Here is a 57,235-nt window from a genome sequence, read left to right as displayed (position 1 = left end):
CACCTACCTGACTTCTCAAGGTGTCAGCGGTGCCAACCTGTCGGCCCGTGGCGCCGGCCCGGATAACCCGATTGCCAGCAACGGTGACGTCAATGGCCGCGCGCAGAACCGCCGCGTCGAGGTCAACCTGAAAGCGATTCCAGGTCAGCAGTATGGTGGTCAGCAGCAACAGCCGGGGACGGTTCAGCAGTATCCGTAAGTGAATGCTTGAGTGAAGAAATGCCCGGTCTTGTGACCGGGCATTTTTTTGGGTTGCCCGTGCTGGCCCTTTCGCGAGCAAGCCCGCTCCCACAGGGATGGGTGTTGTTCACAGAATCTGCGTTCACCACATGACCCTGTGGGAGCGGGCTTGCTCGCGAAGGGGCCGGACCAACACCCTCAAATCATCAGATACAAAAAAAGCCCCCGGACAACCGAATTGTCCGGGGGCTATTTGCTTGCAGCGAAGACTGATTACTTCTTCAGGCCATAATGCTCATCGAGCATGCCCGGCGAGTTCGGGGCTTTCGGTGCGTAGTCGCGTGGCGGCTCCTGATCGCGCGGCGGCGTCAGGCGTTCGCGCGGTGCCTGCGCGGCATCGGCGTGCAAAGCGGCGATCAGGCGTTGACGGGTCTGCTCGTCCAGGGCCAGGCGGTTGGCGCCCTCGGCGAGATGATCCTGCACTTCCTGATAGCTCTGGGTCAGCTTCTTGACCAGCATCGCGGTGCTGTTGAAGTGGGTGACCACCTCGTTTTGATAGCTGTCGAAACGCTCCTGGATATCATCCAGTTGACGCTGCGTGCGGCTCGGCGCGGCATTCGGTGCGACGCGAGCGATCAGGAATCCAATGGCGACACCCACAACCAGGGCAAGAGTCGGTAACAACCAAACTAAGAGCGAGTGTTCCACGAGTCCTTCCTCTATAAACGGCTTTGCTTTACGTTAACGGCTCGAACCTGCGCTGTATACCGCGATTCACTCGCAATAGATTGGCACAGACAATTTGCTAGACGAGTCGACCCGATTCGAGGTCACGGAGTTCCTTCCTTGCTGATGCGTGAAACCCCTGTAGTGATTGCCGGCCCAGTCGGCCAAATCGAAGCGCTGTACCTCGATAACGAGCAGCCAGTCGGCATCGCGCTGATCTGCCATCCAAACCCGGTGCAGGGCGGCACCATGCTCAACAAGGTCGTCTCGACCCTGCAGCGCACCGCGCGCGACGCCGGGCTGATCACCTTGCGCTTCAACTATCGCGGCGTCGGTGCCAGCGAAGGCTCCCACGACATGGGCAGCGGTGAAGTCGACGACGCTCAGGCTGCCGCAGCATGGCTACTGGAAAAGCATCCGGAGCTGCCGCTGACCCTGTTCGGTTTCTCCTTCGGCGGATTTGTTGCAGCAAGTCTCGGCGGTCGTCTCGAAGCCCAAGGCGTGCAGTCAAAGCAGCTGTTCATGGTCGCGCCGGCAGTGATGCGTCTGGGCGATCAGGATCAACTGCCACAGCACGGCGAGCTGACCGTGATCCAGCCGGAAACCGACGAAGTGATCGATCCGCAGTTGGTCTACGACTGGTCGGAAAAACTCCAGCGCCCCCATGAGCTGCTGAAAGTGGCAGAATGCGGACACTTTTTTCATGGCAAGCTGACCGATCTCAAGGATCTGATCCTGCCGCGTCTCTCGAATTGATTGCAGTCTGACAAGCGATTACCCATGACGAACCGTACCCGTATCCTCACCGGCATCACCACCACCGGCACGCCGCACCTGGGCAACTACGCCGGCGCCATCCGCCCGGCGATCCTCGCCAGCCGCGACAGCAATGCCGATTCGTTCTACTTCCTGGCCGACTACCACGCCCTGATCAAATGCGATGACCCGCTGCGCATCCAGCGCTCGCGTCTGGAAATCGCCGCGACCTGGCTGGCCGGTGGCCTGGATGTCGACCGTGTGACCTTCTATCGCCAGTCCGACATCCCGGAAATCCCCGAGCTGACCTGGCTGCTGACCTGCGTCGCCGCCAAAGGCTTGCTCAACCGGGCGCACGCCTACAAGGCCTCGGTGGACAAGAACGTCGAAACCGGCGAGGACCCGGATTCTGGGATCACCATGGGCCTCTACAGCTACCCGGTGCTGATGGCGGCGGACATTCTGATGTTCAACGCGCACAAGGTGCCGGTCGGTCGCGACCAGATCCAGCACGTGGAAATGGCCCGTGACATCGGCCAGCGCTTCAACCACCTGTTCGGCCAAGGCAAAGAGTTCTTCACCATGCCTGAAGCGCTGATTGAGGAGAGCGTGGCGACCTTGCCCGGCCTCGACGGGCGCAAGATGTCGAAGAGCTACGACAACACCATCCCGCTGTTCTCCAGCGCCAAAGAGATGAAGGACGCGATCTCGCGGATCGTCACCGACTCCAAAGCGCCGGGCGAAGCCAAAGATCCGGACAACTCGCACCTGTTCACTCTGTTTCAGGCGTTCGCCACACCGGCGCAGGCGGACGAATTCCGCAGCGAACTGCTCGGCGGTCTGGGTTGGGGCGAGGCGAAGAATCGTCTGTTCCAGTTGCTCGACAATGAACTGGGCGAGTCCCGCGAGCGCTATCACCAGTTGATCGAGCGCCCGGCGGATCTGGAAGACATCCTGCAACACGGCGCGAAAAAGGCTCGTGCGGTGGCGACGCCGTTCCTCAACGAACTGCGTGAAGCGGTCGGCCTGCGTTCGTTCGTCAATCAGGTGCAAGTCGCGGCGACCACCAAGAAGAAAGCCGTGAAAGCTGCACGTTTCGTCAGCTTCCGTGAAGACGACGGCAGCTTCCGTTTCCGTCTGCTGGCGGCAGATGGCGAGCAACTGCTGCTGTCGCGCAACTTCGCCGACGGCAAAACCGCCGGCCAGGTGACCAAGCAACTGCAAGCCGGTCAGGCGCTGGACGTCCGCAACGAAGACCTGAGCTTCAGCGTGTGGCTGGAAGGTGAGTGCGTTGGTGACAGCCCGGCGTTCGCTGATGCTGCCGCGCGGGACGCGGCCATCGAGGCTCTGCGCGTTGCGCTGACCCCGGTTCAGGACTAATCCGCGGCGCGGCCCGACCAAGGGCTGATTGCCATTCCTACGGGCCGTCGCTACAGTGACGGCCCGTTTTTGTTGCCTTGCTAACGAATTATGACGCCCCTAGAACGATATCAAGCTGATCTGAAACGCCCGGACTTCTTCCATGACGCCGCGCAGGAAACTGCCGTGCGTCATCTGCAGCGCCTGTACGACGATCTGATCGCGGCCGAGCAGAACAAGCCGGGTTTGCTGGGCAAGCTGTTTGGCAAGAAGGATCAGACGCCGGTCAAGGGCCTGTACTTCTGGGGCGGCGTGGGTCGCGGCAAGACTTACCTGGTCGACACCTTCTTCGAAGCGCTGCCGTTCAAGGAAAAGACCCGCACCCACTTCCACCGCTTCATGAAGCGTGTGCACGAAGAGATGAAAACCCTCGGCGGCGAGAAAAACCCGCTGACCATCATCGCCAAGCGCTTCGCGACCGAGTCGCGAGTGATCTGCTTCGATGAATTTTTCGTCTCGGACATCACCGACGCGATGATCCTTGGCACGCTGATGGAAGAGCTGTTCAAGAACGGCGTGACCCTGGTCGCGACTTCGAACATCGTTCCGGACGGCTTGTACAAGGACGGTCTGCAACGCGCACGCTTCCTGCCGGCTATTGCGCTGATCAAGCAGAACACCGAGATCGTCAACGTCGACAGCGGTGTCGACTACCGTCTGCGCCACCTCGAACAAGCGGAGCTGTTCCACTATCCGCTGGACGAAGCCGCCCATGAAAGCCTGCGCAAGAGCTTCAAGGCCCTGACGCCGGAATGCACGGCAGCGGTGGAAAACGATGTGCTGATCATCGAGAACCGCGAAATCCGTGCCCTGCGCACCTGCGACGACGTGGCCTGGTTCGACTTCCGCGAACTGTGCGACGGTCCGCGCAGCCAGAACGATTACATCGAACTGGGCAAGATTTTCCACGCCGTGCTGCTCAGCGGCGTCGAGCAGATGAGCGTCACCACCGACGACATCGCCCGGCGTTTCATCAACATGGTCGACGAGTTCTACGACCGTAACGTCAAGCTGATCATTTCTGCCGAAGTCGAGTTGAAAGACCTGTACACCGGCGGACGCCTGACGTTCGAATTCCAGCGTACGCTCAGCCGTCTGCTGGAGATGCAATCGCACGAATTCCTGTCCCGGGCACACAAGCCTTAAACAGATTCGGCATACAAAAAAGGGCCTGCAATTGCAGGCCCTTTTTTATGCGACGCAGTACCCCTGTGGGAGCGGGCTTGCTCGCGAATGCGGTGTGTCAGCTAAATAGATGCCAACTGAAAGTACGCTTTCGCGAGCAAGCCCGCTCCCACAGTGGTTTTGTGCGTGGGCAGCGAGTTACGCGGCCTGCTGAAACTGCTGCCGATACTGGTTCGGCGACAGCTCGGTGTGCTGGCGGAACAGCCGCGCAAAGAAGCTCGCATCGTCGTAGCCGACCTCATAACTGATGGTCTTGATGCTCTTGCGGCTGCCGGACAGCAAGCCCTTGGCGGTCTCTATACGCAACCGTTGCAGGTAGTGCAGCGGCTTGTCGCCAGTCGCAGTCTGAAAGCGGCGCATGAAATTACGGATGCTCATGCCGTGCTCGCGGGCCACGTCTTCAAAGCGGAACTTGTCGGCGAAATGCTCTTCAAGCCAGTGCTGGATCTGCAGGATGATCACGTCCTGGTGGAGCTTCTGCCCGCCGAAACCGATACGTCCCGGCGAATAGCTGCGCTGCACTTCATACAGAATGTCGCGGGCCACGGCTTGCGCCACGTTGGCGCCGCAGAAGCGTTCGATCAGGTAGATATAGAGATCGCAGGCCGAAGTGGTGCCGCCGGCGCAATACAGGTTGTCAGCGTCGGTCAGGTGCTTGTCCTGATTGAGGTACACCTTGGGGAAGCGCTCGGCGAAGGCATTGAAGAAACGCCAGTAGGTGGTCGCTTCCTTGCCATTGAGCAGTCCGGCCTCGGCCAGCCAGAATACCCCGGTGGCTTCGCCGCAGAGCACGGCGCCGCGGGCATGCTGCTCGCGCAGCCATGGCAGGATCTGTGGATAACGGCCGCACAGGGTTTCGAAGTCGTCCCAGAACGCTGGGAGGATGATGACGTCGGCGTTTTCCAGGCCGCCGTCCACCGGCATCATCACGTCACTGAAGCTGTTCACCGGTTTGCCGTCGGGGCTGACCAGGCGGGTTTCAAACGCCGGTGTCAGGCCGTGGCCCAGTTGTTTGCCGTAACGCAGGCTGGCCAGATGGAAGAAATCCTTGGCCTGCATGAGAGTGGATGCGAAAACCCGGTCGATTGCCAGGATGCTGACGCGCCGCAAGGGCGTGGAGACTTGCTTGGACATAATTCAACTTTTGTTTTGTTTTTATAAGGGAAAGTGGTCACCAGACGGCTGGATCGTCTTATTTTTTGTCGGATGTGTCCAGTGTCCTGTGTCGGAGGTGAGGCTTAGTCTCTGAAGGTCATATCCCTCCAACAAGAATGAAAGGTGCCGCATGATCCCCAGAACCTTGTTCAGCTCCGAGCACGAATTGTTCCGCGACAGCGTACGAACCTTCCTCGAAAAAGAGGCTGTGCCGTTCCATGCGCAATGGGAGAAACAAGGCCACATCGACCGCAAGCTGTGGAACAAGGCCGGGGAGGCGGGGATGCTCTGCTCACACCTGCCGGAAGAATACGGCGGCCTGGGCGCGGACTTTCTGTACAGCGCGGTGGTGATCGAAGAGGTCGGTCGCTTGGGTCTGACCGGTATCGGCTTTTCGCTGCATTCGGACATCGTCGCACCGTACATCCTGCATTACGGCAGCGAAGCGCTTAAGCACAAATACCTGCCGAAACTGGTCTCTGGCGAGATGGTCAGTGCGATTGCCATGACCGAACCGGGTGCCGGTTCCGACCTGCAAGGGGTCAAGACCACGGCGGTGCTGGATGGCGACGAGTACGTGATCAACGGCTCCAAGACTTTCATCACCAACGGCTTCCTCGCTGATTTGGTGATCGTCGTCGCCAAGACTGATCCGAAGGCCGGCGCCAAGGGCACCAGCCTGTTTGTGGTGGAAGCGAATACGCCGGGCTTCGAGAAGGGCAAACGCCTGGAGAAGGTCGGAATGAAGGCTCAGGACACGTCGGAATTGTTCTTCCAAGACGTGCGTGTTCCCAAGGAAAACCTGTTGGGTCAGGCCGGGGCAGGGTTCGCTTATTTGATGCAGGAATTGCCACAGGAGCGACTGACGGTAGCGATCGGTGGTCTGGCCTCAGCCGAAGCGGCACTGCAATGGACGCTGGATTACACCCGTGATCGCAAAGCGTTCGGCAAGGCGATCGCCGACTTCCAGAACACCCGCTTCAAACTGGCGGAAATGGCTACCGAGATTCAGATCGGCCGAGTATTTGTCGACAAGTGCCTGGAGCTGCATCTGCAGGGCAAGCTCGACGTTCCGACAGCGGCGATGGCCAAATACTGGGGCACCGACCTGCAATGCAAGGTGCTCGACGAGTGCGTGCAGTTGCATGGCGGCTACGGCTTCATGTGGGAATACCCGGTGGCCCGGGCGTGGGCGGATGCGCGCGTGCAGCGCATCTATGCCGGCACCAATGAAATCATGAAGGAGATCATTGCGCGGTCGCTTTGAAATTTGGGGGGGGCTGCCTGCCCCCCCCGCGGGCGGCCCCCCCCCCCCGGGAACCCCCTTCCGGGGGGGGGCGACCCTCCTCGCGAAGCTTTTAGCGGTCGATCAAGGCGCCGGGTTCGGGTGATCCTTGTGAATCGCCTCGATTCCCGCCAGCACTTCATCGGAAAGTTTCAGATCAAAACTGGCAATGTTGCTGTCCAGTTGCGCAAGCGTCGTCGCGCCAATGATGTTGCTGGTGACGAACGGTTGCTGGGTGACGAACGCCAGCGCCATTTGCGCCGGATCCAGACCGTGTTCACGGGCCAATGCCACATAGCGGCTGCAGGCAGCTTCCGATTGCGCGTTGAAATAGCGGCTGAAGCGGCTGTAGAGGCTCAGGCGACCTTTCGGTGGGCGAGCGCCACCTTCGTACTTGCCTGACAGGAAGCCGAACGCCAGCGGCGAGTAGGCGAGCAGGCCGCACTGTTCACGGATGGCGATTTCCGCCAGGCCGATTTCGAAGCTGCGGTTGAGCAGGTTGTACGGGTTCTGGATCGACACCGCACGCGGCCAGCCACGGGCTTCGGCCAGGGCAAGGAAGCGCATGGTGCCCCACGGCGTCTCGTTGGACAGACCGATGTGGCGGATCTTGCCGGCCTTGACCTGCTCGTCGAGGGCTTCGAGGGTGTCTTCGAGCGGCGTCAGGTTGGCCTCGATCTTGTGCTTGTAGCCCAGTTGTCCGAAAAAGTTGGTGCTGCGCTCCGGCCAGTGCAATTGATAAAGGTCGATGTAATCGGTCTGCAGGCGCTCGAGGCTGGCATCCACCGCGGCGGTGATGTGCTGGCGATTGTGGCGCAGGTTCTTGTCGCGGATGTAGTCGATGGTGTTGCCGGGGCCGGCGATCTTGCTGGCTAGGATCCAGTCGGCGCGGTCGCCGCGACGCTTGAAGTAATTGCCGATGTAGCGCTCGGTGGTGGCGTAGGTGTCGGCTTTCGGCGGCACCGGGTACATCTCGGCGGTGTCGATGAAATTGATCCCGGCTTCCTTGGCCCGTTCGATCTGGGCGAAGGCTTCAGCTTCAGTGTTTTGCTCGCCCCAGGTCATGGTGCCGAGGCAGATTGCACTCACGTTCAGGTCGGTACGGCCTAGCTGGCGATAGTCCATCGGGTGCTCCTTGGGCAAAACAATCATAAAAGCAGGTTGAAAATTTTTTCGCAATCTGCATAATTGCCGACCTCTTTCTGCAGTGGAAGTGATGCGCCGCCGCCGAAGAATCTTGCCGTTGAACGGACGCGCCGACCCGAGCCCCCGAAAGCGTCTGTATCCGGCTGCCTTTGACTTGTCAAAGTACGCACTATTCAGTAAGATCCGCCGTCTTATTTACAGGCGGCCCCTGAGGCTATAAAGAATGAAAACTTTTACTGCTAAACCGGAAACAGTAAAGCGCGACTGGTTTGTCGTCGACGCTGCTGGTCAGACCCTGGGTCGTCTGGCCACCGAAATCGCGAGCCGTCTGCGTGGCAAGCACAAGCCTGAGTACACTCCTCACGTTGACACCGGCGACTACATCGTCGTAATCAACGCCGAGCAGATCCGTGTAACCGGCGCTAAAACCACTGACAAAATGTACTACTCCCACTCCGGTTTCCCGGGCGGCATCAAGTCGATCAACTTTGAAAAGCTGATCGCCAAGGCCCCTGAGCGCGTGATCGAGACCGCGGTTAAAGGCATGCTGCCTAAGAACCCGCTGGGTCGTGACATGTACCGTAAGCTGAAAGTCTATGCGGGCGCTGCACACCCTCATACTGCTCAGCAGCCCCAAGAACTGAAGATTTAACGGAATAGTTCATTATGTCGGCGACTCAAAATTACGGCACTGGCCGTCGCAAGACCGCAACCGCACGCGTTTTCCTGCGTCCGGGTACTGGTAACATCTCCATCAACAACCGCTCCCTGGACTCGTTCTTCGGTCGCGAAACTGCCCGCATGGTAGTTCGTCAGCCGCTGGAACTGACCGAGACTGTCGAGAAGTTCGACATCTACGTCACTGTCATCGGTGGTGGTGTAAGTGGTCAGGCTGGCGCAATCCGCCACGGCATCACTCGCGCTCTGATGGACTACGACGAAACCCTCCGTAGCGCTCTGCGCAAAGCTGGCTTCGTTACTCGCGACGCCCGTGAAGTTGAACGTAAGAAAGTTGGTCTGCGTAAAGCGCGTAAGCGTCCGCAGTACTCGAAGCGTTAATTCGTTTCCACGTTCAAAAAAGAACGCCCGATTCCTCACGGAACCGGGCGTTTTTTTATGCCTGCGATTTATCAAAAGAATTGCGCTGTGACAACTTGCCACATTCGTAGACCCCCTATACTGCAAGGCTTGAGGGTATGAGCTCCGGGTAATTCCCTTGTCAGAATTGGGGCTTTTCATTACCATCTCGGCAAAATTTTTATAAGTAACATTGATTTATTTAGTAGATGCCTGATTTAACAGGCCACAAAGCTGATGGGAGAGGACTGAATGAGCAATGACGGCGTGAATGCAGGCCGGCGTCGCTTCTTGGTAGCAGCCACATCCGTGGTGGGTGCTGCAGGAGCGGTGGGGGCTGCGGTCCCGTTCGTGGGGTCATGGTTTCCCAGTGCCAAGGCGAAAGCCGCCGGTGCACCGGTGAAAGTGAATGTCAGCAAGATCGAGCCAGGACAGCAGATGATTGCCGAGTGGCGCGGCCAGCCGGTGTTCATTGTCCGCCGTACTGCGGAAATCCTGGGGAATCTCAAGAAGATCGAGGGCCAGCTCTCCGATCCGACTTCCAAAAACTCCACGCAACCTACCTATGTCGATCCTGAAGTGCGTTCGATCAAGCCGGAAATTCTCCTGCTGATCGGGATCTGCACGCACTTGGGTTGCTCACCAACCTTCCGTCCCGAAGTGGCGCCTGCAGATCTGGGTAAAGACTGGGTCGGTGGCTATTTCTGCCCTTGCCACGGTTCCCACTACGATCTGGCTGGCCGCGTCTACAAGTCGCAACCCGCGCCTTTGAACCTGCCAGTTCCCCCGCATTCCTATGAGACCGATGACCTGATTGTCATTGGCGTCGATACGGAGAAAGCGTGATGAGCAAGTTCATGGATTGGGTTGATGCGCGCTTCCCTGCGACAAAAATGTGGGAAGACCATCTCAGCAAGTATTACGCACCAAAAAACTTCAACTTCTTCTATTTCTTCGGCTCGCTGGCGCTGCTGGTGCTGGTCAATCAGATTGTCACCGGTGTCTGGCTGACGATGAGCTACACGCCGTCGGCAGAAGAGGCGTTCGCTTCCGTCGAATACATCATGCGCGATGTCGAGTACGGCTCGATCCTGCGTCTGCTGCACTCCACCGGCGCTTCGGCGTTCTTCATCGTGGTCTACCTGCACATGTTCCGTGGCCTGCTCTACGGTTCGTACCAGAAACCACGTGAACTGGTCTGGGTATTCGGCATGCTGATCTACCTGGCGCTGATGGCTGAGGCCTTCATGGGTTATCTGCTGCCTTGGGGTCAGATGTCCTACTGGGGTGCCCAGGTGATCATCTCGCTGTTCGGTGCGATTCCGGTGATCGGTAACGACCTGACCCAGTGGATTCGTGGTGACTACCTGATTTCCGGAATCACCCTGAACCGCTTCTTCGCCCTGCACGTCGTCGCGCTGCCGATCGTGATCCTCGGTCTGGTGGTGCTGCACATCCTGGCACTGCACGAAGTCGGCTCGAACAACCCGGATGGCGTCGACATCAAGAAGCACAAAGACGAAAACGGTGTCCCGCTGGATGGCATTGCCTTCCATCCGTACTACACCGTGAAAGACATCGTCGGCGTAGTGGTGTTCCTGTTCATCTTCTGCTTTATCGTGTTCTTCTTCCCGGAAATGGGCGGCTACTTCCTCGAAAAACCAAACTTCGAGCAAGCCAACCCGTTCAAGACGCCTGAGCACATTGCCCCGGTCTGGTACTTCACGCCGTTCTACGCGATCTTGCGTGCGATCCCGGACAAACTCATGGGCGTGATCGCCATGGGCGCCTCGATTGCCATGCTGTTTGTGCTGCCGTGGCTGGATCGCAGCCCGGTCAAATCGATGCGTTACAAGGGCTGGATGAGCAAAGCATGGCTGGTGGTGTTCTGCATTTCCTTCGTGATCCTCGGCATTCTGGGTGTACTCGCCCCGACGCCGGAGCGCACGCTGGTGTCGCAGATCTGCACCTTCCTGTACTTCGCCTACTTCATTCTGATGCCGTTCTACACCAGGCTCGAGAAGACCAAACCGGTACCGGAAAGGGTGACTGGCTGATGAAAAAGTTATTTTTTGCTCTGATTTTTGCTGCTCTGCCCGTGCTGTCTTTCGCCGCCGAACACGGTGGTCCGGAGCTGGAAAAAGTCGACATCGATGTATCCGATAAGGCTGCCCTGCAAGATGGCGCGCGAACCTTCGCCAACTATTGCATGGGCTGCCACAGTGCCAAGTTTCAGCGTTACGAGCGGGTGGCCGATGACCTCGGCATTCCCCACGAAATGATGCTCGAGAAGCTGGTGTTCACTGGCGCCAAGATCGGCGACCACATGAACATCGGCATGCAGCCGGCGGACGCCAAGACCTGGTTCGGTGCTGCGCCGCCGGACCTGACTTTGGTGGCGCGTGTGCGTGGCACTGACTGGCTCTACGGTTACCTGCGCTCGTTCTACGAAGATCCGGCACGTCCTTGGGGCGTGAACAACAAGGTCTTCCCGAACGTCGGCATGCCTAACGTACTGGTCGGCCTGCAAGGCCGTCAGGTGGTGGGCTGCAAGCAAGTGCAGATCGTCGAGGACGGCAAGAAGCAATACGATCCGCTGACCGGTACGCCGCTGACCCATGAAGCGTGCGATCAGTTGACCATCGTGCCGAAATCCGGTGCTCTGAACGAAGAGCAGTTCGATGAGAAGGTCAAGAATCTGGTAACCTTCCTGGCTTACTCGGCTAACCCGGTTAAGCTGCAACATCAGCGCATCGGTACTTACGTCTTGCTGTACCTGGCGTTCTTCTTTGTGTTCGCCTACCTGCTCAAGCGTGAATACTGGAAAGACGTGCACTGATACGCTTCAAGCATTGCTGTTAATCGCGCGCGCCCAAGGGTTCCTCCGATAACGCAAGGTCTGGTTCGCCAGACATTGCGGGAGGCGCCCTCTGGGCGCGCGCGTTTTTCCGGTTCCGATAATTTCAACAAGCGAGGAGGATCGCCATGGGCGTGACCAATCGGTTGGCCTGTTACTCCGACCCCGCCGACCACTATTCCCACCGAGTGCGCATCGTGCTTGCAGAGAAGGGTGTCAGCGCCGAAATCATTTACGTGGAAGCTGGTCGCCAGCCGCCTAAACTGATTGAGGTGAACCCTTACGGCAGTCTCCCGACACTGGTCGATCGCGACCTGGCGTTGTGGGAGTCGACCGTGGTGATGGAATATCTGGATGAGCGTTACCCGCATCCGCCACTGATGCCGGTTTATCCGGTGGCGCGTGCCAACAGTCGTCTGCTGATTCACCGTATTCAGCGCGACTGGTGTGGTCTGGTGGATCTGATTCTTGATCCCAAGTCCAAGGAGGCCGCGCGTGTCGTGGCGCGTAAGGAATTGCGTGAAAGCCTGACGGGCGTGTCGCCGCTGTTTGCCGACAAGCCGTTTTTCCTCAGTGAGGAACAAAGTCTGGTGGATTGCTGCCTATTGCCAATACTCTGGCGTTTGCCGATTCTGGGTATTGAACTGCCGCGGCCGGCCAAGCCGCTGCTTGATTATATGGAGCGCCAGTTTGCGCGTGAGGCTTTCCAGGCAAGTCTGTCTGGCGTCGAACGCGATATGCGCTAAGGCTTAAGGAGCCGCTATGAACTCCAGTCGACCTTATCTGGTCCGCGCGCTCTACGAGTGGATTGTGGATAACGATTGCACCCCGCACATGCTGGTCAATTCCGAATACCCGGCAGTGCAGGTGCCGCAGGGCTTCGCCAGTGACGGGCAGATTGTTCTGAACATTTCGCCCAGCGCCGTGCGCCACTTGCACATGGACAACGACGTGGTGACCTTCGAGGGTCGCTTCGGTGGCGTGCCGCACAGTCTGTATGTGCCAATCAGCGCGATTCTGGGCATCTACGCCCGGGAGAACGGGCAGGGCATGGTGTTCGATCTCGAGTCGCCGATGGATGACGAAGACGATATCGAGCCCGATGACGACTTGCCGCCACCGGGCAGCGAGCCGCCGCGACCAAGCGGCCGGCCAAGCTTGAAAGTGGTGAAGTAATAAAAAAGGCGATCCGGATGGATCGCCTTTTTTGTGTCTGCTCGTCGCGTATCAGTCGATGTATTCGAACAGCTTGACGATTTTCTGCACGCCGGAAACGCTTTGCACCAGATTGGTCGCCTGTTGGGCTTCCTGCTTGGTCAGCAGGCCCAGCAGATAGACGATGCCGTTCTCGGTCACGACCTTGATGCGCGAGCCGGGAATGCTGGCATCGGTCAGCATCTGGGTCTTGATCTTGGTGGTCAGCCAGGCGTCGTTCTGGCGGGCGAGGAAGCTCGACGGCGCAATCACTTGCAGCTCGTTGTGCACCTTCTTCACGCGCTGGACGTTGGCGGCGGCCTGTTCGGCCTTGGCCTTGAGGTCTTCGCGCGGCGTCTGGCCGGCGAGCAGCACCACGCCGTTAAAGCTGGTGACGACAATATGCGAGTCCTTGTCCAGGCCGGGGTCGGCCTTGGCCACGTTGACGCCGACTTTGGTCTCGATCAGCGAGTCGTCGATTTTGCTGCCGAAGGTTCGGGTGCCGCGGTCGTCTTCAATCGGCGCTTCACGGCTGGCATTCACCACCGAGGTGCAGCCGCTGATGCCGAGGCACAGGGTCAAGGCCAGAAGGCCAAGGCGATTAGGGGTCATTCTTCACTCCCGAACAGTTGGCTGTCGATCAGATCGCAGAGGCAATGGATCGCCAGCAGATGGACTTCCTGAATACGTGCAGTGACATGGGCCGGTACGCGAATCTCGACATCTTCAGGCAGCAGCAGCGAAGCCATGCCGCCGCCATCGCGGCCAGTCAATGCTACGACAATCATTTCGCGATCATGTGCGGCCTGGATCGCCTGAATAATGTTTGCCGAGTTACCGCTGGTCGAAATCGCCAGCAATACGTCGCCTGGTTGACCCAGTGCGCGGATCTGCTTGGAGAACACTTCGTTGTAGCTGTAGTCGTTGGCGATCGAGGTGATCGTCGAGCTGTCGGTGGTCAGGGCGATGGCCGGCAGGCTCGGGCGTTCGCGCTCGAAGCGGTTGAGCAGCTCCGAGGAGAAGTGCTGGGCGTCGCCGGCAGAGCCGCCGTTGCCGCACGAAAGCATTTTGCCTTCGTTGAGCAGGGCGTTGACCATGATCTGGCTGGCTTGCTCGATGTGCGGTGCAAGTACGTCCATCGCCTGTTGCTTGGTGTCGATACTGGCCTGGAAAAGCTGGCGAATTCGGGATTGCATGTCCATCTGTGTGACCTTAAGTAGCGCGGCTGTTCGGCACGTGAATGTGCAGCCCGCAAAGCAAAGAGCAAAAATTGTCGGTGAAAGTGTCCGGGGTGGTGTGCAGAGAATCAACCATCGAACGCATTCTGCAACCAGTTCAATTGATCCGGGTGCCTGTCGATGGCCACCACGTCGAAGCGGCAAGGGGAATCAGCCCAGCGTGACTCACGCTGAAGAAAATACTGCGCGGCGAAAATCAGTTTCTGCCGTTTGCGCTCATCGATGCTAGCGAGCGCGCCACCCCATTGAGTGTTTTTTCTGTAGCGGACTTCGACGAATACTACTGTATCGCCATCAAGCATGACCAGATCAAGCTCGCCCCGTTTGCATGACCAGTTCTGCGCCAGCAGGCGCAGGCCCTGGTGTTGCAGATGCTCGAGCGCCTGGCGCTCGGCATCCTTGCCGCTCTGCAGGTGCGAGCCGTCGGGCATCAGCGCGGGGTGTCCGGCAGGCGTTGAACCTGACCGTTGACGAACTGCGCCCATGGCAACTGACGCACCACGCGTTGGGTCTGGGTCATGCCCAGGCTGCCCGACTGACCTTCGATGCGGCTGTCCGGCAGCGCCTTCAACTGACCCAGGCGCGGTGCCAAGCGGTAGGCATCGACGCCCATGGCGTACAGGCGGCCAAGGCTACCGGCCGCTTGTGGCCATTGCGCGGTGACTTGCTGGCGCAGCGGGTCGTTGGCTTCCAGCAACCACGGGGTTTCGCAGAAGCGCACACCGTTCATGTCGTTGTACTGGTTCACATCGCCGCTGGCGCTGTAGACGTGGGAGGTCGCGTACACCGGAACATCGCCCGCGTACTGGAAGTTCAGGGTCGGCTTGATCTGCTGCGCCTGTTGCGGGGTGGCTGCGAGGAAGATGAACTCGATGTCCTGACGACGCGACGGCTGCGCGGCTACGTTGGTGCCAGCGGCGTTCTGCAGGCTCTTGGCGCGGGCTTCGCTCTGACGCAGCTGGAACATGTCGGCGATCTGCTGGGCCAGTTGCACCGGCTGATCGACACGCTCGGTGGCGACGATGCTGCCGCCATTGGCCTGCCAGTCCTGGCTGAACGCACGCAGTACGCGGTCGCCCCATTCGCCTTTCGGCACCATGATCGCCGCGCGATGCAGGCCGTCGGCGCGGGCACGACGCGAAACTTCGCGGGCTTCGTCTTCAGCCGCCAGACCGAACTGGAACAGTTGCGCCGGACCTTGATCGCCTTCGCTGTAGTTCAGCGCGAGGGTGGTGATCGGCAGTTGCGGACGTGTGCTCAGTTGTTTGACCAGCGGTTTTTCCAGCGGGCCGACCACCAGTTGCACGCCGTCAGCCTGAGCCTTGCGGTAGAACTCGTCCATCGAGGTCAGCTTGGAGCTGTCGTAGAACTCGATGGCGGGCGGCTTCTGGCCGGCCTGTTGCGCTTGATAGTGCGCCGCCATGAAACCTTCACGCAGGGCCTTGCCGACCGAGGCCAGCGGGCCGTCTTGCGGCAGCAGCAGGGCGATCTTGCTCAGGGGCTGGCTGGCCAGTTCCTTGAGTTTGGTCAGGGGCAGCGGCAGGTTGATTGCCGCCGGGTGTTTCGGGTTTTCTGCGCGCCAGGTATCGATCGCCGCTTGCTGCTGTTCCAGAGTGCCGGCGGTTTTCACGGCCAGGGCCAGACCCATCCAGCCGCCGAGATCGTCGGCGGTGTTGGGTTGCAACTGATCGGTCGGCAGCGAAGCGATCAGGGTCCAGATCGCTTCGTGGTTCTTGCTTGCGACTTCGCCTTTGAGCATTGGTGCGATGAAGATCCGCTCGCGGGCGGCCGCCAGGGTCTGGCCGTCGGCTTCCAGTGCGCGGGCATGCACGGTGCCGGTGCGCACTTGCTGATCTTCCGGCATTTCGCTCAGGTGCTGCAGGCTCGGATGGCTCAGGGCCGTCAGCGCGGCTTTCGGCTGATTGCGAGTCATCGCCAGCTCAGCGGACAGGGTGCTGGCGAAGATCTGCTGGCCTGGCTTCAACTGCTCCATCGGCACTTGTTGCAGGATCTGCGCGGACTGGCCGGCGTTGCCCTGGCGATAAGCCAGGTCTGCCGCACTCAAGCGCAACAGCGCGGCTTTTTCCGGCGTCTTGGCCTGGGTAGCCTGTTCGAGCAGTTGCTCGATGCTGGCATCCGGAGTCCGTGGAAGTTCGCCAAGGCTGGAGGAGGGGGAGCTGGCGCAGGCCGCCAGCAAGGCAGCGAGGCAGAGGGCAGTGAACAGCCGCAGGCAAGCGATCATGTAAGTGTTCCTGATACTCGATCAAATTAGTGTGGAATTGTACCCAAGCACTGGCCGGGGCGCGATGTTACTGGCGTGAATCAATCAATTTAGCTGGAGTAAATGTTGCAGCGGCGCACAACTGCGTGCAAAACCGCGCTTGGCGCATACGGTTCGCAAGCCTCGTGACGCGCTACAATGCCGGCTTTTACCGAACACGAGGTGTGCGCTTTGACTGCTCCAGGTCCTTTGAATTCCGCTGCTGGCTCGCTTTATGTGGTGGCGACGCCCATCGGCAACCTGGACGACATCAGCGCCCGGGCCCTGAAAATCCTCCGGGAAGTGGCGCTGATCGCCGCTGAAGACACGCGGCACTCGGCGCGGCTGATGCAGCACTTCGGCATTGCCACGCCGTTGGCCGCCTGCCATGAACACAATGAACGTGATGAAGGTAGCCGCTTTATTACCCGTTTGCTGGCGGGCGATAACGTCGCGCTGATTTCCGATGCGGGGACGCCGCTGATTTCCGATCCGGGTTATCACCTGGTGCGTCAGGCGCGGGCGGCGGGGATCAATGTGGTGCCGGTGCCGGGCGCCTGTGCTTTGATCGCGGCGCTGTCGGCGGCGGGCCTGCCCTCCGACCGGTTCATCTTCGAAGGCTTCCTGCCGGCCAAGTCGGTAGGACGCAAGGCGCGCCTGGACGCAGTCAAAGAAGAGCCGCGCACGCTGATTTTCTACGAGGCCCCGCATCGCATTCTCGAATGCCTGCAGGACATGGAAGCGGTGTTCGGTGGAGAGCGTCAGGCATTGCTGGCCCGGGAAATCACCAAGACTTTCGAGACGCTTAAGGGGTTGCCGCTGGCTGAGCTGCGTGCGTTTGTCGAGTCCGACAGCAATCAGCAGCGGGGGGAGTGTGTGGTGCTGGTCGCAGGCTGGTCTGCACCGGAGTCTGAAGATGCGGTCAGCAGTGAGGCGATGCGCGTGCTCAATTTGTTGCTCGAAGAGATGCCGCTCAAGCGCGCTGCCGCCCTGGCCGCGCAAATCACCGGCGAGCGCAAAAACGTGCTGTATCAGGTCGCACTGGAACAGCAGAAGGGCGAGTAACCCGTCGCGCAGACGGGTTTCACGGCTATTAGCGCTTGTTCTTCGGGCGCTCTGCCGTTAACCTGCGCGGCGGAGAGTCGATCGGACAGTCGCTGCCCTCTATGAAAATTAGGGGGGGGAGGAAAGTCCGGGCTCCATAGGGCGAAGTGCCAGGTAATGCCTGGGAGGCGTGAGCCTACGGAAAGTGCCACAGAAAATAACCGCCTAAGCGCTTCGGCGCCGGTAAGGGTGAAAAGGTGCGGTAAGAGCGCACCGCACGTCTGGCAACAGTTCGTGGCTAGGTAAACCCCACTTGGAGCAAGACCAAATAGGGTCCCAAGGCGTGGCCCGCGCTGGGACCGGGTAGGTTGCTAAAGATGTCCAGTGATGGCCATCGTAGACGAATGACTGTTCAAGACAGAACCCGGCTTACAGATCGACTCTCCACCTTTTTCTTTCCCTGCTTGAATCAATGGCATCAGGGCTGGTTATTATCGGCAGGCCTGCGCTAAAGTCCGGCAGCGGCACATGCAGTAATAGCCATTTCCCACCTTGCTTCAATCAACAGCAGAAGCGCTTTTGTAATACCGAAAAAATCTTACTCTTAACAAATCACTTTAACTTCCGAGCGCAGCTTTCACTGCTGCATCAAGTTATTGGTCAAAAGTGTCCGCCAAATTGTCGTTGCCCCTCCTTTTAAGCTCCTAAATCTCCGTTCTGTAAGGGTTTTCCTTTGATCCGCGCCTTGACGGTGTGGTGGGCGCATTCCTATAGTGTGCGCAAGTGGCGGAAAGTGGCATGAAGTGGGTTTTTTGAGCTCAAAACGATAAAAATTGGAGAAACGCTGACGTGTTTCGCGGAGCTAACGCTATCAGTCTCGATGCAAAGGGCCGTCTCGCCATGCCGAGCCGGTACCGTGACGAGCTCGTTTCGCGTAGTTCCGGCCAATTGATCGTGACCATTGATGCCGTTGATCCGTGCCTGTGTGTCTACCCGCTCGACGAATGGGAAATCATTGAAACCAAGTTGCGCGCACTCCCTTCGCTTCGCGAAGAGAACCGTCGCCTGCAGCGTTTATTGATTGGTAATGCCGTCGACCTCGAACTCGACGGCAGTGGTCGTTTTCTGGTTCCACCGCGTCTGCGCGAATACGCCAAGCTTGATAAGAAAGCGATGCTGGTGGGCCAACTGAACAAGTTCCAATTGTGGGACGAGGATGCATGGAACGCGGTGTCTGCCGCTGACCTTGCTGCTATTCAACAACCGGGCGCCATGCCTGACGAACTGCGTGATTTGATCCTGTGACTATTGATAGCGGCTTTAACCACATCACCGTACTGCTTGACGAAGCCGTCGAGGCTCTCGCCGTACGTCCTGATGGCTGCTATCTGGACGGTACGTTCGGGCGCGGCGGGCACAGTCGGCTGATCCTCAGCCAGCTCGGGACGGACGGTCGACTCATCGGGTTCGACAAAGATCCACAAGCGATTGCCACCGGGCAAACGCTAGCGGCCGAAGACGGCCGCTTTGTCGTTGTGCAGCGCAGCTTTGCCGAGCTGGGTTCGGTGGTTGCCGAGCGAGGTCTGAGCGGCAAGGTCAGCGGTATCCTGCTCGATCTCGGCGTGTCTTCGCCGCAGCTCGACGACGCCGAGCGCGGCTTCAGTTTCCTTAACGACGGCCCGCTGGACATGCGCATGGATCCGTCCCGTGGCATCAGCGCCGCCGAGTTCGTCAACACCGCGCCGGTGGAAGAAATCGCCCGGGTGTTCAAGGAATACGGCGAAGAACGTTTCTCCGGGCGCATGGCCCGTGCCGTGGCCGAGCGCCGCGACATCAAGCCGTTCGAGCGCACCGCTGATCTGGCTGAAGTCTTGAAAGTCGCCAACCCGGCGTGGGAGAAGGGCAAGAACCCGGCGACCCGTGCATTCCAGGGTTTGCGCATTCACGTCAACAACGAACTGGGCGATCTGGAAGCCGGCCTCGAAGCCGCACTGGATGCTCTGGAGATCGGTGGCCGTCTGGTGGTCATCAGCTTCCACTCGCTGGAAGACCGCATCGTCAAACTGTTCATGCGCAAGCTGGTGAAAGGCGAAGCTGACAACCTGCCACGCAACCTGCCCGTGCGCCACGTGGCGTTCGAACCGAAAATCAAAATCCACGGCAAAGCGCAGACGGCCTCCGACGCCGAACTCAAAGCCAACCCACGTTCCCGTAGCGCTGTCATGCGTGTCGCGGAGAAGTTGCGGTGAGCAAGCTTTTCGCCAAGCCCCTGCCGGGCGGCAGCTTTATCATGCTGCTGCTGTTTATCGGCGTGCTCGTGTCGGCCATCGGCGTGTCTTACAGCGCGCACTGGAACCGGCAGTTGCTCAACAATCTTTATAACGAACTCAGCGTGCGCGACAAGGCGCAGGCCGAGTGGGGGCGCCTGATTCTCGAGCAAAGCACCTGGACTGCGCACAGCCGCATCGAAGTGCTGGCCACCGAACAACTGAAAATGCACATCCCTGGCGCGGCTGACGTGAAGATGGTGGCGCCATGATGAAACTCGAAGGGGCACTCTTTCCGTGGCGCTTCCGCCTGATGGTGGCACTGCTGGGCGTGATGGTTGCGGCGATCTGCTGGCGCATCATCGACCTGCAAGTGGTTGACCGTGACTTCCTCAAAGGTCAGGGCGATGCGCGCAGCCTGCGTCATATTCCGATTCCTGCTCACCGTGGTCTGATCACCGACCGTAACGGCGAGCCGTTGGCCGTGAGCACCCCGGTGACGACCCTGTGGGCCAACGCCAAGGAAATGCAGACCGCCAAAGAGAAGTGGCCGGCGCTGGCCGCTGCGCTGGGGCAGGATCCGAAAGCCCTGGCCGAACGTCTCGAAGCCCAGGCCAACAAAGAGTTCATTTATCTGGTGCGCGGGCTGACCCCCGAGCAGGGCCAGGCTGTGCTCGATCTGAAAGTGCCGGGCGTTTACGGCATCGAAGAATTCCGCCGCTTCTATCCGGCCGGTGAAGTTACCGCGCACATGGTCGGCTTTACCGACATTGACGATCACGGGCGTGAAGGCGTCGAGCTGGCCTACGACGAGTGGCTGGCCGGGGTGCCGGGCAAGCGGCAGGTCATCAAGGATCGGCGCGGTCGGCTGATCAAGGATGTCCAGGTCACCAAGAACGCCAAGGCCGGCAAGCCCTTGGCGTTGTCGATTGACCTGCGTCTGCAATACCTGGCCAACCGCGAGCTGCGCAACGCGATCATCGAGAACGGCGCCAAGGCCGGTAGCCTGGTGATCATGGACGTGAAGACCGGCGAGATTCTCGCCATGGTCAACCAGCCGACCTACAACCCGAACAACCGTCGCAATCTGCAGCCGGCGATGATGCGTAATCGCGCGATGATCGACGTGTTCGAACCGGGTTCGACCATGAAAGCGATCTCGATGAGTGCCGCGATCGAAACCGGCCGCTGGAAACCGAGCGACACCGTCGAGGTGTACCCGGGCTCCCTGCAGATCGGCAAGTACACCATCAAGGACGTGTCGAAGACCGAAGGTCCGGTACTCGACCTGACCGGCATTCTGATCAACTCCAGTAACGTCGGCATGAGTAAGGTTGCGTTCGATATTGGTGGCGAAACCATTTTCCGCCTCGCACAGAAAGTCGGCCTCGGCCAGGACACCGGCCTCGGCTTCCCGGGCGAACGCGTCGGCAACCTGCCGAACTACCGCGAATGGCGCAAGGCTGAAACCGCGACGCTGTCTTACGGATACGGTATTTCCGTGACCGCGATCCAGCTGGTGCACGCGTTCTCGGCACTGGCCAACAATGGCCGTCTCGCACCGCTGACCCTGATCAAAACCGACAAGCCGCCGCAGACCACCCAGGTACTGCCGGAAGCGGTCGCGAAAACCATGCAAGGCATGCTGCAGCAAGTGATTGAAGCACCGCGCGGCGTGTTCCGTGCGCAGGTGCCGGCGTATCACGTGGCCGGCAAGTCGGGTACTGCACGTAAAACGTCGGTGGGCACCAAGGGCTACGCCGAAAACTCGTACCGTTCGTTGTTCGCCGGTTTCGGCCCGATGAGCGATCCGCGTTACGCCATCGTGGTGGTGATCGATGAACCGTCCAAGGCCGGTTACTTCGGTGGTCTGGTGTCGGCACCGGTGTTCAGCCGTGTGATGTCCGGCACCCTGCGTCTAATGAACGTGACCCCGGACAACCTGCCGACCACCCAACAGGCCAACGCTACGCCGGTCGTTCCGCTGAAAGCCAATGGAGGGCGCGGTTGATGTCTCTGAGTCTGAACAAGATATTCCCCCACGCCGGCCACGATCTGCTGATCCGTGAATTGGCGCTGGACAGCCGCAACGTACGCGCCGGTGACCTGTTCCTCGCCGTGCCGGGCGGCAAGTTCGATGGCCGTGCGCACATCGCCGATGCCTTGCAGCGCGGCGCGGCGGCGGTTGCCTATGAAGTGGAAGGCGCCACCGTGCTGCCGATCACCGAAGTGCCGTTGATTCCGGTCAAAGGCCTGGCGGCGCAGCTGTCCGACATCGCCGGGCGCTTTTATGGCGAACCGAGCCATCACCTGAACCTGGTCGGGGTCACTGGCACCAACGGCAAGACCAGCGTGACCCAACTGGTCGCGCAGGCACTGGATCTGCTCGGTCAGCACTGCGGCATCGTCGGTACGCTGGGCTCCGGCTTCTATGGCGCGCTGGAAAGCGGCCTGCACACCACGCCGAATCCGATCGCCGTGCAAGCGACCCTTGGCGACCTGAAGAAGGCCGGGGCTAAAGCCGTGGCCATGGAAGTGTCGTCTCACGGTCTGGATCAGGGCCGCGTTACCGCATTGGCGTTCGACGTCGCGGTTATGACCAACCTGTCCCGCGATCACCTGGATTATCACGGCACCATGGAGGCGTATGCCGAGGCCAAGGCCAAGCTGTTCGCCTGGAATGACCTGAAGTGCCGCGTGGTCAACCTCGACGACGATTTTGGTCGGCAACTGGCCGCCGAAAAACGCGATTCGCGCCTGATCACTTACAGCCTGCTTGACAGCAGCGCCTATCTCTATGTCCGCGAAGCGCAGTTCGATGACCACGGCGTACGCGCCACGCTGGTCACGCCGCAGGGCGAACATCATCTGCGCAGCACGCTGCTCGGTCGTTTCAACCTGAGCAATGTACTGGCGGCGGTCGGCGCTTTGCTCGGTCTGGATTACGCGCTCGACGAAATTCTCAAGGTGCTGCCGAAACTCGAAGGCCCGGCCGGACGCATGCAGCGTCTGGGTGGCGGCACTCAGCCGCTGGTGGTGGTCGATTACGCCCACACCCCGGATGCGCTGGAAAAGGTTCTGACTGCATTGCGCCCACACGTCAAAGGCCAGTTGCTGTGCCTGTTCGGCTGTGGCGGTGATCGTGATCGCGGCAAGCGTCCGCTGATGGCCGAAGTGGTCGAGCGTCTGGCTGATCGTGTACTGGTCACCGATGACAACCCGCGTACGGAAGACCCGGCGCAGATTTTCGACGACATCCGCGCCGGTTTCAGCGCTGTGGATAACGTCACCTTCGTCGCCGGCCGTGGTCAGGCGATTGCGCAACTGATCGCTGGCGCTTCGGCGGATGACGTGATCGTGCTGGCCGGTAAAGGTCACGAGGACTATCAGGAAATCAACGGCGAGCGGCACGCTTTCTCCGATCTGGTCGAGGCCGATCATGCCCTCACCGCGTGGGAGGTGGCCCATGCTTAAGGCCCTGACATTGAGCGAGCTGACCAACGTGCTCGACGCACGTCTGATCAGCAGCGACGCCAGTTTTGATGGCGTCAGCATCGACAGCCGTGCGATCACCGCTGGCCAACTGTTTATTGCCCTGACTGGCCCGCGCTTCGATGGTCACGACTATCTGAACGACGTCGCCGGCAAGGGCGCGGTGGCGGCACTGGTCGAGCGCGAGGTCGTCGACAGCACCTTGCCGCAACTGCTGGTCAAGGACACCCGTCAGGCCCTCGGCCAGTTGGGTGCGTTGAACCGTGCCGCATTCACCCAGCCAGTCGCGGCCATCACTGGCTCCAGCGGCAAGACCACGGTCAAGGAAATGCTCGCGAGCATCCTGCGTACCCGCGGTCCGGTGCTGGCGACGCGCGGCAATCTGAACAATGATCTGGGCGCACCGCTGACCCTGCTCGAACTGGCCCCGGAACACACCGCCGCCGTGATCGAACTGGGCGCTTCGCGTCTGGGTGAAATCGCCTACACCGTCGGGCTGACCAAGCCACACGTGGCGATCCTCAACAACGCTGGCACCGCCCACGTTGGCGAGTTCGGCGGGCCGGAAAAAATCGTCGAAGCCAAAGGCGAGATTATCGACGGGCTGGCGGCGGATGGCGTCGCTGTGCTCAACCTCGATGACAAGGCCTTTGGTATCTGGAAGCTCCGCGCCGGCGCACGCAAGGTGCTGACCTTCTCCCTTAACAATCCTCAGGCAGACTTCTACGCCAGCGACCTGAGCACTGATGCCCGGGGTTGCCCGGCCTTCAACCTGCATACACCTGAAGGTGTGGAGCACGTTCAACTGAACCTGCTCGGCACCCATAACGTGGCCAACGCCATGGCTGCCGCCGCTGCCGCTCACGCCTTGGGCGTGTCGCTGTTCGGCATTGCCACCGGGCTTGGCGCGGTACAACCGGTCAAGGGTCGCACCGTCGCGCAACTGGCGAAGAACGGTATGCGCGTGATCGATGACACTTACAACGCAAACCCCACCTCCATGTGCGCTGCCGTTGATATACTCGCCGGCTTTTCCGGCCGCACCGTCCTGGTGCTCGGAGATATCGGCGAGTTGGGCGACTGGGCGGAGCAGGGGCACCGCGACGTGGGCGAATATGCCCGGGGCAAGGTTTCCGCGCTTTACGCGGTCGGGCCGAACATGGTCCACGCCGTGAACGCATTCGGCAAAGAGGCGCATCACTTCGGCACGCAAGCCGAACTGATCCAGGCCCTCGACGCCGAGCAGGACACAAACACCACCATTTTGATCAAGGGTTCGCGCAGTGCAGCGATGGAAAACATCGTTGCGGCTCTGTGCGGGTCCAGTCTGGAGAAACATTAATGCTGCTGCTGCTAGCGGAGTATCTGCAACAGTTCTACAAAGGCTTCGCGGTCTTCCAGTACCTGACCCTGCGCGGGATCCTCGGTGTGCTGACCGCGCTGGTTTTGTCGCTGTGCTATGGCCCGTGGATGATCCGCACCCTGCAGAACCGTCAGATCGGCCAGTCCGTTCGTAATGACGGCCCGCAATCGCACCTGTCCAAGTCGGGTACGCCAACCATGGGTGGCGCACTGATTTTGTCTTCCATCGGTGTCAGCACCCTGCTATGGGCTGACCTGAGCAACCGCTACGTGTGGGTCGTTCTGCTGGTGACGCTGCTGTTCGGCGCCATCGGCTGGGTCGACGATTACCGCAAAGTGATCGAGAAGAACTCCCGTGGCTTGCCAAGCCGCTGGAAATATTTCTGGCAGTCGGTCTTTGGCCTGGGCGCAGCGATCTTCCTTTATATGACCGCGACCACGCCGGTGGAGACCACGCTGATCCTGCCCATGCTCAAGGACTACAGCATTCCGCTGGGGGCCGGTTTCATCGTGCTGACCTACTTCGTGATCGTCGGTTCGAGCAACGCGGTCAACCTGACCGACGGCCTCGACGGTCTGGCGATCATGCCAACCGTGATGGTCGGCGGCGGTCTGGGGATCTTCTGCTACCTGTCGGGTAACGTGAAATTCGCTGAATACCTGCTGATCCCTTACGTGCCGGGTGCGGGCGAACTGATCGTGTTCTGCGGCGCACTGATCGGTGCCGGCCTCGGATTCCTCTGGTTCAACACTTACCCGGCGCAAGTGTTCATGGGCGATGTCGGTGCTCTGGCACTGGGCGCGGCACTGGGCACCATCGCAGTGATCGTCCGTCAGGAAATCGTCCTGTTCATCATGGGCGGCGTGTTCGTGATGGAAACCCTGTCGGTGGTTATCCAGGTTGCCTCTTTCAAGCTGACCGGTCGCCGTGTGTTCCGCATGGCACCGATTCACCACCACTTTGAACTCAAGGGCTGGCCCGAGCCACGCGTGATCGTCCGTTTCTGGATCATCACCGTGATTCTCGTGTTGATCGGCCTTGCCACCCTGAAGCTGAGGTAGAACGAGTGTCTCTGATCGCTTCTGACCACTTCCGCATCGTTGTCGGCCTCGGCAAGAGCGGCATGTCCCTGGTTCGCTTCCTGGCGAACCGGGGCGTGTCGTTTGCCGTCGCCGATACGCGGGACAATCCACCGGAACTGGCCACGCTCAAGCGTGACTATCCGCACGTGGAAGTGCGTTGTGGCGAGCTGGACGTCGAATTCCTTTGCCGTGCCGACGAGCTCTACGTGAGCCCCGGCCTGGCGCTGGCGACCCCGGGCCTGCAAGCCGCTGCAGCCCGTGGCGTGAAAATGGCCGGCGATATCGAGCTGTTCGCGCGTAACGCGCGGGCGCCGATCGTGGCCATCACCGGTTCCAACGCGAAAAGCACCGTCACCACTCTGGTCGGCGAGATGGCGGCTGCGGCCGGCAAACGCGTCGCGGTCGGCGGCAACCTCGGTACGCCAGCGCTGGAATTGCTCAGCGATGACGTCGAGCTGTACGTGATGGAGCTGTCGAGCTTCCAGCTGGAAACCACCGACCAGCTCAACGCTGAAGTGGCCACCGTGCTGAACATCAGCGAAGACCACATGGACCGCTACAGCGGCCTGCCGGCGTATCACCTGGCCAAGCACCGGATCTTCCGTGGCGCGAAGCAGTTCGTGGTCAACCGTCAGGACGCACTCAGCCGTCCGCTGATCGGCGAGGGTCAGCCATGCTGGACCTTCGGCCTGAACAAACCGGATTTCAAGGCCTTCGGCCTGCGCGAAGAAGACGGCGAGAAATACCTGGCCTTCGAATTCCAGAACCTGATGCCGGTGCGCGAACTGAAAGTGCGCGGCGCGCATAACCAGGCGAACGCCCTCGCGGCGCTGGCGCTGGGACATGCGGTCGGCCTGCCGTTCGACGCCATGCTTGATGCCCTGCGTAACTTCACCGGCCTCGAACACCGCTGCCAGTGGCTGCGTGATCTCGACGGCGTCGGTTACTACAACGATTCCAAAGCCACCAACGTCGGCGCCGCTCTGGCTGCCATCGAAGGCCTGGGTGCGGACATCGACGGCAAGGTCGTGCTGATCGCCGGTGGCGACGGCAAGGGCGCCGAGTTCAAGGATCTGCGTGATCCAGTGGCGGCCAACTGCCGCGCCGTGATCCTGATGGGCCGCGACTCCGACAAGATCGGTGAGGCTATCGGTGACGCCGTGCCACTGATTCGCGCGACCTCGCTGGTCGACGCCGTTGCGCAGTGCCGCGCAGTCGCCCAGCCGGGTGACGTGGTGCTGCTGTCGCCGGCCTGCGCCAGTTTCGACATGTTCAAGAATTACGAAGACCGTGGTCACCAGTTCGTCCGCGCCGTGGAGGATCTGGCATGAGCCTGCGCAATATCATCAAGCCGTACCCGTCGCCGATCATCACCGGGCGTGGCATCGACCTCGACTTCCCGATGCTCGCCGGTTGCCTGGCGCTCCTGGGCCTGGGCCTGATCATGATCGCCTCGGCCTCCACTGAAGTGGCGGCGGCGCAGTCGGGCAGCGCGCTGTATTACATGATTCGCCACCTGATCTACGTGGCGCTAGGCCTCGGCGCGTGCATCATCACCATGATGATTCCGATTGCCACCTGGCAGCGTCTGGGCTGGATGATGCTGATCGGCGCATTCGGTCTGCTGGTGATGGTGATCGTCCCGGGGATCGGCCGTGAGGTGAACGGGTCGATGCGCTGGATCGGTTTCAGCTTCTTCAACGTTCAGCCGTCCGAGATCGCCAAGGTGTTTGTGGTGATCTACCTCGCCGGTTATCTGGTGCGTCGGCAGAAAGAAGTGCGCGAGAGCTGGATGGGCTTCTTCAAGCCATTCATCGTGCTGCTGCCGATGGCGGGTCTGTTGCTGATGGAGCCGGACTTCGGTGCCACCGTGGTAATGATGGGGGCTGCGGCGGCGATGCTGTTCCTCGGCGGAGTCGGGCTGTTCCGCTTCTCGCTGATGGTGGTTCTCGCAGTCGGGGCCGTGGTCTTGCTGATTCAGATGCAGCCGTACCGGATGGCGCGTCTGACCAACTTCGCCGACCCGTGGGCCGACCAGTTCGGCGCCGGTTATCAGTTGTCGCAGGCGTTGATCGCCTTCGGTCGCGGTGAATGGCTGGGCGTCGGCCTGGGCAACAGCGTGCAGAAACAGTTCTACCTTCCTGAAGCGCACACCGACTTCGTGTTCTCGGTGCTGGCCGAAGAGCTCGGCGCCGTCGGTTCGCTGTGCACCGTGGCGCTGTTCGTCTTCGTGTGTATTCGCGGTATGTACATCGGTCTGTGGGCCGAGAAAGCCAAGCAGTTCTTCGCTGCTTATGTGGCTTACGGTCTGTCGTTCCTGTGGATCGGCCAGTTCCTGATCAACATCGGCGTGAACGTCGGTCTGCTGCCGACCAAAGGCCTGACCCTGCCGTTCCTCAGTTATGGCGGCAGTTCCCTGGTGATCTGCTGCGCCTGCCTCGGCCTGTTGCTGAGGATCGAGTGGGAGAGTCGAACCCACCTGGGCAGTGAAGAGATGGAGTTCCATGAGAGCGACTTCGCCGAGGAGCCGAACCATGGGCGCTAACGTATTGATCATGGCCGGCGGCACCGGCGGCCACGTGTTCCCGGCGCTGTCCTGTGCCCGCGAATTCCAGGCGCGCGGCTACACCGTGCACTGGCTCGGCACGCCACGCGGAATCGAAAACGAACTGGTGCCGGCTGCAGGTCTGGAACTGCACCGCATCAATGCCACCGGGTTGCGTGGCAAGGGCAAGCTGTCGCTGCTCAAGGCACCGTTCATGTTGCTCAAGTCGGTGTGGCAGGCGCGGGCGGTGATTCGCAAGTTGCGTCCAGTCTGCGTGGTCGGCTTCGGTGGTTATGTGACCGGGCCTGGCGGGATTGCCGCGAAACTGGCCGGTGTGCCGGTGATCGTTCACGAGCAGAACGCCGTGGCCGGCACCGCCAATCGGTTGCTGGTGCCGTTCGCCGCCCGGGTGTGTGAAGCGTTCCCCGACACCTTTACTCTGTCGGACACCCGCCGTACCACCGGAAACCCGGTGCGCAGCGAGCTGTTCCTCGAAACATCGCGACCGGCTCTGGCCGGGCGCAAAGCGCGTTTGCTGATCCTCGGCGGAAGCCTGGGCGCAGAACCGTTGAACAAGTTGCTGCCTGAAGCCCTGGCGCAAGTCCCTGCCGATTTGCGTCCGGAAGTGTTTCATCAGGCCGGCAAAAACCACGATGAAGTGACTGCAGAGCGCTACCGCGCCGCCGGCGTGGATGCGCAGGTGCAGCCCTTTATCAAAGACATGGCCCAAGCCTATGGCTGGGCTGACCTGGTGGTGTGCCGCGCTGGCGCGCTGACCATCAGTGAGCTGGCTGCCGTTGGTCTGCCCTCGATGCTGGTGCCTTTGCCCCACGCGATCGACGATCACCAGACCCGCAACGCCGATTATTTGGCCCGTGAAGGCGCAGCCTTCGTGATGCCGCAAAGAACGACTGGTGCCGCGGACCTTGCCGCGCGCCTGACAGAGGTCTTGATGCAACCGCAACGACTCGAAGAAATGGCCCAAGCGGCCCGCCGTCTGGCCAAACCCGATGCCACCCGTAGCGTGGTCGATACCTGTCTGGAGGTGGCTCATGGTTGAGAATCAGAAAGCCATGCCACAACCGGAAATGCGCCGCATCCGTCGTATCCACTTCGTCGGTATCGGCGGCGTGGGCATGTGCGGGATTGCCGAAGTGTTGCTGAACCTGGGCTACGAAGTGTCCGGTTCCGACCTGAAGGCTTCGCCGGTGACCGAGCGTCTGGAATCGTTCGGTGCGCACATCTATATCGGCCACCGTGCCGAGAACGCTGCGACCGCCGATGTGCTGGTGGTTTCCAGCGCTGTGAACACCTCCAACCCGGAAGTGGCGACCGCCCTTGAGCGTCGTATCCCGGTGGTACCGCGTGCCGAAATGCTCGCCGAGCTGATGCGCTATCGCCACGGCATCGCCGTCGCCGGCACCCACGGCAAAACCACCACCACCAGTCTGATCGCTTCGGTGTTCGCTGCCGGTGGCCTCGATCCGACCTTCGTCATCGGTGGTCGTCTGAATGCCGCGGGCACCAATGCCCAGCTCGGCACCAGCCGCTACCTGATCGCCGAAGCCGACGAAAGCGACGCGAGCTTCCTGCACCTGCAACCGCTGGTAGCGGTGGTGACCAACATCGACGCCGATCACATGGCCACCTACGACGGTGACTTCAACAAACTGAAGAAAACCTTCGTCGAGTTCCTGCACAACCTGCCGTTCTACGGTTTGGCGGTGATGTGCCTGGACGATCCGGTGGTGCGCGAAATCCTGCCACTGGTCAAGCGTCCAACCGTGACCTACGGCTTCAGCGAAGACGCCGACGTGCGCGCGATCAATGTGCGCCAGCAAGGCATGCAGACCTTCTTCACCGTACTGCGCCCGGATCGCGAGCCGCTGGACGTGTCCGTGAACATGCCGGGCAACCACAACGTGCTCAACTCGCTGGCGACCATCTGCATCGCCACCGACGAAGGCGTCAGTGACGAAGCCATCGTTCAGGGCCTGTCCGGGTTCCAGGGCGTTGGCCGACGCTTCCAGGTCTACGGCGAATTGCCGGTGGACGGCGGTAACGTGATGCTGGTCGACGACTACGGTCACCACCCGACCGAAGTCGCCGCCGTGATCAAAGCCGTGCGCGGTGGCTGGCCGGAGCGCCGTCTGGTGATGGTCTACCAGCCGCACCGTTACAGCCGCACCCGCGACCTGTACGACGATTTCGTCAATGTACTGGCCGATGCCAACGTGCTGCTGCTGATGGAAGTCTATCCGGCCGGCGAAGAGCCGATCCCGGGCGCGGACAGCCGCAAGCTGTGCAACAGCATCCGTCAGCGCGGTCAGCTCGACCCGATCTACATCGAGCGCGGTGTCGACCTCGCGCCGCTGGTCAAGCCGCTGCTGCGTGCCGGCGACATCCTGCTGTGCCAGGGCGCCGGGGATATCGGCGGTCTCGCGCCGAAGCTGTTGAAAAGTGAATTGTTCGCCGGCGCCGTGGCTGCGTCGGTCGAGGGGAAGTTGAAATGACTGCTGCCTACGCCAACCTGTTCTCCACCATCGCGCCGAAAGATTTCGGCCGTGTCGCCGTGCTGTTCGGTGGCATGAGTGCCGAGCGTGAGGTTTCGCTGAAATCCGGTAACGCCGTGCTCGACGCGCTGCAAAGCGCGGGCGTGGACGCGTTCGGGATCGACGTCGGCGAGGATTTTCTGCAGCGTCTGCTGAATGAAAAGATCGACCGCGCGTTCATCATTCTCCACGGTCGTGGCGGTGAAGACGGCTCGATGCAGGGCCTGCTCGAATGCGCCGGCATTCCCTACACCGGCAGCGGCATCCTCGCTTCGGCACTGGCGATGGACAAACTGCGCACCAAGCAGGTCTGGCACAGCCTCGGGATTCCGACGCCGCGTCACGCCGTGCTGTGCAGCGAAGCCGATTGTATTTGCGCGGCGACGGAACTGGGCTTCCCTTTGATCGTCAAACCGGCGCATGAAGGTTCAAGTATCGGGATGGCCAAAGTGAGTTCTGCGTCCGAGTTGATCGACGCATGGAAAGCGGCCAGTACCTACGATTCGCAAGTCTTGGTTGAACAATGGATTCAAGGTCCGGAGTTCACCATCGCCACTCTGCGTGACCAGGTGTTGCCTCCTATCGCCCTGGGTACACCGCACACGTTCTACGACTACGACGCCAAGTACATCGCCAACGATACCCAGTACCGCATTCCGTGCGGGCTGGATGCCGCCAAGGAGCAGGAACTCATGGATCTCACGGCCAAGGCCTGTGAGGCGCTGGGTATTGCCGGTTGGGGCAGGGCGGACGTGATGCAGGACGCCGACGGACAGTTCTGGTTCCTGGAAGTGAACACCGCACCGGGCATGACCGATCACAGTCTGGTGCCGATGGCGGCCCGTGCTGCCGGTCTGGACTTCCAGCAACTGGTTCTGGCCATTCTGGCCGCCAGTGTTGAAGGCTCCGGTAACACAGAGGCGCGAGGTTAAGACCATGCAAGGCGCTCATCTCAGACATCAGCCACCCGCACCCGGCCGCAAGCCGGTGCCGCGGGGTGCCAGCCGAATGGTGGCCAAAGAGCCGATGTCCGCGCGCCTGCCGAAAGCCAATTTCGGCTTTCTGAAAAGCCTGTTCTGGCCGGTGCTGCTGGTGGCGCTCGGGTTCGGTACCTACGAAGGCGCGCAGCGTTTGCTGCCGTATGCCGACCGGCCGATCACCAAGATCGCCGTGCAGGGCGACCTGAGCTACATCAGTCAGCAAGCGGTGCAGCAGCGAATCGCCCCGTACGTGGCGTCGAGCTTCTTCACCATTGATCTGGCCAGCATGCGTACCGAGCTTGAGCAGATGCCCTGGATCGCCCACGCCGAAGTACGCCGGGTGTGGCCGGATCAGGTGGTGATCCGCCTCGAAGAGCAACTGCCGGTGGCCCGTTGGGGCGACGAGTCGCTGCTCAACAACCAGGGTCAGGCCTTCACGCCAAAGGAGCTGGCGAACTACGAACACCTGCCACAGCTGTTCGGCCCACAACGGGCGCAGCAGCAAGTGATGCAGCAGTATCAGGTGCTGAGCCAGATGCTCCGGCCGCTGGGCTTCTCGATCGCGCGCCTGGAACTGCGTGAACGTGGCAGCTGGTTCCTGACCACCGGTGCCGGCAGCTCCGGCCCCGGCATCGAGTTGCTGTTGGGACGCGGCAACCTGGTGGAAAAGATGCGCCGCTTCATTGCCATCTATGACAAGACGCTTAAAGACCAGATTACGAACATTGCGCGCATCGATCTGCGCTACGCCAACGGCCTCGCTGTTGGCTGGCGGGAACCAGTAGCGCCGACGACAGCCCAACCCGCTGTCGCAAAGAATTAAGAAGAGGCAGGACCCATGGCAAACGTGCAAAGCGGCAAAATGATCGTCGGTCTGGATATCGGCACCTCCAAGGTGGTGGCGCTGGTAGGCGAGGTCGCGGACGACGGCACGCTGGAAATCGTCGGTATCGGTACTCACCCGTCCCGCGGCCTGAAGAAGGGCGTGGTGGTGAACATCGAGTCCACCGTGCAATCGATCCAGCGCGCGATCGAAGAAGCCCAACTGATGGCGGGCTGCCGCATTCACTCGGCGTTCGTCGGCGTGGCCGGCAATCACATCCGCAGCCTGAACTCCCACGGCATCGTGGCAATTCGTGATCGCGAAGTGAGCTCGGCTGACCTGGAGCGCGTACTTGACGCCGCCCAGGCCGTGGCGATCCCGGCTGACCAGCGCGTGCTGCACACCCTGCCGCAGGATTACGTGATCGATAACCAGGAAGGCGTCCGCGAGCCTCTGGGCATGTCCGGCGTCCGTCTGGAAGCCAAGGTTCACGTGGTCACCTGCGCCGTCAATGCCGCCCAGAACATTGAAAAATGCGTGCGTCGCTGCGGTCTGGAAATCGACGACATCATTCTCGAGCAACTGGCCTCGGCCTACTCGGTACTGACCGACGACGAAAAAGAACTGGGCGTGTGCCTGGTCGACATCGGCGGCGGCACCACCGACATCGCGATCTTCACCGAAGGCGCGATCCGCCACACCGCGGTGATCCCGATTGCCGGTGATCAGGTGACCAACGACATCGCCATGGCGTTGCGCACCCCGACCCAGTACGCCGAAGAGATCAAGATCCGCTACGCCTGCGCCCTGGCCAAACTGGCCGGTGCCGGCGAAACCATCAAGGTGCCGAGCGTTGGCGACCGTCCACCGCGCGAACTGTCGCGTCAGGCCCTGGCCGAAGTGGTCGAGCCGCGTTACGACGAACTGTTCACCCTGATCCAGGCCGAGCTGCGTCGCAGCGGCTACGAAGACCTGATCCCGGCGGGCATCGTCCTGACCGGCGGTACGTCGAAGATGGAAGGTGCCACCGAACTGGCTGAAGAAATCTTCCACATGCCGGTGCGCCTGGGCGTGCCGCATGGCGTGAAGGGCCTGGATGACGTGGTGCGCAACCCGATTTATTCCACTGGCGTGGGCTTGTTGATGTACGGCCTGCAGAAGCAGTCCGACGGGATCTCGTTCTCGGGCATCGGCAGCCGCGACAGCTACAGCAACGATGAGCCACAGGCGCCGTTGCTGGACCGATTGAAGAAGTGGGTTCAAGGCAACTTCTAAAGCTTTACCGCAACACCGCTACAAAAATGCAGTAGGCGAAAAAACTAGAGAATGTAAGGAGAGGGAAAATGTTCGAACTCGTAGACAACATCCCCGCAAGCCCGGTAATCAAAGTTATCGGTGTTGGCGGTGGCGGCGGCAACGCTGTCAACCACATGGTCAAGAGCAACATCGAAGGCGTCGAATTCATCTGCGCCAACACTGATGCTCAAGCGCTGAAAAACATCGGCGCGCGTACCATCCTGCAACTGGGCACCGGCGTGACCAAAGGTCTGGGCGCTGGCGCCAACCCTGAAGTAGGTCGTCAGGCCGCTCTCGAAGACCGTGAGCGCATTGCCGAAGTCCTGCAGGGCACCAACATGGTGTTCATCACCACTGGCATGGGCGGCGGTACCGGTACCGGTGCTGCACCGATCATCGCCGAAGTGGCCAAGGAAATGGGCATCCTGACCGTTGCGGTCGTGACTCGTCCGTTCCCGTTCGAAGGCCGCAAGCGTATGCAGATCGCCGACGAAGGCATCCGCATGCTCTCCGAAAGCGTCGACTCGTTGATCACTATCCCCAACGAGAAGCTGCTGACCATCCTCGGTAAAGACGCAAGCCTCTTGTCGGCTTTCGCCAAAGCTGACGACGTACTGGCCGGTGCCGTTCGCGGTATCTCCGACATCATCAAGCGTCCGGGCATGATCAACGTCGACTTCGCCGACGTGCGTACCGTGATGAGCGAAATGGGCATGGCGATGATGGGCACTGGCTGCGCCAGCGGTCCGAACCGTGCGCGTGAAGCGACCGAAGCGGCCATCCGCAACCCGCTGCTGGAAGACGTGAACCTGCAAGGTGCACGCGGCATCCTGGTGAACATCACCGCCGGTCCTGACCTGTCCCTGGGTGAGTACTCCGACGTGGGTAGCATCATCGAAGCCTTCGCTTCCGAGCACGCAATGGTCAAGGTCGGTACCGTTATCGATCCGGACATGCGCGACGAACTGCACGTCACCGTGGTTGCCACCGGTCTGGGCGCGAAAATCGAGAAGCCTGTGAAGGTCATCGACAACACCGTTCACACCTCCATGGCTGCCGCTCAGGTTCAACAACCGGCTCCTGCGCGTCAGGAAGCTCCGGCGGTGAACTACCGTGACCTGGACCGTCCGACCGTCATGCGCAACCAGGCTCAGGCCGGTGCTGCGACTGCCGCGAAGATGAACCCGCAGGACGATCTGGATTACCTGGACATCCCGGCATTCCTGCGTCGTCAGGCCGATTGATGGAATGTATCAGGGCTATGACGGTGATTGGTGTTCAGCAAAGGCTCGGTCTGCTATTATCGCCAGCCTTTGTTGATACCAGTTCGCAATTTGCGCTGAAGCGGCCCAAGCCATGATTAAACAACGCACACTGAAAAATATTATCCGTGCCACAGGTGTAGGCCTGCATTCCGGGGAGAAGGTCTACCTGACCCTCAAGCCTGCGCCTGTCGACACTGGCATTGTGTTTTGTCGCGCTGACCTCGACCCTGTGGTGCAGATTCCTGCCCGCGCGGAAAACGTCGGTGAAACCACTATGTCGACGACGCTGATCAACGGCGACGTCAAAGTGGACACGGTAGAGCACTTGCTCTCGGCCATGGCTGGCCTGGGCATCGATAACGCCTACGTCGAGCTCTCCGCGTCCGAAGTCCCGATCATGGATGGCAGCGCTGGACCGTTCGTATTCCTGATTCAATCGGCTGGCCTGGAAGAGCAGGACGCCGCCAAGAAATTCATCCGCATCCTGCGTGAAGTGACAGTGGAAGACGGCGACAAGCGCGCCACTTTCGTGCCTTTCGAAGGGTTCAAGGTGAGCTTCGAGATCGATTTCGATCACCCGGTTTTCCGGGACCGCACCCAAAGTGCAAGCGTGGATTTTTCCAGCACTTCGTTCGTAAAAGAAGTCAGCCGCGCCCGTACTTTCGGTTTCATGAGTGATATCGAGTACCTGCGCAAGCACAACCTCGCACTCGGCGGCAGCGTTGAAAACGCGATCGTGGTGGATTCCGATGGTGTACTGAACGAAGACGGCCTTCGCTACGAAGACGAATTCGTGAAGCACAAGATCCTCGATGCGATTGGCGACCTGTACCTGCTGGGTAACAGCCTGATTGGTGAGTTCAAAGGCTTCAAGTCCGGTCATGCACTGAACAACCAGCTGCTGCGCAAGTTGATTGAGCAGACAGATGCGTGGGAAGTCGTGACGTTCGAAGACGCCAGCACTGCACCGATCTCTTACATGCGCCCGGTTGCGGCAGTGTAAGTAAAAAACCTCTCTAGTTTTTTGAAGGCCATCCTTGGATGGCCTTTTTTTATGCCTTGAATTTGATGTTGCCTGTACAGGCCTCTTCGCGAGCAAGCCCGCTCCCACATTTTGGAATGCATTCCCCTGTGGGAGCGGGCTTGCTCGCGAAGAGGCCAGTTCAATCGCCGCAAAAATCAGCCAGCCACTACTATCCGGTTACGCCCACCTTCCTTGGCCTGATACAGCGCCTTGTCCGCTGCAAACAACAACTGCTCCAGCGTCATCTCGCTCGCCGCCGTCCACGTCGCGATGCCAATACTCACCGTCATCGGCCGTTCGGCCCCGTCGACCAACGGCATCTGCTCGACCGCCTGGCGGATATGCTCGGCAATCTGCCGTGCGCCGCTGCTGTCGGTTTCAGCGAGTATCACCGAGAACTCTTCGCCGCCGTAACGGGCGACCAGATCACCCGGTCGTCGTACGTTCGCGGTGATCACCCTGGCAAGCTCACGCAACGCCTGATCACCGGCCTGATGCCCATGCCGGTCGTTGAAGGCCTTGAAGTGGTCGGCGTCGATCATCATCACCGACAGCGGCTTGCCCGAACGCTGGGCGCGGAACCATTCGTGGCGCAGCGCCTGATCGAGCATCCGCCGGTTGGCCACGCCGGTCAGCGCATCGGTGGCGGCCAGTTGCGCCAGTTCACGTTCGGCGCGCTGGCGCAAACGCAGTTCGCGGGCAAGTAGCCAGGTCAGCCACAGCAGCCCGGCACACAGCACGCCGGTGGCGCCGCTGATCAACAGCGCGGTGCGGCGCCAAGTGCCGAACACCTCATCACTGGACAGCGCGACCATAACGGTCAACGGCAGATTGCCGACCCGCGAGTAGGTGTAGAGCCGTTGCTGATGATCCATGCTCGAAGTGCTGGTGAAACTGCCACTGCCGTCCTTGTCGCCTAGAATCCGCACCACGTTCGGCCGGTTGCCGAAACTCTTGCCGATGGAGTCGCTTTGCAGGTACGGCTTCTGCGCCAGCAGCACGCCGTCGCTGTTGATGATGTTCAGCGTGCTGTCTTTGCCGATATCGAGGCTGTTGAACAGTTGATCGAAGTAGTCGAGCTTCATCGACGCCACCGCCACGCCGGCGAACTCACCGGTGTCCGAGGAAATCCGCCGACTGAAGCTGATCCGCCATTGATTGGCTTCGTCGCAATCGCAGCGGGTCTTGAACGGGCGGCTGATAAACATGCCGAGATCGCGGTTGAAGGCATGGGCGAGAAAGTAATCGCGGTCGGCGAAGTTGCCCGGCTTGGGTTCGATCCGCGACGAGTCGGCAACCACATCGCCATGCTTGTCGAGCAGCAGGATGTCGCCTTTGAAGCGTGCGGTGGTCGAGCGGTCGAACAGTGCCAGATGGCGGATCTGCGGGGTGACATCGCGCAAGTCGTCGCGCTGGGCGGCGGCGATCAGGCCTTGCAGGGTCAGGTCGTACAGCTCGACCGTGCGCAGGACGTCGGCGTCGATCAACTGGGCGATGGTGGTGGCGCTGCGGGTGGCCGACTCCTGAGCGTTGGCGTGCTCACGAATCAGCAGAAAAGTGACGATGCACAGAATCGCGATCACGGTCAGCGAACTGCCGCAGATCAGCAGCAATTCGGGGCGTCCGGTCTTGCCCGCCAGAGGTGGGGTACGGCTCGCGATCATGATGGGGGCTGTCGGTTGGGAGGATCTTATTAGCGTAGTTGCATCAAGTCAGTGACGGTATTCCATTGTGGGAGCGGGCTTGCTCGCGAATACGCCGTGTCATTCAACATTGATGTCGACTGATGCAGCGCATTCGCGAGCAAGCCCGCTCCCACAGGGTACATCTCTAAATTCAAGACCGTGGTGCAGGGGGGATCTTAGAAGACGTTGATCGGGTAGTCGACAATCACCCGGTATTCATCGGTATCGGTATCAATCGCGCCGTAACCGTTGCCACCCCGGTTGGTCGCCCATTGCAGGCGTACCGCGAGGTCTTTTGCCTGACCGCTCTGCACCACGTATTTCAGATCGAGGTCGCGTTCCCAGTGCTTGGCGTTGCGACCGTCAGCGCTGTACCACGAGGCATAGCCTTTGCTGCCCGGATCGACCTTGGTCAGGTCCACGGTGCCGCGCGAATAGGAAACCGCCGAAGTCAGGCCCGGCACACCGAGACCGGCGAAGTCATAGGCGTACTTGAGCTTCCACGAGCGCTCGTTCGGGCCGTTGAAGTCCGAATACTGTTGCGAGTTGTCGAGGTAAACGCTGTCGCCCTGGCTGATGTAGTCGAACGGCGTGTTGCCGTTCACGCGCTGGTACGCAGCGGTGACGCTGTGGTTGCCGATGCCGACGGTGAAATGCAGGCTGTAAGTGTTGTTGTCGATGTTACCCAGCAGCGCGTCGCCGGTGTCCTGCGTGTGATAGAAGTGCAGGCCCGGGTTGAGGCTGACCAGATCGGTCAACTGCCAGGTGTAATCCAGGTCGTAGTAGTACTGGTTCCAGATGTCCTTCAGCTCGGCGGCGTACAGGTTGCTGGTCAGGCCTTCGACGCCGCTCCAGGACACGCCGGCCCAGTTCAGGTGACGGCTTTCGTCGCCCTCGGCGAGTTTGCCGTAGGACGTGCCGATGCGCTGGCGACCGCTCTGATTGTACGGCTTGGTAAAACTGGCCTGGCCACCTTCGAACATCCAGCCGTCGAAGCTGTGGTTGGTCAGGCTCACGCCACGAAAGGTCTGGGGCAGCATGCGCGAATCACCGCCGGCAATCACCGGGTTGGTGAGGAACAGGTCACCGGCCTTCAGCTCGGTATCGAACGCGCGCATCTTCAACGTGCCGCCCGCAGTCGAGAACGAGCCCGGCGCTTTGCCGTTGCCATCGCTGATCGGCAGGATGCTCGAACCATCGGTACCGCCACCGCCGTCGAGCTTCAGCCCGAGCATGGCGTGGGCATCGATGCCGAAGCCGACCGTGCCTTCGGTGTAACCCGACTGGAAAATCCCGAGAAAACCCTGGCCCCACTCGATGTTGTCGTCCGTCTGCTGCAGACGGTTGCGATTCATGTAGTAGTTGCGGGCGTTGAGGTTGAGGCTCGAGCCTTCGATGAAGCCTTGTTTGGCGGCTTCGTCGGCTTGGGCTGTGGGGGCAATCGTTGCGGCAATTGCAATGAACAGCGGGGTGAAACTGACTGGGTAACGCACTTGCGACGGAGCTCCTTGGATCAACTGACACTTCAATGTCTTGAGGTGCGGGATGTTTCTTGTTTTTTACAGACGAACCAAACGGCTTTCAGACCACAACGAAAAAAGGCCGCTGAAAGGCAGCGGCCTGGAAGGACGACGGTTGAACGGGAAGAGCCAAACAACCGCGTCGAGGGAAATGTTTCGCGGTGCGCGACTCAGCTGTCTTTCTCGGCCGCTTGAGCCTGGGAAGTGGCGGCTTGAGGGGCTTGCGAGGCGTCCTGCGACTTGGCCATCACTTCTGCCTGATACTGTTCGAAGGCGTGAGCGCGAGCGGCATTCTGCGCTACGAACGCTTGCGATTCTTCAGCCATCGCCATCGGCGACAGGATCAATGAGGACAAAACGAAAGCGCTGGCAATACCCATACTGTTGGACATCTTGAAAACCTTCTTGCTTGGCAAGTGCTGTTTGGTGCGGGCAAAGATAAGGTCGCCGGGCGTTGGGAAACAGCGTGATTTTCATAAATGACTGTTACAGCACAAGCAAAGATCAACCACGGGTGAACGCCATTCCTTGTGGCGAGGGAGCTTGCTCCCGCTGGGCTGCGAAGCGGCCCTAAACCCGGCAATCACGTTCATTCAGACAAACTGCGTGTGCAGGATTTACGACTGCTGCGCAGCCGAGCGGGAGCAAGCTCCCTCGCCACAGGGATTTTGCTTTTCAGTTAGACCGGGAGGTGGATGCCGAAGGTATTCATCCCCCGATCACTGCGCACAAACACATCCCCACCATGCATCAACGCAATCGCCTTGACGATCGCCAGCCCCAGCCCATGGTTGTTGCCGCTGTTGCTGCGCGAGGCATCGACCCGGTAGAAGCGTTCGAACAGACGCGGCAAGTGCTCGCTGGCAATCGGCGAGCCCGGATTGGCCACGCCGATGCTGACCTGATGCTCTTCAACTTCGATGCACACCTCGATCACCTGGCCCGGCTCGGTGTGCTGCACGGCGTTGCTCAGCAGATTGATCAATGCCCGACGCAGATGCGCGATCTCGATCCGCACCTGCGCATCGCCACTGACGTGCACCTGCACTTGCGCATCTTCGAGGATGAAATCCAGGTACTCCAGCGTGGTCGCGACTTCATCGGCCAAAGAAGTCTCGGTCAGTTTGGTGGCCTTGCTGCCCTGGTCGGCGCTGGCCAGAAACAGCATGTCGTTGATGATCGAACGCAGGCGCTCCAGCTCTTCGAGGTTCGATTGCAGCACTTCGAAATAGTGTTCGGCGGAGCGTCCACGCGTCAGTGCAACCTGGGTCTGGCCGATCAGGTTGGTCAGTGGCGAGCGCAGTTCGTGGGCGACGTCGGCGTTGAACGATTCCAGGCGCGAATAGGCCTGTTCGACCCGCTCCAGGGTTGAGTTGAACGAGTCGACAAACTGCTCCAGCTCCGGTGGCAACGGTGACATGCGCAGGCGTCCGGCCCGTAGTGGCGGCGCCAGGCGCTGGGCTTCGTGGGACAGTTTGATCAACGGCTTGAGGCCGATCCGCGCCACCCAGTAACCCAGCGCCGAGGCCAGCAGCACGCCGACAATGGCAAGGCTGACCAAGGCGATCAGCAGGTTGTGCTGAGTCTCGTGGAAAGTCTCGGTATCGATGCCGATCATGAAGCGCAGCGGCGGGCGCTGGTCCTTGGCGGGTAACTCGGTCAGCAGCACTTTCAGCGGATAAGGATGCTCGGGCAACTGCAGGTCATGCATGCCGGTTGGGCCTTTGGCGAAGGCGCGGATTTGCGCGTCCGGCTCGCCGTACTCGTAACCGGGATCACCGCTGACCACCCAGAAACGAATGCGCTTGTCTTCCTCGCCGAGCAGCTTGAGCTTGGCGTTGATCTTCACCCAATGCTCAGGCGTGCCATAACGATTGAGCGCCGACTCCAGTACGCTGTAACGCGCATCCAGCTCGGCTTCCGGCAGCAGACCCAGGCCTTTGTCGACCTGCTGATACAGCGCGCCGCCAATCAACAGAAACACCAGCAGCGCCACCAGCGTAAACATCCCGCTCAAACGCAGGGCAATCGAATTACTGGACACCACGGCTCTCCAGCACATAACCCATGCCACGAATCGTGTGCAGCAGTTTCTCGTCGAACGGCCCGTCGAGCTTGGCGCGCAGACGCTTGATCGCGACTTCGACGACGTTCGCGTCGCTGTCGAAATTGATGTCCCAGACCATCTCGGCAATCGCGGTTTTCGAGAGGATTTCACCTTGCCGGCGCGCCAGCACGCTGAGCAGCGAGAACTCTTTCGCCGTCAGGTCCAGGCGGGTGCCGGCGCGGGTAGCCTTGCGGCTGATCAGATCGATCCACAGGTCGGCGATGCTCACTTGCACCGGTTCATGGCCACCGCTGCGCCGGGTCAGCGCCTGCAGGCGGGCCACCAGTTCCAGAAAGGAAAACGGTTTGCCGAGGTAATCGTCGGCGCCGTCACGCAGGCCCTTGATCCGGTCTTCGACGCGCTCGCGGGCGGTGAGCATGATCACCGGGGTCTGCTTGCGTGCACGCAATGCGCGCAAAACGCCGAAACCATCCAGGCCCGGCAGCATTACGTCGAGGACGATCACCGCATAGTCGCTTTCCAGCGCCAGGTGCAGGCCTTCGACGCCGTCGCGGGCCAGGTCCACGGTGTAACCCTGTTCCGTCAGACCGCGGTGCAGATAATCCGCGGTTTTTTCCTCGTCTTCGATAATCAGAACGCGCATGACCCTGCCTCAGTCTGTGGTCGCCAGTGCCGTCGCGGGCATTGGTTTGGGCCTGTGGAAAAGCCGCTCAAGCCACAAGTATATGACCGGCGTGGTAAACAGCGTCAGCATCTGGCTGACCAGCAAGCCGCCCACCACCGCGATCCCCAGCGGCTGGCGCAGTTCGGCGCCGGTGCCGTAACCGAGCATCAGCGGCAACGCGCCGAGCAGCGCGGCGAGGGTGGTCATGATGATCGGCCGGAACCGCGTCAGGCACGCTTCGAAAATCGCATCCTGCGGCGCCAGTCCGCGATTGCGCTGGGCTTCCAGGGCAAAGTCGATCATCAGGATGCCGTTCTTCTTGACGATACCGATCAGCAACACCAGCCCGATCAACGCCATGATCGAAAAATCCTGACCGCAGATCCACAGCATGATCACCGCCCCGAGACCGGCCGCCGGCAGCGTCGAGATGATTGTCAGCGGATGTACGAAGCTCTCATAGAGCACGCCGAGAATGATGTACACCGCCACCAGCGCCGCGAGAATCAGCCACGGCTGACTGGCCAGCGAACTCTGGAACGCCTGCGCCGCGCCCTGGAAATTGCCGCTGATCGCGGTGGGCATGCCGATCTCGGCCTTGGCCTGATTGAGCAGGATCACCGCGTCGCCCAACGCCACGCCGGGCGCCAGGTTGAACGACAGGTTGGCGGCGGGGAACATGCCGTCATGGGCAATCGACAGCGGGCCGATGGTCGGCGCATCGAATTTGGCCAGCGCCGACAGCGGCACCATCTCGCCACTCAGCGGCGAGCGCAGGTAGAAATAGTTGAGGCTTTCGGCTTTGCCGCGTTGCTTGGTGTCCAGCTCGAGAATCACGTTGTACTGGTTGACCTGGGTCTGGAACTCGTTGATCTGACGCTGACCAAAGGCGTCGTACAGCGCCTCGTCGACATCACTCGCGGTCAGGCCGAAACGCGCGGCGGCGCTGCGGTCGATGCTGATGTGAGTGATGCTGCCGCCCAGTTGCAGGTCGTTGGAAATGTCGCGGAACGCCGGGTTGCTGCGCAGTTTTTCGGTCAGGCGCTGGGTCCATGTGGCGAGGGTCGCGCCGTCGTTGCTCTTGAGCACGTATTGATACTGCGCGCGACTCGGGCCGGAGCTGAGGTTGATGTCCTGGCCGGCGCGCAGATACAGGACGATGCCCGGGACTTTCATCAGTTGCGGACGAATGCGGTCGATGAACTGGCTGGCCGAGACGTCGCGGTCGCCGCGTTTTTTCAGGGCAATCCAGAAGCGGCCGTTGGCGATGGTCTGGTTGCTGCCGGACACACCGACCGAGTGCGAGAACGCCTGAACGGCCGGATCGGCGGCGACGATTTCGGCCATGGCCAAGTGTTTTTTCACCATGTCGCCGTAGGAAATATCCGCAGCGGCTTCGGTGGTGCCGAGGACAAACCCGGTGTCCTGCACCGGGAAGAAACCCTTGGGGATAAAGATGTAACCGGCAATCGCCAGTGCCAGCGACAGGCCGAACACGCCGATCATCAGTTTCTGGTGGGCGAGGGCGCGGCGCAGACCTTTTTCGTACCAGCCGAGCAAGCGTTCACTGAAGCCCGGTTTGTCGTGGGCGTGGTGCACCGGTTTGCGCATGAACAGCGCTGCCAGCGTCGGCGCGAGGGTCAGCGACACCACCACCGAAATCAGAATGGTCGAGGTCGCGGTCAGGGCGAATTCCTTGAACAACCGCCCGACCACACCGCCCATGAACAGCAGCGGAATAAACGCTGCCACCAGCGAGAAACTGATCGACACCACAGTAAAGCCGATCTCGCCGGCACCTTTGACCGCCGCTTCGCGCATGCTGTCGCCGGCCTCCAGATGCCGGTGGATGTTCTCCACCACCACAATCGCATCGTCCACGACAAACCCGACCGCGACGACGATCGCCACCAGCGTCAGGTTGTTCAGGCTGAATCCCAGCAGGTACATCAGGGCGAAACTGGCGGTCAGCGACACGCCGAGCACCGCCGAGACGATCATCGTTGCCGACAACTGGCGCAGGAACAGCGCCATCACCGCCACCACCAACAGGATCGCGATCAACAGGGTGATCTCGACTTCATGCAACGAGGCGCGGATGGTCTGGGTGCGGTCGATCAGGGTTTTCACCTGCACCGAGGCCGGGAGCATGGCTTCGAGGCCGGGCAGTGCGGCTTGAATGCGGTCGACGGTTTCGACGATGTTCGCCCCCGGTTGCCGCGAAATCACCAGGTTCACCCCCGGTTGATCACCGGCCCAAGCTTGCACGTAGGCATCTTCCGAACCGTTGACGACTTTGGCGACATCGCGCAGGTGAACCGGGGCGCCGTCCTTGTAGGAAACGATGAGTTGGCTGTAGTCCTCGGGTTTGAACAACTGGTCGTTGGTCGACAGCGTCGAGATGCTCGATTCGCCGTACAACGCACCTTTGGCGAGGTTGAGGCTGGTCTGCTGGATCGCCAGACGAATGTCGGCCAGGGTCAGGCCGATGGCCGCCAGTTTGTCGGCCGAGGCTTGCACGCGGATCGCCGGACGTTGCTGGCCGGTGATGTTGATTTGTCCTACACCGTCGATCTGACTGATCTGACGCGAGAGCAGGGTTTCCACCAGGTCGCTGAGTTCGGTGCCGGGCATTTGCGTCGAGCTGACGCTGAGGATCAGCACCGGGCTGTCGGCCGGGTTGACCTTCTTCCACGTTGGCAGGGTCGGCATGTCCTTGGGCAGTTTGCCGGCAGCGGTGTTGATCGCCGCCTGGACTTCCTGAGCGGCGGTGTCGATGCTCTTGTCTAAGGTGAATTGCAGGGTTAGCAGACTGGAGCCGAGCGCGCTGCTGGAAGTCATCTGGGTCATGCCGGGGATGGCGCTGAATTGCACCTCCAGCGGCGTGGCCACGGACGAGGCCATGGTGTCGGGGCTCGCACCGGGCAACTGCGCCGAGACCTGAATTGTCGGAAATTCCGCTTCCGGCAGTGGGGCAATCGGCAGGCGCGGGAAGGCAATTACGCCGACCAGCACCAAAGCGATGGTCAACAGAATCGTCGCGACCGGGTGATCGATGCACCAGGTGGAGACGCCTTTGTGCGCCTTCATGGTTTCGGCTCCGCTTGCACCACCTGTGGCGGTTCACTCATGACCTGCACGGTCGAGCCGGGTTTGAGCCGCGACTGGCCGTCGGTCACCAGCACGTCACCGGTTTTCACGCCTTTGATGATGTCCTGCCCGCTGCCCTGATAGACCATCTGCACTTGTACGGCTTCGACTTTGTCGCCATTCACGCGGTAAACGAAGTGTTGGTCGAGACCGCGCTGTACGACGGTAGGCGGCACCACCAGCGCATTCTTATCCAGTGCCGTCTGAATTTTTACCGTCACCAGCAGGCCCGGCCAGAGCTTTTGGCTGGCATTGTCGAATTCGGCCTTGGCGCGGATGGTGCCGGTGTTGGCGTTGATCTGGTTGTCGATCAGGGTCAGGTGACCTTCGCCGAGCAGGTTGCCGGTTTCACCGTCGGTGTCGGCGCCGATGTAAGCCTTGACCTGTGCGTGCTGCGGATCGTTGATCAGGCCCTGCAGGGTCGGCAGCATTTGCTGTGGCAGCGAGAATTCCACGGCGATCGGGTCGATCTGGGTCACGGTGAACAGGCCGGCGGTGTCGGTCATGCGCAGGAAGTTGCCTTCGTCGACGGTGCGAATACCGACGCGGCCGGTGACCGGGGAGCGGATCTGCGTGTAGGAAAGTTGTACTTGCGCCGCGTCGATTGCGGCCTGGTTGCCTTGGGCGGTGGCCTTCAACTGGTCGACCAGTGCTTGTTGCTGGTCGTAGGTCTGTTTGGAGACGCCGTCGTCGACGCTGAGCAGTTTGTAGCGTTTGAGGTTGACCAGGGCGACTTGCAGTTGCGCCTGGCTTTCGCCCAGTTGTGCGCGGGCCTGGTCGAGGCTGGCGCGGATCGAGCGGTCGTCGATGGTGGCGAGCAGGTCGCCTGCTTTGACGAGTTGGCCTTCCTTGGCGAGGATTTTGGTGAGGATGCCGTCTATTTGTGGGCGTACTACGACGCTGTGTAATGAGAGTACGGAGCCGATGCCGGTGGTGTAGCGGGGGACGTCTTTTTCGCTGACCGCGATCACTCGCACGGGGATGGCGGTGGGGGTGGCGAGTTTGGTCGGGGCGGGTTTCAGGGTGTACCACAGACCTGCGCCTGCGAGGACGATCAACAGGATGGCGAGCAGGGCTTTGTTCTTTTGGATTCGCATGCGGGGTGGGCGCCGGACGGAGTTTGGGCAGGGTTGTTGTCTTTATAAACCTGTCTGCAGGTCAGTAGGGTGACGGCTAGCTGTCAGCGCTGTCAGTTTCGCCGGGGTGTATATCCGTTTCTGCGGGTGTGGCTGATTACGGTTCCGCCCTTACGGCGGGTCACTTTTTACAAACGCCTAAAAAGTAACCAAAAACGCTTGCTCCTACGTTCGGCCCGCTCGCTGGGGCTCGGGGTTCCTTCGCTCCGGGATTGATCCGGGGGCAGCGCCTACGGTTTGCTTCGCTGCACCTCCTCTCGCTGTGTTTGGCTTCGCCAAACGGTCGCTGCGCTCCCACCCCCGGATCAATCCCTCCACTCAGCCTTCCGACGTCGCCCGTGGATCAAGATCAAGAGCGACAGCCGAGCTTGCGCTCATCCTGGAGTGGGGCGGCATGCGCCGCGTGCGGGTTGTACTTATCTTCCCTGTAGGAGCTGCCGCAGGCTGCGATCTTTTGATCTTGCTTTTGCTCTTTTGTGGGAGCTGGCTTGCCAGCGATGGCGGCCTGACAGCCGACCAATCTCTGGCAGGTGTACTCGGTTCAACTGTGGGAGCGGGCTTGCTCGCGAAGAGGTCTGTCCAGTCAGCCGATTACGTTGAACTGTTTAATTCTGTGCCAAACAACCAGAACCTTCCCACAAGGTTTTCAGGTTGTCCGTCGGAAGCGCGCTCTCTAGTCTTTGGTTGTCGCTGCAAATTCAGCGATCGGGTGTGGAAACCCGATTCAAGTAGAAACAATGCACCAGCACCGTAATCGTTGCCGACGTCTTTTTTCGTCTGCAAACTGCGTCGCGGCGGCTGTGCGTGGGCAGACTTCGGTCTGGCCGGTTGCCTACTTATCGGTTTTCCACCCCGCGCACAGTTGCCACCTTTTGTCGTGTGGAAACGACAAAGGCTGGCTCCCAAATACAAGTAGGAGCTACCCATGGATAAACTGATCCCAGACCCTCCCACCGAAACCACAACCCCACTCGCCGAAGCCATCCGCGCAGAAGACCTCGCCCAAAACCGCGAAGCCATCAAACGCGCGCTCGACTTTTACCTCAGTCCGCAACCCGTCCAGCCGCGACAGCCAAGCACCATGTTTCTGGTCAACCCAGGCATCGACACCGAAACCCTGCTCGCCCACGCTTACGAATCGTTGGCCTCTGCCAGTGCCATGGCCAGTAACTTCGCCAATGAACTCGGCGGCCCGCAACGCAGCACGGCGCTGGCGATCCAGCAGATCGTCATGCTCGCCGAACTGGCGGTGAACCGGGCGCTGGATCGGGTTGATCCACGCACTTGATTCGTCCGAGCACCGCGTCATCGTTCATCGCGAGCAGGCCCACTCCTACAGGTTAAAAGACAGTCCACCTGTGGGAGCGAGCCTGCTCGCGAAGACGTCTGTGCGGGCGACGCATCTCTGCCGGCTATTGGTGTTAGCCGGTCCCAAAAAGGGACCGATCATTCCCAATTTAGGAAACATTGCACCATCACCTACCTCTAAACCGTTCGGCGTGCGCTGCAAATCTTCAGGTGCTGTCGCAAGGCGCGCAGGTATACTGCGCGCCTTCGCGGCTCACTGTTCGGGCCCGACTTTTTGCTTTGCGGAGCTTTTATGACTTCCCCGACCCAACCGCCGGTTGACGACGCCGTGAGCGATGTCCCGGCCGAGCTGACTGATGCCAGCGAAACCAAACCCGAGATTCCGGCTTTCAAGTTCCCGTTCAAACCGGGTGAACTGGCGGCGGCCAAGGGTTCGAATCAGCCGTGGTACAAGAACGGCGCCAAGAACGGCCATACCAAGACCCCGGGCATGGCGCCGCCGGGCACCCGTCGCTCGATGGGCAAGCGCTGAGTTTCATCCCGCCTTCAGCCATCGACTGCGATTTTCGGTCGCAGTGATGGCTAAGTGCTCAGATCCTGAGCCAGATCAATATTTGACCAATTGGTGCGCTTAGAGTCAGCAGCCCTGCCGACTCTTCCCATAAAACGAGCGCGCTTTCCATGAAGATCAATCTCCCGGTAACCGGCCGTAACGTCGATGTGGCGCCGGACGCGAACATTCTTTCGACCACTGATCTGACCAGCGCGATCACTTACGCCAACGACGATTTCATCAGGATCAGCGGCTACAGTCGCGACGAATTGCTCGGCAAGCCACACAACCTGTTGCGCCATCCGGACATGCCGGCGCTGGCGTTTGCGCATATGTGGCAGACGCTGAAGGGCGGGCGCTCGTGGATGGGGCTGGTGAAGAATCGTTGCAAGAATGGCGATCACTATTGGGTCAGCGCCTATGTCACGCCGGTTACGCAGAACGGCGTGGCGGTGGAGTATCAATCGGTGCGCACCCGGCCGGATGCACGGCAGGTGGCGGCGGCGGAGCGGGTGTACGCGCAGTTGCGTGGAGAGTTGAAGGGACGGCGGCCGCTGCCCACTTTAGGTCTGCGTGGCAGGATCACGGTGTTGGCCAGTGCGTTGCTGGGGCTGGTGTTGGGGATCGAGGCCTGGTTGCGTCCGGAGTCGGCATGGATCGATGGGCTGGCATTTGTTGTCGGCAGCAGTCTCTGCACGTTCGGCGTGCGCTGGATCTTGCGGCCGCTGGAGCGGCTGAGCGAACGGGCGCGGCAGGTCGCGGACAATCCGTTGAGTCAGAGCATTTACACCGGGCGCCGCGATGAAATCGGCCAGATTGAATTCGCCCTGCAGATGCTCGAAGCGCAGGTCGGCGCTGTGGCCGGGCGCATCGGTGATGCATCGCAGCAGTTGGCCGGGCATGCGGCGCAACTGGTTGATCATTTGCAAAGCAGCCACAGCAGTTCGTTGGCGCAGCAAGCGGAAACCGATCAGGTGGCGGCGGCGATTCATCAGATGGCCGCCAGTGTCGCGCAGGTTGCCAGCCATGCGCAGCAGGCCTCGGTGGCGGCGGACATGGCCGGCACGGAAACCCGCGAAGGGCATTTGCTGGTCGGCGAGAGTCGCAGTGCGGTGTTGCGTCTGGCCGAGGAGTTGCGGCGGGCGACCGAGGTGATTCATCAGCTCGAAGGCCACAGCAGCGAGATTTCCGGAGTACTGGAGGTGATCCGCAGCATTGCCGAGCAGACCAATCTGCTGGCGCTTAACGCGGCGATCGAAGCGGCGCGCGCTGGTGATGCCGGGCGCGGTTTTGCAGTGGTGGCCGATGAGGTGCGCGGGTTGGCGCAACGCACGCAGCAGTCGACCAACGAGATCCAGCGGATGATCAGCAGCCTGCAAAATGGCGCGCGCGATGCAGTGCTGGTGATGCAGCAGAGCAGCGAGCATGTGGATAACAGCGTCGAACAGGCACAGCGCGCGGCGCGGGCGCTGGACGGGATCAGTGAGCGGGTCGAGCAGATCACCGAGATGAGCCTGCAGATTGCCGCGGCGGTGGAGCAGCAGAGTGCGGTGAGCGAGGACATTAATCGCAACATCGTCAGCATTCGCACGGCGTCGGAATTGACGGTGGATGAGGGGCGGCAGAGTCAGCGCAATTCTGAAGATGTGGCGGGGCTGGCGGGGGATTTGCGGTTGCTGGCGCGGGAGTTCTGGGGACGGCGACAGGTTCGGGATTGAGGTTATCTGGGCCGGCCTCTTCGGGAGCAAGCCCCTCCCACAGGTTTGTGAGTTGATCATTTATTCTGTGTACAACTCAAAACCCTGTGGGAGGGGGCTTGCTCCCGAAGGGGCCATTGCAGGCAGTACAAAATCCGGATCAAGCCGCCCGCAGCGAAATGAATGCATACGTCTGCGCCGGCTCAGTCACCACCTGCGCCCCGGCGGCAAGCAACTGCACGGCCACATCATCCCCGGACAAATGAAACAGCCATTCGCTGGACGCTTCACTCAGCGGCTGTGCTGAAACCTGATCGATCACTGCCGCAAAAGCGTCCATCTGCGGCAAATACGCGGTAAACCCGTCACCCTTGAGCGCCGTGGTGCGAATCCCCAGCGCGGCGCAGATCGCATCCTTGATGCGGATATCATCGCGATCGGCTTGGCGCGAACGCTGGATAAGCTCCAGCAGTTCCTGATCGACCAACTCCCCGCCGACAATCAGCAGCGGCCCCTGTTGCCACGACTCCGGCGGGCAATCCTTGGCCGCCGGGTTGAGCGGGATGTGCGGATTGATTTCTGCCGGATAAATCCTGCACACCAACGGCCGGCGTTCGTAGATACGGCACAGGTTGTCTTCGTCAAGATTCCGGCAGCGCCCGACATTGTAGGCGGCGAAGGTGATGGCCACGTGGGCCTCGGTCGTGCCGCTGCGTACCACCAGCGAACGCCGTTCGGCGTGTTCACGCTGCTGCGCCGGCAGGCCCAGGCCGTTGCCGAGAAAGGCCTCCACCAGCACGATCACCTGGCCGCCATCCTCCGCCCACATGCGGGCTTCGGCGAGGGTCAGGGGCACATGGTGGTCGGTGCAGCATTTGCCGCAACCGACGCAGGAAAATGTCGTATTCATTGCACGATCAATCTTCAATCAGAGTGTGATACGGCGACGTAAAGTCGCCAGGCTGAGGCTGATCGAAGCAAGTTGTGCGCCAGCCCTCAGGGCTTGGCGGTCGGGCGGATCGAGTCCCATTCGGTGACGAACGCGGTTTTCGACTTTTTGCTGTACAGGCACAGCTCAGTGCCTTGCTGGCCTTTCATGTGTTTTTGCGGGTATTGGCCTTGCAACAGCACGGCGGTGTAGCCGACGCGGTCATCGAATTGCGCGGGTGTGCCGACGGGTTTGGCGTCTTTCAGGCCGCTGGCCTTGGTGCAGCTGGCGAGCACGGTTTTATCGTAAGCGGCCCAGGCGTCGGGGCTGGAGGCGTGGGCCTGTGAGGCCAGGGCGGTGAGGCAGAGCAGGCTCAGGGAGAGGGTTTTCATGGTTGGGCATCCTTGGTTTGGCCAAGGTTTGAGTATGCCTGAGGGGGAGAAGTTGCCTGGGCCGGCCTCTTCGCGAGCAAGCCCGCTCCCACAATTAGGAATGCGTTCCCCCTGTTGGAGCGGGCTTGCTCGCGAAGACGGTCGATCAGTCCGGCACAAGTTCCCGGCGAACCACAATCATCCCGGCACTCTCATACAAACGCTGCGCCCGCAGATTGTCTTCCAGCACCTTCAGATCGACAAATCCTTCGCGCCGTTGCTGAAACACCTTGAATGCATTCAACAGCAACGCCCGACCCAAACCTCGACCCTGAGCGCGCGGATGCACCACCAGATTCTTGATGTACGAACTGGTCCAGCATTGCGCCACGCCGATCACGCCTTCGTTATCGCGGGCGATAAAGCACAATTCAGGATCGTATTCGGCATCGCTCTCGAAGCGCTGCTGCCATTCCTCCAGTGCCGGCACCCGACCGCCGCCCTCACGGTAGCCGAGTTGCATCAGCTGATGCACCGCCGCCGCCAGTTCCGGGCGATAAGTGCTCAGCTCAATGCCTTCCGGCCAGTGGATCGGCGGCACGCCTTGGCGAAGGTCGCGCCGCATCAGAAAGCAGTATGTCTGGCCCAAGACTCAGTGACCGTTGGCGGCGACGTGTTTGGCCGCTTCGATCAGGCGCTGGGTCAGTTCCGGCGAGGAGAACTTGGTCAGCACCGCGTTGGCCCCGGCCAGACGCGCTTTCTCGCTGTTCATCGCGCTGTCGAGCGAGGTGTGCAGCAGCACGTAGAGGTGGGCGAAGTCCGGCGTCTCGCGCAGGGTGCGGGTGAAGGCATAGCCGTCCATTTCGGACATTTCGATGTCGGAGACGATCAGGTTGATCTGCTGCGCGGTGCCTTGCAGATCCAGCAGGCAGTCGATGGCTTCCTTGGCACTGCGCGCGGTGTGACATTGCAGGCCTAGGTTGCGCAGGGTGTGCACCGATTGCTGCAACGCCACCTGGCTGTCGTCGACCACCAGAATCCGTGCGTTACCAAGGACTTCGGCGTCTTCCATGCTCAGGTCGGTCGGGGCCATTTCGATCTGCGCCGGGGCGATGCTGTGGATGACTTTCTCGATGTCGAGCACTTGTACCAGTGTGCCGTCGACTGAGGTCACGCCAGTGATGTAGGCGCGCGAGCCGCCGGAGCCGAACGGCGGCGGCTTGATGTCGGTGGTCAGGCAATGGACGATTTTGCTCACCGCCTGCACATGCAGACCCTGCTTGGAACGGCTGACGTCGGTGACGATCAGGCAGCCGCCGTTCGGGTCTTCCAGTGGTCGCTCGCCGATGGCGCGGCTGAGGTCGATCACCGACAGCGACGCGCCGCGCAGGGTGGCGATGCCTTTGATGTGCGGATGCGACTCGGGCATTTTGGTCAGTGGCGGGCAGGGGATGATTTCACTGACTTTCAGCAGGTTGATCGCCATCAGCTTGCCGCTGCGCAAGGTAAACAGCAGAAGCGAAAGTGAATCTGCGCGGGCTTTGTTGGAAGACATAAAAACCTTCTGTGGAAAAAGGTGATGGGCGAGGGTGCAAATCGCCAGAAACTATTGATGCCGGGTTATCGACTTGTCGGGGGCAGGCTTTAGGCTCAATCCTCAATCCGGGTCAAACGGTGTGGCGAGGGAGCTTGCTCCCGCTGGAGTGCGAAGCGCTCCCATAACCATCCACCGCGGTGTATCAGGTTGGTCATGTCCGCTGCTTTTGCGACTGCTGCGCAGCCGAGCGGGAGCAAGCTCCCTCGCCACAATGGAGGTCTATCTCATCCCAAGGCGTTTAGCCATCCGCCCTAGATTCGCCCGGTCCAGCCCCAACTCTCGCGCCGCACTTGCCCAGTTATCCTGATTTCGCGCCAACGCAGCACTGATCAACTGCCGCTGATATTGCTCGGTGGCACTGCGCAAATCGCCGCTGATCAGCGGCATCGCGGGCACCTCGGCAACCGGCTCCACCGAGTTATCCACAGCCTCACGCGGCAAATCCAGATCCGCCGCGCTCAAACTGAGGATCTTCGGCCTTACCTTGCAATTGCCCAGCGCCTTCAGTGCGCTACGCCCGATCAAGTGTTCCAGTTCGCGCACGTTGCCCGGCCAAGTGTAGGCGAGCAACGCGTCCTGGGCGTCGCTGCTCAGGCGCAGGCTGTTAAGGCCCATGCGCGAGCGGTTCTGTTCCAGAAAGAAGCCGCTGAGCAGCAACACATCGCGGCCGCGATCGCGCAGCGCCGGCACTCGCAGCGGGTACACGCTCAGGCGGTGATAGAAGTCGGCGCGGTAGCGGCCGCTGCGCACTTCTTCGGCCAGATCGCGGTTGGTCGCGGCGATCAGGCGCACATCGACCTGATGTTCCTTGTCCGAGCCGAGCCGCTGCAACTGGCCGCTTTGCAGCACGCGCAGCAACTTGGCCTGTACGGTCAGCGACAGTTCGCCGACTTCATCGAGAAACAGCGTGCCGCCATTGGCCAGTTCGAACTTGCCGCGGCGGTCGCTGGTGGCGCCGGTAAAGGCGCCGCGCACGTGGCCGAACAGTTCGCTTTCGACCAACGTATCGGGCAGAGCGGCGCAGTTGAGGCTGATGATCGGTTTGTCGGCGCGCGGCGAGGCGGCGTGAATCGCTTGCGCCACCAGCTCCTTGCCGACCCCGGTTTCGCCGGTGATCAGCACGGTCAGGTCGCTGCCGCCGACCAGATTGATTTCCTCCACCAGCCGTTTGTGCGCTTTGCTTTGGCCGATCATTTCGCGTTGCTGCTGGCCGCTGGCCTGGCGGTAGACCTCGGCGCGTTGGTGTTCGTCTTCGGCACGCAGCGCTAGGCGCTCAATGCGTTCGGCGGCATTGACCGTGGCCGAGGCGAGACTGGCGAAGGCTTGCAAGGCGTCGAGTTCGATCGGTTCGAAACGCTCCGGATCGAGCGCATCAAGGGTGATCAGGCCCCAGAGTTTTTCATCGACGAACAGCGGACAGCCGAGACAGTCATGTACCTCAAGGTGATCGCCCAGACCATCGACCAAGCCGTCGTAAGGATCGGGCAAGTCGCTGTCGGCGGCGAACCGCGTTGGCCCGGCGCCGTCCAGCAGGATCTCGAAGCGTGGATGTTCGCTGACCTTGAAGCGCCGGCCGAGGGTGTCGGTACTCAAACCATCCACCGCCAGCGGCACCAGCCATTCGCCGTCCAGGCGCAGCAACGCGGCGGCATCGCACGGCAGCAGGGCGCGCATGGCTTCGAGCAGGCGCCGATAGCGCTCGCCCTCGGGCAGTTCGCGGGACAGGTCGGAGACCAGTGGCAGTAGAGCGGTGAGCAGGGGTTTGGCGGTCATGGTCTTGTAGTCAAAGAGACTCGATGTAGTCGTGATGACTATAAAGCGCTTTGAGTCTAAATGACTACGTAAAAAATAAGTCATTGATTCATAACGATAAATAATCTGGCACGAAAACTGATAAGCCTAAGGTAATTCTCAAAAAGCTCAGGAGTCATTCTTATGCTTAGCGTCCAGGATCGTGCCATCGTCAAATCCACTGTGCCTCTGTTGGAAAGCGGCGGAGAAGCGCTGATCACCCACTTCTACCGCATGATGCTCTCCGAATACCCTGAGGTGCGCCCACTGTTCAACCAGGCGCATCAGGCCAGTGGCGATCAGCCGCGCGCGTTGGCCAATGGTGTGTTGATGTACGCCCGGCACATCGATCAGCTCGACCAGTTGGGCGATCTGGTGGCGAAGATCATCAACAAGCACGTCGCCCTGCAAATCCTCCCGGAGCACTACCCGATTGTTGGCACCTGCCTGCTGCGCGCCATTTCCGAAGTGCTCGGCGACGAGATCGCTACGCCTGAAGTCATGAGCGCGTGGGGCGCGGCGTACGGGCAACTGGCCGAGATTCTGATTGGCGCTGAAGCCGCGATCTACGACCAGAAAGAACAGGCAGTCGGCGGCTGGCGTGGCGCGCGGGAGTTCATCGTGGTGGACAAGGTCGAGGAGAGCGCGGAAATCATTTCGTTCTACTTCGAGCCGGCGGACAAAGGCCCGATCCTTGCCGCAGAACCGGGTCAGTACATTGGCATGAAGCTGATCCTTGATGGCGAAGAAATCCGCCGTAATTACTCACTGTCGGCACTGGCCAATAAAGGTCAGTACCGCATCAGCGTCAAACGCGAACCGGGCGGTCGTGCGTCCAACCACTTGCATGACCAATTGCACGTCGGCGCGAGCATTCAGCTGTTCCCGCCATCGGGCGAGTTCACCCTGACTGCCAGCGACAAACCGCTGGTGCTGATCAGTGGCGGGGTCGGCATCACTCCGACCCTGGCGATGCTCGAAGCAGCGCTGCAAACCGAGCGCCCGGTGCACTTTATCCACTGCGCGCGCAACGGCAGCGTGCATGCGTTCCGTGACTGGATCGATGGGTTGGCGGCGCGTCATCCGCAGCTCAAGCGCTTCTATTGCTACGCCGAAGACGACGGCGTGAGCCCGGCGGCGGACAAGGTCGGGATCCTCAGCCAAGAGCAATTGGGTGAATGGCTGCCGGCGCAACGTGACGTCGATGCTTACTTCCTCGGGCCGAAGGGCTTCATGGGAGCGATCAAGCGGCATTTGAAGGCGCTGGGTGTGCCGGAGCAGCAGAGCCGTTATGAGTTCTTCGGGCCGGCTGCTGCTTTGGAATAATCCTTAGGACTGAGTCGCCTTCATCGCGAGCAGGCTCACTCCTACAGGGGCGGTGGCGTACATGAAAATGGTGTACGAAGCAGATCTCTTGTAGGAGTGAGCCTGCTCGCGATGGCCGTTACGCAATTTTGATTCTTAAAAAGTGTTTAAAGGTTAATCGTTTCTTAACCGGTTTATCGTTTATTCCCCGATGCTGATGATAGGCGCTCGTTCGTTTAACTGATCAGGATCGCCCCCATGTCGCACATCATCTTCTCCTCTCGTCTGAACCTGGCAATGCTTGGCCTGTCGGCTGCTTTGCTGGCCAGTCCGTTTGCTGCGGCCGAATCGGCATTGATCACGCCACAGACCCTGATCGTCGATCAGAGCCTGCCAAAGGCTCAGCGCGATGCAATGGAGTTGGCGGCGCGGCGTTACGGCAGTTTCTGGAACAGTGGGGAAGAGGCCCTGGCCACGGCCGCCTTGTCGCCGCAGTTTGTCGACAAGACCCCGCCTGAAGGTCGGGTGCAGGGGCCGACCGGGCCGTTGCTGGCATCGAAGTTCTTTCGCACGGCGGTGCCGGACCTGAGCTGCGAGATCGAGCAAATGATCATTGCCGGTGACCGCGTGGTGGTGCATCTGCACTTTCGCGGGCACTTCAGCGGGACGTTCAAGACTCTCAAAGGACAGGGCCAGCGTGTAGACTTCCGGGCAACCGATATCTATCAGATCGACAACGGTCGCATCGCGGCCAATTGGCATATCGAAGACAACATCAGCCTGCTGGCGCAACTGCAAGCGCAGCCGCCAGCCAGCTGAACCATGGACATACAAGGGAAACGCGATGAGCGAGGAAACGATTCGACTGGGACGTGAGCGGCGCTTTCTGGTGCTGCTGGGCATCATCTGCCTGGCGTTGATTGGTGGCGCGCTGTACATGCAGATCGTGCTGGGCGAGGCACCATGCCCGCTGTGCATCCTGCAGCGTTATGCATTGCTGCTGATTGCGTTGTTCGCCTTTATCGGCGCGGCCATGCGCACCCGCCGCAGCATCACGGTGTTCGAAGTGCTGGTGGTGATCTGCGCGATCGCCGGCGCCGGTGTTGCCGGGCATCACGTGTACACCCAGTTCTATCCGGCGGTGAGCTGCGGCATCGATGTGTTGCAGCCGATTGTCGACGACCTGCCGCTGGCGAAGATCTTCCCGCTGGGCTTCCAGGTCGATGGTTTTTGCTCGACGCCGTACCCGCC

Annotated in this window: 54 protein-coding genes, 1 other RNA gene and 1 pseudogene (2 of these 56 only partly in view); 37 read left to right on the top strand and 19 right to left on the bottom strand. The window is 60.7% G+C overall.

Annotated elements, in window-relative coordinates; genetic code table 11:
- A protein-coding gene (locus tag LVD08_RS10585; RefSeq protein WP_007961595.1) for an OmpA family protein crosses the window boundary here: on the top strand, positions 1-199 show its 3' portion. The gene continues 536 nt to the left of window position 1, outside the view; the window shows 199 of its 735 coding nt (coding positions 537-735); the start codon falls outside the window, past its left edge; its stop codon occupies positions 197-199.
- A gap of 254 nt (positions 200-453) precedes the next feature.
- On the opposite strand, the gene LVD08_RS10580 is transcribed toward LVD08_RS10585, so the two are convergent.
- Positions 454-888, bottom strand: a complete 435-nt coding sequence (locus tag LVD08_RS10580; RefSeq protein WP_007961596.1) for a YhcB family protein — start codon at positions 886-888, stop codon at positions 454-456.
- 144 nt (positions 889-1,032) lie between these two features.
- Here LVD08_RS10580 and LVD08_RS10575 point away from each other — a divergent pair, with 144 nt between their 5' ends.
- The 3 genes from LVD08_RS10575 to zapE all read left to right on the top strand — a co-directional run bounded on the left by LVD08_RS10575 (position 1,033) and on the right by zapE (position 4,227).
- Positions 1,033-1,662: an alpha/beta hydrolase gene (locus LVD08_RS10575; protein ID WP_247268091.1), complete on the top strand. Its 630-nt coding sequence runs from the start codon at positions 1,033-1,035 to the stop codon at positions 1,660-1,662.
- Positions 1,663-1,686: 24 nt separating this feature from the next.
- Positions 1,687-3,042: a tryptophan--tRNA ligase gene (locus tag LVD08_RS10570; RefSeq protein ID WP_247268090.1), complete on the top strand. Its 1,356-nt coding sequence runs from the start codon at positions 1,687-1,689 to the stop codon at positions 3,040-3,042.
- A 90-nt stretch (positions 3,043-3,132) separates the two neighbouring features.
- Positions 3,133-4,227, top strand: a complete 1,095-nt coding sequence (gene zapE / locus LVD08_RS10565; protein ID WP_041074841.1) for a cell division protein ZapE — start codon at positions 3,133-3,135, stop codon at positions 4,225-4,227.
- 177 nt (positions 4,228-4,404) lie between these two features.
- On the opposite strand, the gene LVD08_RS10560 is transcribed toward zapE, so the two are convergent.
- A complete protein-coding gene (locus LVD08_RS10560; protein ID WP_171061848.1) occupies positions 4,405-5,301 on the bottom strand; it encodes a GlxA family transcriptional regulator in 897 nt (298 codons plus the stop codon).
- A 250-nt stretch (positions 5,302-5,551) separates the two neighbouring features.
- Here LVD08_RS10560 and LVD08_RS10555 point away from each other — a divergent pair, with 250 nt between their 5' ends.
- Positions 5,552-6,688 carry an acyl-CoA dehydrogenase family protein gene (locus tag LVD08_RS10555; RefSeq protein ID WP_115988927.1) on the top strand — a complete coding sequence of 379 codons (1,137 nt, stop codon included), beginning with the start codon at positions 5,552-5,554 and terminating at the stop codon, positions 6,686-6,688.
- A 102-nt stretch (positions 6,689-6,790) separates the two neighbouring features.
- Here LVD08_RS10555 and LVD08_RS10550 read toward each other — a convergent pair whose 3' ends face one another.
- Entirely contained in the window at positions 6,791-7,831 is a 1,041-nt protein-coding gene (locus LVD08_RS10550; RefSeq protein WP_247268089.1) for an NADP(H)-dependent aldo-keto reductase, read from the bottom strand.
- A 244-nt stretch (positions 7,832-8,075) separates the two neighbouring features.
- Here LVD08_RS10550 and rplM point away from each other — a divergent pair, with 244 nt between their 5' ends.
- The 7 genes from rplM (at position 8,076) to LVD08_RS10515 (ending at position 12,962) form a co-directional block, all read left to right on the top strand.
- Positions 8,076-8,504: a 50S ribosomal protein L13 gene (rplM, locus tag LVD08_RS10545; protein ID WP_003228062.1), complete on the top strand. Its 429-nt coding sequence runs from the start codon at positions 8,076-8,078 to the stop codon at positions 8,502-8,504.
- 14 nt (positions 8,505-8,518) lie between these two features.
- Positions 8,519-8,911 (top strand): 30S ribosomal protein S9, encoded by a 393-nt coding sequence (gene rpsI / locus LVD08_RS10540; RefSeq protein WP_007961615.1) that lies wholly within the window; start codon positions 8,519-8,521, stop codon positions 8,909-8,911.
- A 270-nt stretch (positions 8,912-9,181) separates the two neighbouring features.
- Complete coding sequence (gene petA / locus LVD08_RS10535; RefSeq protein WP_003228055.1) at positions 9,182-9,775, top strand: ubiquinol-cytochrome c reductase iron-sulfur subunit; 594 nt, start codon at positions 9,182-9,184, stop codon at positions 9,773-9,775.
- A complete protein-coding gene (locus LVD08_RS10530; protein ID WP_027612190.1) occupies positions 9,775-10,986 on the top strand; it encodes a cytochrome b in 1,212 nt (403 codons plus the stop codon). Before petA ends, LVD08_RS10530 begins: the two co-directional genes overlap by 1 nt.
- Positions 10,986-11,768, top strand: a complete 783-nt coding sequence (locus LVD08_RS10525) for a cytochrome c1 (protein ID WP_007917027.1) — start codon at positions 10,986-10,988, stop codon at positions 11,766-11,768. The genes LVD08_RS10530 and LVD08_RS10525 overlap by 1 nt, the downstream gene beginning before the upstream one ends.
- 146 nt (positions 11,769-11,914) lie before the next feature.
- Positions 11,915-12,532, top strand: coding sequence for a glutathione S-transferase N-terminal domain-containing protein (locus LVD08_RS10520; protein WP_007961620.1), 618 nt, complete (start codon positions 11,915-11,917; stop codon positions 12,530-12,532).
- A gap of 16 nt (positions 12,533-12,548) precedes the next feature.
- Positions 12,549-12,962, top strand: coding sequence for a ClpXP protease specificity-enhancing factor (locus LVD08_RS10515; protein ID WP_027612189.1), 414 nt, complete (start codon positions 12,549-12,551; stop codon positions 12,960-12,962).
- Between the two features lie 51 nt (positions 12,963-13,013).
- On the opposite strand, the gene LVD08_RS10510 is transcribed toward LVD08_RS10515, so the two are convergent.
- The 4 genes from LVD08_RS10510 to LVD08_RS10495 all read right to left on the bottom strand — a co-directional run bounded on the left by LVD08_RS10510 (position 13,014) and on the right by LVD08_RS10495 (position 16,460).
- Positions 13,014-13,592: a BON domain-containing protein gene (locus tag LVD08_RS10510; RefSeq protein ID WP_007961621.1), complete on the bottom strand. Its 579-nt coding sequence runs from the start codon at positions 13,590-13,592 to the stop codon at positions 13,014-13,016.
- Positions 13,589-14,182, bottom strand: a complete 594-nt coding sequence (locus LVD08_RS10505) for a phosphoheptose isomerase (protein WP_007961622.1) — start codon at positions 14,180-14,182, stop codon at positions 13,589-13,591. Before LVD08_RS10505 ends, LVD08_RS10510 begins: the two co-directional genes overlap by 4 nt.
- A 104-nt stretch (positions 14,183-14,286) precedes the next feature.
- A complete protein-coding gene (locus LVD08_RS10500) occupies positions 14,287-14,649 on the bottom strand; it encodes a YraN family protein (RefSeq protein WP_007961623.1) in 363 nt (120 codons plus the stop codon).
- Positions 14,649-16,460, bottom strand: coding sequence for a penicillin-binding protein activator (locus LVD08_RS10495; protein ID WP_247268088.1), 1,812 nt, complete (start codon positions 16,458-16,460; stop codon positions 14,649-14,651). Before LVD08_RS10495 ends, LVD08_RS10500 begins: the two co-directional genes overlap by 1 nt.
- A gap of 177 nt (positions 16,461-16,637) precedes the next feature.
- Here LVD08_RS10495 and rsmI point away from each other — a divergent pair, with 177 nt between their 5' ends.
- From rsmI to lpxC, 18 genes are all read left to right on the top strand, one after another.
- Positions 16,638-17,543 (top strand): 16S rRNA (cytidine(1402)-2'-O)-methyltransferase, encoded by a 906-nt coding sequence (gene rsmI, locus LVD08_RS10490; protein ID WP_247268087.1) that lies wholly within the window; start codon positions 16,638-16,640, stop codon positions 17,541-17,543.
- Between the two features lie 73 nt (positions 17,544-17,616).
- An RNA gene (gene rnpB / locus LVD08_RS10485) (RNase P RNA component class A) lies at positions 17,617-17,970 on the top strand.
- Positions 17,971-18,371: 401 nt separating this feature from the next.
- Complete coding sequence (gene mraZ, locus LVD08_RS10480; RefSeq protein WP_003228026.1) at positions 18,372-18,827, top strand: division/cell wall cluster transcriptional repressor MraZ; 456 nt, start codon at positions 18,372-18,374, stop codon at positions 18,825-18,827.
- The gene (rsmH, locus tag LVD08_RS10475) at positions 18,824-19,771 is read left to right on the top strand and encodes a 16S rRNA (cytosine(1402)-N(4))-methyltransferase RsmH (RefSeq protein WP_027612185.1); all 948 of its coding nucleotides are present in this window, start codon (positions 18,824-18,826) and stop codon (positions 19,769-19,771) included. The genes mraZ and rsmH overlap by 4 nt, the downstream gene beginning before the upstream one ends.
- Positions 19,768-20,061, top strand: a complete 294-nt coding sequence (ftsL, locus tag LVD08_RS10470) for a cell division protein FtsL (RefSeq protein WP_007961627.1) — start codon at positions 19,768-19,770, stop codon at positions 20,059-20,061. Before rsmH ends, ftsL begins: the two co-directional genes overlap by 4 nt.
- Complete coding sequence (locus tag LVD08_RS10465; protein ID WP_171061849.1) at positions 20,061-21,800, top strand: peptidoglycan D,D-transpeptidase FtsI family protein; 1,740 nt, start codon at positions 20,061-20,063, stop codon at positions 21,798-21,800. The genes ftsL and LVD08_RS10465 overlap by 1 nt, the downstream gene beginning before the upstream one ends.
- Positions 21,800-23,263, top strand: coding sequence for a UDP-N-acetylmuramoyl-L-alanyl-D-glutamate--2,6-diaminopimelate ligase (locus LVD08_RS10460; RefSeq protein ID WP_247268086.1), 1,464 nt, complete (start codon positions 21,800-21,802; stop codon positions 23,261-23,263). Before LVD08_RS10465 ends, LVD08_RS10460 begins: the two co-directional genes overlap by 1 nt.
- A complete protein-coding gene (locus LVD08_RS10455; protein WP_135296532.1) occupies positions 23,256-24,623 on the top strand; it encodes a UDP-N-acetylmuramoyl-tripeptide--D-alanyl-D-alanine ligase in 1,368 nt (455 codons plus the stop codon). Before LVD08_RS10460 ends, LVD08_RS10455 begins: the two co-directional genes overlap by 8 nt.
- Positions 24,623-25,705: a phospho-N-acetylmuramoyl-pentapeptide-transferase gene (mraY, locus tag LVD08_RS10450; protein ID WP_025109289.1), complete on the top strand. Its 1,083-nt coding sequence runs from the start codon at positions 24,623-24,625 to the stop codon at positions 25,703-25,705. Before LVD08_RS10455 ends, mraY begins: the two co-directional genes overlap by 1 nt.
- A gap of 5 nt (positions 25,706-25,710) precedes the next feature.
- Positions 25,711-27,057: a UDP-N-acetylmuramoyl-L-alanine--D-glutamate ligase gene (gene murD / locus LVD08_RS10445; protein ID WP_247268085.1), complete on the top strand. Its 1,347-nt coding sequence runs from the start codon at positions 25,711-25,713 to the stop codon at positions 27,055-27,057.
- Positions 27,054-28,271, top strand: coding sequence for a putative lipid II flippase FtsW (gene ftsW / locus LVD08_RS10440; RefSeq protein ID WP_003228018.1), 1,218 nt, complete (start codon positions 27,054-27,056; stop codon positions 28,269-28,271). Before murD ends, ftsW begins: the two co-directional genes overlap by 4 nt.
- Complete coding sequence (murG, locus tag LVD08_RS10435) at positions 28,261-29,331, top strand: undecaprenyldiphospho-muramoylpentapeptide beta-N-acetylglucosaminyltransferase (RefSeq protein WP_027612180.1); 1,071 nt, start codon at positions 28,261-28,263, stop codon at positions 29,329-29,331. The genes ftsW and murG overlap by 11 nt, the downstream gene beginning before the upstream one ends.
- Entirely contained in the window at positions 29,324-30,784 is a 1,461-nt protein-coding gene (murC, locus tag LVD08_RS10430; protein WP_007961634.1) for a UDP-N-acetylmuramate--L-alanine ligase, read from the top strand. Before murG ends, murC begins: the two co-directional genes overlap by 8 nt.
- Entirely contained in the window at positions 30,781-31,755 is a 975-nt protein-coding gene (locus LVD08_RS10425; RefSeq protein WP_097086206.1) for a D-alanine--D-alanine ligase, read from the top strand. The genes murC and LVD08_RS10425 overlap by 4 nt, the downstream gene beginning before the upstream one ends.
- A 4-nt stretch (positions 31,756-31,759) precedes the next feature.
- Positions 31,760-32,626, top strand: coding sequence for a cell division protein FtsQ/DivIB (locus tag LVD08_RS10420; RefSeq protein WP_007961636.1), 867 nt, complete (start codon positions 31,760-31,762; stop codon positions 32,624-32,626).
- Positions 32,627-32,641: 15 nt separating this feature from the next.
- Positions 32,642-33,901: a cell division protein FtsA gene (gene ftsA / locus LVD08_RS10415; RefSeq protein WP_003228014.1), complete on the top strand. Its 1,260-nt coding sequence runs from the start codon at positions 32,642-32,644 to the stop codon at positions 33,899-33,901.
- Positions 33,902-33,969: 68 nt separating this feature from the next.
- Complete coding sequence (gene ftsZ, locus LVD08_RS10410) at positions 33,970-35,166, top strand: cell division protein FtsZ (protein ID WP_007961637.1); 1,197 nt, start codon at positions 33,970-33,972, stop codon at positions 35,164-35,166.
- Between the two features lie 112 nt (positions 35,167-35,278).
- Positions 35,279-36,190 carry a UDP-3-O-acyl-N-acetylglucosamine deacetylase gene (gene lpxC / locus LVD08_RS10405; protein WP_007961638.1) on the top strand — a complete coding sequence of 304 codons (912 nt, stop codon included), beginning with the start codon at positions 35,279-35,281 and terminating at the stop codon, positions 36,188-36,190.
- 176 nt (positions 36,191-36,366) lie between these two features.
- On the opposite strand, the gene LVD08_RS10400 is transcribed toward lpxC, so the two are convergent.
- From LVD08_RS10400 to LVD08_RS10370, 7 genes are all read right to left on the bottom strand, one after another.
- Positions 36,367-37,875, bottom strand: a complete 1,509-nt coding sequence (locus LVD08_RS10400) for a sensor domain-containing diguanylate cyclase (RefSeq protein WP_247268084.1) — start codon at positions 37,873-37,875, stop codon at positions 36,367-36,369.
- 197 nt (positions 37,876-38,072) lie between these two features.
- Complete coding sequence (locus LVD08_RS10395; RefSeq protein ID WP_098965538.1) at positions 38,073-39,389, bottom strand: OprD family porin; 1,317 nt, start codon at positions 39,387-39,389, stop codon at positions 38,073-38,075.
- 197 nt (positions 39,390-39,586) lie between these two features.
- The gene (locus tag LVD08_RS10390; protein WP_096795481.1) at positions 39,587-39,808 is read right to left on the bottom strand and encodes a hypothetical protein; all 222 of its coding nucleotides are present in this window, start codon (positions 39,806-39,808) and stop codon (positions 39,587-39,589) included.
- 287 nt (positions 39,809-40,095) lie between these two features.
- Complete coding sequence (locus LVD08_RS10385; RefSeq protein WP_247268083.1) at positions 40,096-41,460, bottom strand: heavy metal sensor histidine kinase; 1,365 nt, start codon at positions 41,458-41,460, stop codon at positions 40,096-40,098.
- Positions 41,450-42,127 carry a heavy metal response regulator transcription factor gene (locus LVD08_RS10380; protein ID WP_007916978.1) on the bottom strand — a complete coding sequence of 226 codons (678 nt, stop codon included), beginning with the start codon at positions 42,125-42,127 and terminating at the stop codon, positions 41,450-41,452. The genes LVD08_RS10385 and LVD08_RS10380 overlap by 11 nt, the downstream gene beginning before the upstream one ends.
- 9 nt (positions 42,128-42,136) lie before the next feature.
- Positions 42,137-45,238: a multidrug efflux RND transporter permease subunit gene (locus tag LVD08_RS10375; RefSeq protein WP_247268082.1), complete on the bottom strand. Its 3,102-nt coding sequence runs from the start codon at positions 45,236-45,238 to the stop codon at positions 42,137-42,139.
- Complete coding sequence (locus LVD08_RS10370; protein WP_247268081.1) at positions 45,235-46,395, bottom strand: efflux RND transporter periplasmic adaptor subunit; 1,161 nt, start codon at positions 46,393-46,395, stop codon at positions 45,235-45,237. The genes LVD08_RS10375 and LVD08_RS10370 overlap by 4 nt, the downstream gene beginning before the upstream one ends.
- Before the next feature lie 964 nt (positions 46,396-47,359).
- Here LVD08_RS10370 and LVD08_RS10365 point away from each other — a divergent pair.
- From LVD08_RS10365 to LVD08_RS10355, 4 genes and pseudogenes are all read left to right on the top strand, one after another.
- Positions 47,360-47,722 carry a DUF6124 family protein gene (locus LVD08_RS10365; RefSeq protein WP_247268080.1) on the top strand — a complete coding sequence of 121 codons (363 nt, stop codon included), beginning with the start codon at positions 47,360-47,362 and terminating at the stop codon, positions 47,720-47,722.
- A 312-nt stretch (positions 47,723-48,034) separates the two neighbouring features.
- Entirely contained in the window at positions 48,035-48,274 is a 240-nt protein-coding gene (locus tag LVD08_RS10360) for a hypothetical protein (RefSeq protein ID WP_041071739.1), read from the top strand.
- A 149-nt stretch (positions 48,275-48,423) separates the two neighbouring features.
- Positions 48,424-48,705, top strand: a pseudogene (locus LVD08_RS28230) (PAS domain-containing protein); the annotation flags it as partial.
- Positions 48,706-48,906: 201 nt separating this feature from the next.
- Positions 48,907-50,013, top strand: coding sequence for a methyl-accepting chemotaxis protein (locus LVD08_RS10355; protein WP_431061456.1), 1,107 nt, complete (start codon positions 48,907-48,909; stop codon positions 50,011-50,013).
- 139 nt (positions 50,014-50,152) lie between these two features.
- Here LVD08_RS10355 and LVD08_RS10350 read toward each other — a convergent pair whose 3' ends face one another.
- From LVD08_RS10350 to norR, 5 genes are all read right to left on the bottom strand, one after another.
- Entirely contained in the window at positions 50,153-50,902 is a 750-nt protein-coding gene (locus LVD08_RS10350) for a YkgJ family cysteine cluster protein (RefSeq protein WP_247268078.1), read from the bottom strand.
- An 86-nt stretch (positions 50,903-50,988) separates the two neighbouring features.
- Positions 50,989-51,312: a hypothetical protein gene (locus LVD08_RS10345; RefSeq protein WP_007968394.1), complete on the bottom strand. Its 324-nt coding sequence runs from the start codon at positions 51,310-51,312 to the stop codon at positions 50,989-50,991.
- Positions 51,313-51,457: 145 nt separating this feature from the next.
- Entirely contained in the window at positions 51,458-51,916 is a 459-nt protein-coding gene (locus LVD08_RS10340; RefSeq protein WP_135296522.1) for a GNAT family N-acetyltransferase, read from the bottom strand.
- A 27-nt stretch (positions 51,917-51,943) separates the two neighbouring features.
- The gene (locus tag LVD08_RS10335; RefSeq protein ID WP_027612166.1) at positions 51,944-52,846 is read right to left on the bottom strand and encodes a chemotaxis protein CheV; all 903 of its coding nucleotides are present in this window, start codon (positions 52,844-52,846) and stop codon (positions 51,944-51,946) included.
- A 261-nt stretch (positions 52,847-53,107) separates the two neighbouring features.
- Entirely contained in the window at positions 53,108-54,661 is a 1,554-nt protein-coding gene (gene norR / locus LVD08_RS10330) for a nitric oxide reductase transcriptional regulator NorR (RefSeq protein WP_247268077.1), read from the bottom strand.
- Between the two features lie 162 nt (positions 54,662-54,823).
- On the opposite strand from norR, the gene hmpA reads away from it, so the two are divergent.
- From hmpA to LVD08_RS10315, 3 genes are all read left to right on the top strand, one after another.
- A complete protein-coding gene (gene hmpA / locus LVD08_RS10325) occupies positions 54,824-56,005 on the top strand; it encodes an NO-inducible flavohemoprotein (protein ID WP_108183734.1) in 1,182 nt (393 codons plus the stop codon).
- A gap of 237 nt (positions 56,006-56,242) precedes the next feature.
- Positions 56,243-56,803, top strand: a complete 561-nt coding sequence (locus LVD08_RS10320) for an ester cyclase (RefSeq protein WP_247268076.1) — start codon at positions 56,243-56,245, stop codon at positions 56,801-56,803.
- Between the two features lie 25 nt (positions 56,804-56,828).
- Positions 56,829-57,235: the 5' portion of a disulfide bond formation protein B gene (locus tag LVD08_RS10315; protein ID WP_025109264.1), read on the top strand. It continues 103 nt past the right edge of the window; only the first 407 of its 510 coding nucleotides appear in the window; the start codon lies at positions 56,829-56,831; the stop codon falls past the right edge of the window.

The organism is Pseudomonas sp. YL2 (assembly GCF_023063025.1).
GTDB lineage: Bacteria > Pseudomonadota > Gammaproteobacteria > Pseudomonadales > Pseudomonadaceae > Aquipseudomonas > Aquipseudomonas putida_A.
Note: the sequence above shows the minus strand (reverse complement) of the source record. Positions and strands in the feature narration are given on the sequence as shown.

Coding starts and splice junctions, on each gene's coding strand:
- norR (WP_247268077.1), bottom strand. CDS start 54,661: ATGACCGCCAAACCCCTGCTCACCGCTCTACTGCCACTGGTCTCCGAC.
- LVD08_RS10500 (WP_007961623.1), bottom strand. CDS start 14,649: ATGCCCGACGGCTCGCACCTGCAGAGCGGCAAGGATGCCGAGCGCCAG.
- LVD08_RS10370 (WP_247268081.1), bottom strand. CDS start 46,395: ATGCGAATCCAAAAGAACAAAGCCCTGCTCGCCATCCTGTTGATCGTC.
- zapE (WP_041074841.1), top strand. CDS start 3,133: ATGACGCCCCTAGAACGATATCAAGCTGATCTGAAACGCCCGGACTTC.
- hmpA (WP_108183734.1), top strand. CDS start 54,824: ATGCTTAGCGTCCAGGATCGTGCCATCGTCAAATCCACTGTGCCTCTG.
- LVD08_RS10455 (WP_135296532.1), top strand. CDS start 23,256: ATGCTTAAGGCCCTGACATTGAGCGAGCTGACCAACGTGCTCGACGCA.
- LVD08_RS10390 (WP_096795481.1), bottom strand. CDS start 39,808: ATGTCCAACAGTATGGGTATTGCCAGCGCTTTCGTTTTGTCCTCATTG.
- LVD08_RS10550 (WP_247268089.1), bottom strand. CDS start 7,831: ATGGACTATCGCCAGCTAGGCCGTACCGACCTGAACGTGAGTGCAATC.
- petA (WP_003228055.1), top strand. CDS start 9,182: ATGAGCAATGACGGCGTGAATGCAGGCCGGCGTCGCTTCTTGGTAGCA.
- ftsW (WP_003228018.1), top strand. CDS start 27,054: ATGAGCCTGCGCAATATCATCAAGCCGTACCCGTCGCCGATCATCACC.
- murG (WP_027612180.1), top strand. CDS start 28,261: ATGGGCGCTAACGTATTGATCATGGCCGGCGGCACCGGCGGCCACGTG.
- LVD08_RS10365 (WP_247268080.1), top strand. CDS start 47,360: ATGGATAAACTGATCCCAGACCCTCCCACCGAAACCACAACCCCACTC.
- LVD08_RS10495 (WP_247268088.1), bottom strand. CDS start 16,460: ATGATCGCTTGCCTGCGGCTGTTCACTGCCCTCTGCCTCGCTGCCTTG.
- LVD08_RS10570 (WP_247268090.1), top strand. CDS start 1,687: ATGACGAACCGTACCCGTATCCTCACCGGCATCACCACCACCGGCACG.
- LVD08_RS10520 (WP_007961620.1), top strand. CDS start 11,915: ATGGGCGTGACCAATCGGTTGGCCTGTTACTCCGACCCCGCCGACCAC.
- LVD08_RS10340 (WP_135296522.1), bottom strand. CDS start 51,916: ATGCGGCGCGACCTTCGCCAAGGCGTGCCGCCGATCCACTGGCCGGAA.
- LVD08_RS10380 (WP_007916978.1), bottom strand. CDS start 42,127: ATGCGCGTTCTGATTATCGAAGACGAGGAAAAAACCGCGGATTATCTG.
- LVD08_RS10420 (WP_007961636.1), top strand. CDS start 31,760: ATGCAAGGCGCTCATCTCAGACATCAGCCACCCGCACCCGGCCGCAAG.
- LVD08_RS10375 (WP_247268082.1), bottom strand. CDS start 45,238: ATGAAGGCGCACAAAGGCGTCTCCACCTGGTGCATCGATCACCCGGTC.
- LVD08_RS10555 (WP_115988927.1), top strand. CDS start 5,552: ATGATCCCCAGAACCTTGTTCAGCTCCGAGCACGAATTGTTCCGCGAC.
- LVD08_RS10400 (WP_247268084.1), bottom strand. CDS start 37,875: ATGATCGCGAGCCGTACCCCACCTCTGGCGGGCAAGACCGGACGCCCC.
- LVD08_RS10460 (WP_247268086.1), top strand. CDS start 21,800: ATGTCTCTGAGTCTGAACAAGATATTCCCCCACGCCGGCCACGATCTG.
- LVD08_RS10525 (WP_007917027.1), top strand. CDS start 10,986: ATGAAAAAGTTATTTTTTGCTCTGATTTTTGCTGCTCTGCCCGTGCTG.
- ftsZ (WP_007961637.1), top strand. CDS start 33,970: ATGTTCGAACTCGTAGACAACATCCCCGCAAGCCCGGTAATCAAAGTT.
- LVD08_RS10515 (WP_027612189.1), top strand. CDS start 12,549: ATGAACTCCAGTCGACCTTATCTGGTCCGCGCGCTCTACGAGTGGATT.
- LVD08_RS10345 (WP_007968394.1), bottom strand. CDS start 51,312: ATGAAAACCCTCTCCCTGAGCCTGCTCTGCCTCACCGCCCTGGCCTCA.
- LVD08_RS10425 (WP_097086206.1), top strand. CDS start 30,781: ATGACTGCTGCCTACGCCAACCTGTTCTCCACCATCGCGCCGAAAGAT.
- LVD08_RS10465 (WP_171061849.1), top strand. CDS start 20,061: ATGAAACTCGAAGGGGCACTCTTTCCGTGGCGCTTCCGCCTGATGGTG.
- LVD08_RS10360 (WP_041071739.1), top strand. CDS start 48,035: ATGACTTCCCCGACCCAACCGCCGGTTGACGACGCCGTGAGCGATGTC.
- LVD08_RS10505 (WP_007961622.1), bottom strand. CDS start 14,182: ATGGACATGCAATCCCGAATTCGCCAGCTTTTCCAGGCCAGTATCGAC.
- LVD08_RS10575 (WP_247268091.1), top strand. CDS start 1,033: ATGCGTGAAACCCCTGTAGTGATTGCCGGCCCAGTCGGCCAAATCGAA.
- murC (WP_007961634.1), top strand. CDS start 29,324: ATGGTTGAGAATCAGAAAGCCATGCCACAACCGGAAATGCGCCGCATC.
- LVD08_RS10335 (WP_027612166.1), bottom strand. CDS start 52,846: ATGTCTTCCAACAAAGCCCGCGCAGATTCACTTTCGCTTCTGCTGTTT.
- LVD08_RS10320 (WP_247268076.1), top strand. CDS start 56,243: ATGTCGCACATCATCTTCTCCTCTCGTCTGAACCTGGCAATGCTTGGC.
- rplM (WP_003228062.1), top strand. CDS start 8,076: ATGAAAACTTTTACTGCTAAACCGGAAACAGTAAAGCGCGACTGGTTT.
- LVD08_RS10350 (WP_247268078.1), bottom strand. CDS start 50,902: ATGAATACGACATTTTCCTGCGTCGGTTGCGGCAAATGCTGCACCGAC.
- LVD08_RS10510 (WP_007961621.1), bottom strand. CDS start 13,592: ATGACCCCTAATCGCCTTGGCCTTCTGGCCTTGACCCTGTGCCTCGGC.
- ftsA (WP_003228014.1), top strand. CDS start 32,642: ATGGCAAACGTGCAAAGCGGCAAAATGATCGTCGGTCTGGATATCGGC.
- rpsI (WP_007961615.1), top strand. CDS start 8,519: ATGTCGGCGACTCAAAATTACGGCACTGGCCGTCGCAAGACCGCAACC.
- lpxC (WP_007961638.1), top strand. CDS start 35,279: ATGATTAAACAACGCACACTGAAAAATATTATCCGTGCCACAGGTGTA.
- mraY (WP_025109289.1), top strand. CDS start 24,623: ATGCTGCTGCTGCTAGCGGAGTATCTGCAACAGTTCTACAAAGGCTTC.
- rsmI (WP_247268087.1), top strand. CDS start 16,638: ATGCCGGCTTTTACCGAACACGAGGTGTGCGCTTTGACTGCTCCAGGT.
- LVD08_RS10530 (WP_027612190.1), top strand. CDS start 9,775: ATGAGCAAGTTCATGGATTGGGTTGATGCGCGCTTCCCTGCGACAAAA.